64 protein-coding genes, 1 tRNA gene, 6 pseudogenes and 1 other annotated feature (1 of these 72 cut by a window edge) are annotated in these 57414 nt (G+C 42.4%); of the genes and pseudogenes, 26 read left to right on the top strand and 45 right to left on the bottom strand.

The features are described 5' to 3' along the window. From CI597_RS08005 to ilvC, 4 genes are all read left to right on the top strand, one after another. A protein-coding gene (locus tag CI597_RS08005) for an LCP family protein (RefSeq protein ID WP_024727505.1) crosses the window boundary here: on the top strand, positions 1-380 show its 3' portion. The gene continues 685 nt to the left of window position 1, outside the view; only the last 380 of its 1065 coding nucleotides appear in the window; its start codon lies beyond the left edge, outside the window; the stop codon is at positions 378-380. 135 nt (positions 381-515) lie between these two features. Next, positions 516-1790, top strand: coding sequence for an LCP family protein (locus tag CI597_RS08000; protein WP_024727506.1), 1275 nt, complete (start codon positions 516-518; stop codon positions 1788-1790). Positions 1791-1856: 66 nt separating this feature from the next. Then, positions 1857-2357, top strand: coding sequence for an acetolactate synthase small subunit (ilvN, locus tag CI597_RS07995; protein WP_009289590.1), 501 nt, complete (start codon positions 1857-1859; stop codon positions 2355-2357). Positions 2358-2427: 70 nt separating this feature from the next. Then, positions 2428-3444: a ketol-acid reductoisomerase gene (gene ilvC / locus CI597_RS07990; protein WP_024727507.1), complete on the top strand. Its 1017-nt coding sequence runs from the start codon at positions 2428-2430 to the stop codon at positions 3442-3444. A 90-nt stretch (positions 3445-3534) separates the two neighbouring features. Here ilvC and CI597_RS07985 read toward each other — a convergent pair whose 3' ends face one another. After that, on the bottom strand, positions 3535-4656 hold the full coding sequence (locus CI597_RS07985; RefSeq protein ID WP_024727508.1) for a LacI family DNA-binding transcriptional regulator: 1122 nt from the start codon (positions 4654-4656) through the stop codon (positions 3535-3537). A gap of 252 nt (positions 4657-4908) precedes the next feature. Here CI597_RS07985 and CI597_RS07980 point away from each other — a divergent pair, with 252 nt between their 5' ends. From CI597_RS07980 to CI597_RS07965, 5 genes are all read left to right on the top strand, one after another. Further along, positions 4909-5784, top strand: a complete 876-nt coding sequence (locus CI597_RS07980) for a metallophosphoesterase (protein ID WP_024727509.1) — start codon at positions 4909-4911, stop codon at positions 5782-5784. Positions 5785-5808: 24 nt separating this feature from the next. Continuing rightward, positions 5809-7122, top strand: a complete 1314-nt coding sequence (locus CI597_RS07975; protein ID WP_024727510.1) for an MFS transporter — start codon at positions 5809-5811, stop codon at positions 7120-7122. Positions 7123-7401: 279 nt separating this feature from the next. Continuing rightward, positions 7402-7629 (top strand): MerR family transcriptional regulator, encoded by a 228-nt coding sequence (locus CI597_RS19185; protein WP_330607085.1) that lies wholly within the window; start codon positions 7402-7404, stop codon positions 7627-7629. Next, complete coding sequence (locus tag CI597_RS19180; protein WP_330607086.1) at positions 7617-7979, top strand: hypothetical protein; 363 nt, start codon at positions 7617-7619, stop codon at positions 7977-7979. Before CI597_RS19185 ends, CI597_RS19180 begins: the two co-directional genes overlap by 13 nt. Positions 7980-8203: 224 nt before the next feature. Next, on the top strand, positions 8204-9094 hold the full coding sequence (locus CI597_RS07965) for a Fic family protein (RefSeq protein WP_024727511.1): 891 nt from the start codon (positions 8204-8206) through the stop codon (positions 9092-9094). Positions 9095-9406: 312 nt separating this feature from the next. On the opposite strand, the gene CI597_RS07960 is transcribed toward CI597_RS07965, so the two are convergent. Continuing rightward, entirely contained in the window at positions 9407-9784 is a 378-nt protein-coding gene (locus CI597_RS07960; RefSeq protein WP_024727512.1) for a winged helix-turn-helix transcriptional regulator, read from the bottom strand. Positions 9785-9960: 176 nt separating this feature from the next. Between CI597_RS07960 and metK the strand changes: the two genes are divergently transcribed. The 3 genes from metK (at position 9961) to CI597_RS07945 (ending at position 13033) form a co-directional block, all read left to right on the top strand. Continuing rightward, positions 9961-11166 carry a methionine adenosyltransferase gene (gene metK, locus CI597_RS07955; RefSeq protein WP_024727513.1) on the top strand — a complete coding sequence of 402 codons (1206 nt, stop codon included), beginning with the start codon at positions 9961-9963 and terminating at the stop codon, positions 11164-11166. 3 nt (positions 11167-11169) lie between these two features. After that, entirely contained in the window at positions 11170-12054 is an 885-nt protein-coding gene (locus CI597_RS07950) for a radical SAM protein (protein ID WP_024727514.1), read from the top strand. Positions 12055-12151: 97 nt separating this feature from the next. Then, entirely contained in the window at positions 12152-13033 is an 882-nt protein-coding gene (locus CI597_RS07945) for a radical SAM protein (RefSeq protein WP_024727515.1), read from the top strand. Between the two features lie 261 nt (positions 13034-13294). Here CI597_RS07945 and CI597_RS07935 read toward each other — a convergent pair whose 3' ends face one another. Continuing rightward, entirely contained in the window at positions 13295-13645 is a 351-nt protein-coding gene (locus CI597_RS07935; RefSeq protein WP_024727516.1) for a winged helix-turn-helix transcriptional regulator, read from the bottom strand. 149 nt (positions 13646-13794) lie between these two features. Between CI597_RS07935 and CI597_RS07930 the strand changes: the two genes are divergently transcribed. Next, positions 13795-14313: a nitroreductase family protein gene (locus CI597_RS07930; RefSeq protein ID WP_024727517.1), complete on the top strand. Its 519-nt coding sequence runs from the start codon at positions 13795-13797 to the stop codon at positions 14311-14313. A 48-nt stretch (positions 14314-14361) separates the two neighbouring features. Here CI597_RS07930 and CI597_RS07925 read toward each other — a convergent pair whose 3' ends face one another. Beyond that, positions 14362-14679, bottom strand: coding sequence for an ArsR/SmtB family transcription factor (locus CI597_RS07925; protein ID WP_024727518.1), 318 nt, complete (start codon positions 14677-14679; stop codon positions 14362-14364). Positions 14680-14762: 83 nt separating this feature from the next. Between CI597_RS07925 and CI597_RS07920 the strand changes: the two genes are divergently transcribed. Then, a complete protein-coding gene (locus tag CI597_RS07920) occupies positions 14763-15128 on the top strand; it encodes an ArsR/SmtB family transcription factor (RefSeq protein ID WP_024727519.1) in 366 nt (121 codons plus the stop codon). 109 nt (positions 15129-15237) lie between these two features. Here the strand turns inward: CI597_RS07920 and CI597_RS07915 are convergent, their stop codons facing one another. Next, positions 15238-17106, bottom strand: coding sequence for a heavy metal translocating P-type ATPase (locus CI597_RS07915; protein WP_024727520.1), 1869 nt, complete (start codon positions 17104-17106; stop codon positions 15238-15240). Between the two features lie 286 nt (positions 17107-17392). Then, positions 17393-17611, bottom strand: a complete 219-nt coding sequence (locus CI597_RS07910; RefSeq protein ID WP_024727521.1) for a heavy-metal-associated domain-containing protein — start codon at positions 17609-17611, stop codon at positions 17393-17395. A gap of 407 nt (positions 17612-18018) precedes the next feature. Between CI597_RS07910 and CI597_RS07900 the strand changes: the two genes are divergently transcribed. From CI597_RS07900 to CI597_RS07865, 8 genes are all read left to right on the top strand, one after another. Then, positions 18019-20604 carry a heavy metal translocating P-type ATPase gene (locus CI597_RS07900; RefSeq protein WP_235824577.1) on the top strand — a complete coding sequence of 862 codons (2586 nt, stop codon included), beginning with the start codon at positions 18019-18021 and terminating at the stop codon, positions 20602-20604. Positions 20605-20615: 11 nt separating this feature from the next. Continuing rightward, positions 20616-20879, top strand: coding sequence for a metal-sensing transcriptional repressor (locus tag CI597_RS07895; RefSeq protein ID WP_022279545.1), 264 nt, complete (start codon positions 20616-20618; stop codon positions 20877-20879). 56 nt (positions 20880-20935) lie between these two features. Then, a complete protein-coding gene (locus CI597_RS07890) occupies positions 20936-21667 on the top strand; it encodes an ABC transporter ATP-binding protein (RefSeq protein WP_095142908.1) in 732 nt (243 codons plus the stop codon). 6 nt (positions 21668-21673) lie between these two features. Then, positions 21674-22591, top strand: a complete 918-nt coding sequence (locus CI597_RS07885) for a SufB/SufD family protein (protein ID WP_024727524.1) — start codon at positions 21674-21676, stop codon at positions 22589-22591. Positions 22592-22772: 181 nt separating this feature from the next. After that, positions 22773-24146 (top strand): MATE family efflux transporter, encoded by a 1374-nt coding sequence (locus CI597_RS07880; protein ID WP_024727525.1) that lies wholly within the window; start codon positions 22773-22775, stop codon positions 24144-24146. A gap of 7 nt (positions 24147-24153) precedes the next feature. Beyond that, positions 24154-24294, top strand: a complete 141-nt coding sequence (locus tag CI597_RS07875) for a FeoB-associated Cys-rich membrane protein (protein WP_095142907.1) — start codon at positions 24154-24156, stop codon at positions 24292-24294. Positions 24295-24414: 120 nt separating this feature from the next. After that, entirely contained in the window at positions 24415-25461 is a 1047-nt protein-coding gene (locus tag CI597_RS07870) for a helix-turn-helix domain-containing protein (RefSeq protein ID WP_024727526.1), read from the top strand. Between the two features lie 338 nt (positions 25462-25799). Then, positions 25800-26534, top strand: coding sequence for a tRNA lysidine(34) synthetase (locus CI597_RS07865; protein WP_024727527.1), 735 nt, complete (start codon positions 25800-25802; stop codon positions 26532-26534). A gap of 207 nt (positions 26535-26741) precedes the next feature. On the opposite strand, the gene CI597_RS19175 is transcribed toward CI597_RS07865, so the two are convergent. From CI597_RS19175 to CI597_RS07835, 5 genes are all read right to left on the bottom strand, one after another. Next, positions 26742-27443: a GNAT family N-acetyltransferase gene (locus CI597_RS19175; RefSeq protein WP_330607087.1), complete on the bottom strand. Its 702-nt coding sequence runs from the start codon at positions 27441-27443 to the stop codon at positions 26742-26744. Positions 27444-27698: 255 nt separating this feature from the next. Then, the gene (locus CI597_RS07850; RefSeq protein ID WP_024727528.1) at positions 27699-28409 is read right to left on the bottom strand and encodes an ABC transporter permease; all 711 of its coding nucleotides are present in this window, start codon (positions 28407-28409) and stop codon (positions 27699-27701) included. After that, entirely contained in the window at positions 28402-29337 is a 936-nt protein-coding gene (locus tag CI597_RS07845) for an ABC transporter ATP-binding protein (protein ID WP_024727529.1), read from the bottom strand. The genes CI597_RS07850 and CI597_RS07845 overlap by 8 nt, the downstream gene beginning before the upstream one ends. A gap of 92 nt (positions 29338-29429) precedes the next feature. Further along, positions 29430-30365 carry a sensor histidine kinase gene (locus tag CI597_RS07840; protein ID WP_024727530.1) on the bottom strand — a complete coding sequence of 312 codons (936 nt, stop codon included), beginning with the start codon at positions 30363-30365 and terminating at the stop codon, positions 29430-29432. Then, complete coding sequence (locus tag CI597_RS07835; RefSeq protein WP_024727531.1) at positions 30362-31060, bottom strand: response regulator transcription factor; 699 nt, start codon at positions 31058-31060, stop codon at positions 30362-30364. Before CI597_RS07835 ends, CI597_RS07840 begins: the two co-directional genes overlap by 4 nt. Positions 31061-31177: 117 nt before the next feature. Between CI597_RS07835 and CI597_RS07830 the strand changes: the two genes are divergently transcribed. Next, positions 31178-31252, top strand: a tRNA-Pro gene (locus CI597_RS07830). A gap of 68 nt (positions 31253-31320) precedes the next feature. On the opposite strand, the gene thrS is transcribed toward CI597_RS07830, so the two are convergent. From thrS to CI597_RS18435, 27 genes and pseudogenes are all read right to left on the bottom strand, one after another. After that, positions 31321-33255 (bottom strand): threonine--tRNA ligase, encoded by a 1935-nt coding sequence (thrS, locus tag CI597_RS07825; RefSeq protein ID WP_024727532.1) that lies wholly within the window; start codon positions 33253-33255, stop codon positions 31321-31323. 136 nt (positions 33256-33391) lie between these two features. After that, positions 33392-33600: a binding site (T-box leader), on the bottom strand. Positions 33601-33686: 86 nt separating this feature from the next. Further along, complete coding sequence (locus CI597_RS18455; protein ID WP_051405204.1) at positions 33687-34283, bottom strand: putative ABC transporter permease; 597 nt, start codon at positions 34281-34283, stop codon at positions 33687-33689. 18 nt (positions 34284-34301) lie between these two features. Next, positions 34302-34553, bottom strand: a complete 252-nt coding sequence (locus CI597_RS18450) for a hypothetical protein (RefSeq protein WP_235824575.1) — start codon at positions 34551-34553, stop codon at positions 34302-34304. 34 nt (positions 34554-34587) lie between these two features. After that, a complete protein-coding gene (locus tag CI597_RS18445; protein ID WP_235824574.1) occupies positions 34588-35364 on the bottom strand; it encodes a DUF975 family protein in 777 nt (258 codons plus the stop codon). Positions 35365-35368: 4 nt separating this feature from the next. Next, a complete protein-coding gene (locus CI597_RS07815; protein ID WP_024727533.1) occupies positions 35369-37084 on the bottom strand; it encodes a B12-binding domain-containing radical SAM protein in 1716 nt (571 codons plus the stop codon). A gap of 14 nt (positions 37085-37098) precedes the next feature. Further along, positions 37099-37458, bottom strand: coding sequence for a YccF domain-containing protein (locus CI597_RS07810; protein WP_024727534.1), 360 nt, complete (start codon positions 37456-37458; stop codon positions 37099-37101). Between the two features lie 11 nt (positions 37459-37469). Then, a complete protein-coding gene (locus CI597_RS07805; RefSeq protein ID WP_024727535.1) occupies positions 37470-39326 on the bottom strand; it encodes an ATP-dependent nuclease in 1857 nt (618 codons plus the stop codon). A gap of 145 nt (positions 39327-39471) precedes the next feature. Further along, the gene (locus CI597_RS07800; RefSeq protein ID WP_024727536.1) at positions 39472-39909 is read right to left on the bottom strand and encodes a hypothetical protein; all 438 of its coding nucleotides are present in this window, start codon (positions 39907-39909) and stop codon (positions 39472-39474) included. Between the two features lie 66 nt (positions 39910-39975). After that, on the bottom strand, positions 39976-40404 hold the full coding sequence (locus CI597_RS07795) for a hypothetical protein (protein ID WP_024727537.1): 429 nt from the start codon (positions 40402-40404) through the stop codon (positions 39976-39978). A 67-nt stretch (positions 40405-40471) separates the two neighbouring features. Then, positions 40472-40885: a DUF3788 domain-containing protein gene (locus CI597_RS07790; protein ID WP_024727538.1), complete on the bottom strand. Its 414-nt coding sequence runs from the start codon at positions 40883-40885 to the stop codon at positions 40472-40474. Positions 40886-40934: 49 nt separating this feature from the next. Further along, positions 40935-41345, bottom strand: a complete 411-nt coding sequence (locus CI597_RS07785; protein ID WP_024727539.1) for a DUF3795 domain-containing protein — start codon at positions 41343-41345, stop codon at positions 40935-40937. 34 nt (positions 41346-41379) lie between these two features. Then, positions 41380-41505: pseudogene (locus CI597_RS19400) on the bottom strand (GNAT family N-acetyltransferase); the annotation flags it as partial. A 38-nt stretch (positions 41506-41543) separates the two neighbouring features. Beyond that, on the bottom strand, positions 41544-41993 hold the full coding sequence (locus CI597_RS07775; protein WP_009009736.1) for a DUF6194 family protein: 450 nt from the start codon (positions 41991-41993) through the stop codon (positions 41544-41546). A 50-nt stretch (positions 41994-42043) separates the two neighbouring features. Beyond that, positions 42044-42364 carry a TfoX/Sxy family protein gene (locus CI597_RS07770; RefSeq protein ID WP_009009735.1) on the bottom strand — a complete coding sequence of 107 codons (321 nt, stop codon included), beginning with the start codon at positions 42362-42364 and terminating at the stop codon, positions 42044-42046. A gap of 43 nt (positions 42365-42407) precedes the next feature. Beyond that, complete coding sequence (locus tag CI597_RS07765) at positions 42408-42926, bottom strand: DUF4624 family lipoprotein (RefSeq protein WP_235824573.1); 519 nt, start codon at positions 42924-42926, stop codon at positions 42408-42410. A 6-nt stretch (positions 42927-42932) separates the two neighbouring features. Next, positions 42933-43841, bottom strand: coding sequence for a helix-turn-helix transcriptional regulator (locus CI597_RS07760; protein WP_024727541.1), 909 nt, complete (start codon positions 43839-43841; stop codon positions 42933-42935). A gap of 350 nt (positions 43842-44191) precedes the next feature. Next, positions 44192-44326 (bottom strand): helix-turn-helix transcriptional regulator, encoded by a 135-nt coding sequence (locus CI597_RS07755; RefSeq protein WP_081723829.1) that lies wholly within the window; start codon positions 44324-44326, stop codon positions 44192-44194. Between the two features lie 77 nt (positions 44327-44403). After that, positions 44404-44961 (bottom strand): CDP-alcohol phosphatidyltransferase family protein, encoded by a 558-nt coding sequence (locus CI597_RS07750; RefSeq protein ID WP_034549362.1) that lies wholly within the window; start codon positions 44959-44961, stop codon positions 44404-44406. A gap of 18 nt (positions 44962-44979) precedes the next feature. Then, positions 44980-46038 (bottom strand): tyrosine-type recombinase/integrase, encoded by a 1059-nt coding sequence (locus CI597_RS07745; RefSeq protein WP_024727543.1) that lies wholly within the window; start codon positions 46036-46038, stop codon positions 44980-44982. Between the two features lie 186 nt (positions 46039-46224). Then, entirely contained in the window at positions 46225-47244 is a 1020-nt protein-coding gene (locus CI597_RS07740) for an alpha-hydroxy-acid oxidizing protein (RefSeq protein WP_024727544.1), read from the bottom strand. Positions 47245-47287: 43 nt separating this feature from the next. Continuing rightward, positions 47288-47668, bottom strand: a pseudogene (locus CI597_RS07735) (MATE family efflux transporter); the annotation flags it as partial. Between the two features lie 9 nt (positions 47669-47677). After that, positions 47678-48598: a DNA/RNA non-specific endonuclease gene (locus CI597_RS07730; protein WP_024727546.1), complete on the bottom strand. Its 921-nt coding sequence runs from the start codon at positions 48596-48598 to the stop codon at positions 47678-47680. Continuing rightward, positions 48582-49007, bottom strand: a complete 426-nt coding sequence (locus CI597_RS07725; protein WP_024727547.1) for a hypothetical protein — start codon at positions 49005-49007, stop codon at positions 48582-48584. The genes CI597_RS07730 and CI597_RS07725 overlap by 17 nt, the downstream gene beginning before the upstream one ends. Positions 49008-49028: 21 nt before the next feature. Further along, positions 49029-50384, bottom strand: coding sequence for an MATE family efflux transporter (locus CI597_RS07720; RefSeq protein WP_034549364.1), 1356 nt, complete (start codon positions 50382-50384; stop codon positions 49029-49031). Positions 50385-50577: 193 nt separating this feature from the next. After that, positions 50578-51071 (bottom strand): annotated as a pseudogene (locus tag CI597_RS07715) (site-specific integrase). Positions 51072-51089: 18 nt separating this feature from the next. Beyond that, complete coding sequence (locus tag CI597_RS07710; protein WP_081723830.1) at positions 51090-51236, bottom strand: helix-turn-helix domain-containing protein; 147 nt, start codon at positions 51234-51236, stop codon at positions 51090-51092. Continuing rightward, a pseudogene (locus CI597_RS18435) lies at positions 51176-51406 on the bottom strand (hypothetical protein); the annotation flags it as partial. The pseudogene CI597_RS18435 and the gene CI597_RS07710, both read right to left, overlap by 61 nt. A 241-nt stretch (positions 51407-51647) precedes the next feature. On the opposite strand from CI597_RS18435, the pseudogene CI597_RS18935 reads away from it, so the two are divergent. From CI597_RS18935 to CI597_RS07690, 3 genes and pseudogenes are all read left to right on the top strand, one after another. After that, positions 51648-51833, top strand: a pseudogene (locus tag CI597_RS18935) (transcriptional regulator); the annotation flags it as partial. Positions 51834-52065: 232 nt separating this feature from the next. Next, entirely contained in the window at positions 52066-52329 is a 264-nt protein-coding gene (locus tag CI597_RS19715; RefSeq protein ID WP_158221711.1) for a helix-turn-helix transcriptional regulator, read from the top strand. A gap of 285 nt (positions 52330-52614) precedes the next feature. Then, positions 52615-52857 carry an MFS transporter gene (locus tag CI597_RS07690; RefSeq protein WP_143266066.1) on the top strand — a complete coding sequence of 81 codons (243 nt, stop codon included), beginning with the start codon at positions 52615-52617 and terminating at the stop codon, positions 52855-52857. 32 nt (positions 52858-52889) lie between these two features. On the opposite strand, the gene CI597_RS07685 is transcribed toward CI597_RS07690, so the two are convergent. From CI597_RS07685 to CI597_RS07655, 7 genes and pseudogenes are all read right to left on the bottom strand, one after another. Then, complete coding sequence (locus tag CI597_RS07685; protein WP_034549366.1) at positions 52890-53102, bottom strand: hypothetical protein; 213 nt, start codon at positions 53100-53102, stop codon at positions 52890-52892. A 32-nt stretch (positions 53103-53134) separates the two neighbouring features. After that, positions 53135-53326, bottom strand: coding sequence for a DUF4177 domain-containing protein (locus tag CI597_RS07680; protein ID WP_003434344.1), 192 nt, complete (start codon positions 53324-53326; stop codon positions 53135-53137). Between the two features lie 417 nt (positions 53327-53743). After that, a complete protein-coding gene (locus tag CI597_RS07675; RefSeq protein WP_024727552.1) occupies positions 53744-54460 on the bottom strand; it encodes an SAM-dependent methyltransferase in 717 nt (238 codons plus the stop codon). Between the two features lie 33 nt (positions 54461-54493). Then, a pseudogene (locus tag CI597_RS19710) lies at positions 54494-54553 on the bottom strand (hypothetical protein); the annotation flags it as partial. 28 nt (positions 54554-54581) lie between these two features. Continuing rightward, on the bottom strand, positions 54582-55208 hold the full coding sequence (locus tag CI597_RS07665; protein ID WP_024727553.1) for a TetR/AcrR family transcriptional regulator: 627 nt from the start codon (positions 55206-55208) through the stop codon (positions 54582-54584). A gap of 535 nt (positions 55209-55743) precedes the next feature. Then, entirely contained in the window at positions 55744-56364 is a 621-nt protein-coding gene (locus CI597_RS07660) for an AAA family ATPase (protein ID WP_024727554.1), read from the bottom strand. A gap of 107 nt (positions 56365-56471) precedes the next feature. Continuing rightward, positions 56472-57404, bottom strand: coding sequence for a bifunctional riboflavin kinase/FAD synthetase (locus tag CI597_RS07655; protein ID WP_024727555.1), 933 nt, complete (start codon positions 57402-57404; stop codon positions 56472-56474). Positions 57405-57414: the final 10 nt, after the last annotated feature.

Raw genomic sequence — 57414 nt, 5'->3', positions numbered from 1 at the left:
AGATCATCAGGCAGAATCCGATGAAGATCCTGGATATCGGGTTCAATGCACTGGACGATGTGTCCACCGATATGAATGCAAGTTATATCAAAGGCCTGGTGACTTCTGTGGTTCAGTTCGGAATTCCGAAGGTCCAGCAGATGAGGATCCCAATCGAGGGCACTTACATGCAGGGCCGGGCACAGAGCGGCATGTTTGTCTTCTTCATCAATTTTGATGCGAACAAGGCGGCAATGGAGCATTTCATCTTCAGCAAAGGAAAAGAAGAGGATTTCGCATCCAAATTCGGCGGATATCAGAATATAGAAACTTACGGATACCCTGCAAAGCCGGATTCAGAGGATGCGTCAGAGAGTTCTCCCGGAAGCTATAAGAGATAATTTTTCACACTTACATAAAGTCGAAACAGTACAAACATTGTAAAATCTTCAGGTTTAATTAAGAAACTGTCTGTTGTTTTCTGATATAATGTGCTATAATTGTAGACTAATAAATAGCAATTCAGGAGGAGTAGCATGACGCTGAAGACATATAAAATCATTTTGAACATATTTTTAGTAATATCCGTTGCGGCCGGAGGAGTTCTTGGATATTATGATGCCAGGCTTGAAGCTGCCATCAATAAGACCGGTGATTTAGGAAGTGTAGATGTCGGTGATGTAAAGTTTGATGAGGATGTTGTAAATATTCTGCTGGTGGGTTCTGACCGGAGATCCGACGAAGAAGCGGCCGGACGGTCCGACTCTTCGATGATCGCGACGATCAATTTTAAGACAAAAGAACTGAAGCTTACCTCCATTATGAGGGATATCTATGTAGAGATCCCGGGACACGGAAGGGATAAGCTGAATTCTGCATACGCATATGGCGGCGTGGAACTGCTTTATCAGACTATTGCGAAAAACTTTGGAATTAAGATCGATAAATACTGTGTCGTAGATTTTGACACTTTTGAAAAAGTGATCAATGAAGTGGGCGGCATCGAGATCGATCTGGAAGAAAAAGAGGCACAGTACCTGAATACGACCAATTATATTTCCAAGAAAAAATACCGCAATGTAAAAGCCGGAAAACATATCCTGAACGGAAATCAGGCCCTTGGCTATTCCAGGATACGCTATGTGGTATCTAAGAAATACGGAGACGGAGATTTCGGCCGTACCGGCCGCCAGAGGGCAGTTATGCAGGCGACCTTTGATAAAGTCAAAGGCCAGAGCCTCACGAAGATCCTGGATATTGCTCTGAAGGTTTTAAGCGATGTTTCTACCGACATGGATGCCGACTACATCAAAGGTCTGGCGGCATCTGTGATCAAGATGGGAACGACGGATATTGACCAGATGAGAATACCGATTGAAGGTTCCTATAAGATGGGAAGGGCACAGCATAACATGTTCGTCTTTTTCATCAACTTCAATGCAAACAAAGCTGCCATGAACTATTTTATCTTCGGTGACGGCAAGGTTGGGGACGGATCTGACGAGGCCTTTGCCAAGGAGTACGGCGGACTAAGCGGCGTGGAGACCTTCGGATATTCGGGGGTATCCAATACTTCGTCCGGCAGTACCTCGTCAGGAAATGCGGGATATGGTAATTCAGGAGGATCTACGGGGAGCGGCTACCCTACTTCGTCTACGAGCGGCACAAGCAGGCCGGCTTCCACAGCGACCAGAAGGCCGGCTACGACAGCAGCCACCCAGGCCACAACAGAACAGCAGATCCAGGCTACCACCCACGCCACAACGGCTGCTAAACCAGAAAATACGAGTCAGGGAAACGCAGAAGAATAGTTTTTCAGTGATTTCTTGACACTGAATATTAGAATTGATAGAATTGTTAGGAGGATGAAGTCGTCTATGAAACAGATCGTACTATCTATCGTGGCGGAAAATAACCCGGGGGTACTCAGCCGTATATCCGGACTGTTCAGCCGCAGAGGCTATAATATCGACAGTATTACAGCCTGCAAGACACAGGATGAGAAGTATTCGCGAATGACGATCGCGGTCAGCGGGGATGATACCATTCTGGCACAGATCAAGAATCAGCTTATCAAGCTTGAGGATGTCATAACACTTGTGGAACTGGAGAACCCGACCTCTGTCTGCAGAGAGCTTATCTTAGTCAAAATCCGCACAGGAAAGTCGGAAAAACAGGAGATCATCACGATCGCCGATATTTTCAGAGCCAAAGTTGTGGACGTGTCAAAAGATTCACTGATGATCGAGCTTACCGGAAATGTAAATAAAATCGAAGCTTTCATAAATCTTTTGGAAGGCTTTGATATTCTGGAACTTGTGAGAACCGGACTCACCGGGCTTTCTCGCGGGGAATCCGTGCCGAGACTTGTCAAATAGGCACATATTTAATTTGAAAGGTATGGGAATACCCCTTACTTATAAAGCCTAGAAAATGGAGGAATGTAAAATGGCAAAGATTTATTATCAAGAAGACTGTAACTTATCACTTTTAGACGGAAAGACCATCGCAGTGATCGGTTACGGAAGTCAGGGACATGCACATGCCCTTAACGCAAAAGAGTCCGGATGCAATGTTATCATCGGATTATATGAAGGAAGCAAATCCTGGAAGAGAGCAGAGGAACAGGGATTTGAAGTATATACAGCTGCTGAGGCTGCAAAAAAAGCAGACATCATCATGATTCTGATCAACGATGAAAAGCAGGCTACAATGTACAAAAATGATATCGAACCGAACTTAGAAGCAGGAAATATGCTGATGTTCGCTCATGGTTTCAACATTCATTTTGGATGTATCGTGCCTCCTAAAGATGTAGACGTAACAATGATCGCTCCTAAAGGGCCTGGACACACGGTAAGAAGCGAATACGAAGAAGGCAAAGGCGTTCCTTGCCTGGTAGCTGTAGAGCAGGATGCTACCGGAAAAGCACTGGACATGGCTTTGGCATATGCACTGGCAATCGGAGGAGCAAGAGCAGGTGTTCTTGAGACTACCTTCAGAACAGAGACAGAGACAGACCTCTTCGGAGAGCAGGCAGTGCTCTGCGGCGGTGTTTGTGCACTGATGCAGGCAGGTTTTGAGACATTAGTAGAAGCAGGATATGATCCGAGAAACGCATACTTTGAATGTATCCATGAGATGAAACTGATCGTTGACCTGATCTATCAGTCAGGATTCTCAGGAATGAGATACTCTATCTCCAACACTGCAGAATACGGTGACTACATCACAGGACCGAAGATCATCACAGAAGATACAAAGAAAGCGATGAAAAAGATCCTTGCAGATATCCAGGACGGAACTTTCGCAAAAGACTTCTTAGTAGATATGTCTGATGCAGGAAGCCAGGTTCACTTCAAGGCTATGAGAAAGTTAGCTTCCGAACATCCGGCAGAAGTTGTCGGAGAAGAGATCAGAAGCTTATACAGCTGGTCTGACGAAGACAAACTGATCAATAACTAATTCGGGATCACTGATATTACATATAAAGCCAGAGTGCATGTGCACTCTGGCTTTTCTTCTGACTCCATGGGAAAGTTCATCCTAATATGTCTACCCCTTCTGCTGTCTTGCACGGTTGGTGGAATCCCTGACGATGAGATACGGTTTGTACTCTATTCGGATAAAGTATTGGCTTTTCTGTTCCGGAGTCTCATTCCACAGGATTTTTTGATAAATCGTGTCAAAAGCTTTCCGCCCTTTCTCCTCCATATAGTGTTCCACTGTGGTCAGTGAGACCGGAAGCAGTCCGGAAGGGAAATCATTGTCAAAGCTGCACACACTGAAATCTCTTGGAATCTTATATCCTTTCTTTAAAACCGCATCCATGATCCCATAGGCAACCATATCGTTATTTCCGACAAAAGCAGTGATACCGGACAGGCCCCGGTCTTCCAGACAGTCCATACACAGCTGATATCCCACATCATACTCCAGTGACAAATGATTTCTTTCATATTGGGAATCAACCTTTTGCTCTCTTACGATGACGTCATAGGGCTCATTTGCGCATAATTTTGCATAAGTATTCTGAATCGCCTTCAGCCTCTGATATCGCATGGCCAGGGATACGTCAGTCGTGATCGTCGTTGTCAAAAAAGCAATATGCCGGTGCCCTAAACTGTGCAGGTGTTCAGCCACCAGGACACCTGCGGTATAGTTATTTGTTTCAATGATATCAATGTTGATGGAAGAAGTCTTGTCACCGATCACGACAATGGGGAACTGTTTTGCAACTTTTTCCACAAATCCCGGATCGTTGGGAATCATGGTGAATATGATTCCTTCCACGTTCATATGGATGGCATCCATGACCAGTTCGTGTTCTTTCTTTACTTCCCGGAAAGTAGTAAAGATTAGTGTCTTATATCCTTTTTTATAAGCGGACTGTTCGATGGACTGGGCAATCGTTGCATAATAGGAGTTGAAAATATTGGGGCAAAAAACAGCGATTACTTTTTTGATCTGTGCAGAAGAAGGGGATCTGAGAGCAGTGTCTTTTTTCTCATGGCTTAACTCATATCCCAGCCGTTTTGCAGACTCCAGTACTTTTGCCACCGTTTCTCTTGAGAAGGAGACATCAGATCTTCGGTTTAAGATCATGGAAACAGCAGAAACAGAAATGTCCGTATCCTTTGCAATATCTTTCATCGTCACACTTTTTTTATTGGCCATGGCGGTTCTCCTTATTAAAATTTTAATTGGGTTTTATGTATTATATACAAAATATTTTTGTTGAAACTGTATATTATCCCGAAATTTATTGAAAATAATTTAAATAATTTGATAATTTAACGGGTCTGGATTAAAATTTAAGTAAAGAAAAGTTAAATTTAAATAAAATTCCGGAATGATTTATTAAAATTTTAATTAATTATAACACATCAATTAATGTGAATCAACGATTCCTAAGGAGGTTTAAGAATTATGAGAATTATACAAATTTCTGATTTTCATTTGAGAGGGGACGGGAAATTGTCTTTTCAGAAAGCAGACACAATAGCTGCATTAAACCAAACGATCGAGTACTTTTCAAAATTGAAACCTTATGAATTACCTGAATTTTTTATTGTGACCGGAGATCTGGCCGACGGGGGAACACAGGAAGGATATGAGATTATCAAGGACGGATTAGATAAGCTTCCACGGCCTTACTATGTAGTACCAGGCAATCATGACAAACGGGAGTTTTTCCTCCGTATGTTTCCTGAAAATGCACCGGTGGAAGATGATATTAAACCTTATATTTGCTACACCTTAGATGACGGGCTGATACGTGCGATTATAATTGACACCATGATTTCGGACTGCCATTACGGCGGTCTGACGGATGAAGTTGCAAAATGGCTGGAGAAGAAAATTATTGAATATCCTAACAAACCGACTTTGGTATTTACCCATCACCCGCCTTTTACTACCGGATTGGCAGCGATGGATGAGGGGTTTGCACAGGCAGACCGGCTGGCTGGAATTTTAAAGAAGCATAAAAATGTCCGCCTTTGCTGCGGACATATGCACACCGGTATTTTTACTTCATGGCAGGGAGTTTCCTGTGTGACCTGTCCGCCGATCGCCATGCAGATGGAAGTAGATTTCAGGACAAAAGACGGACCGGATGTCACGCCGGAAGAGCTGGCTGATCATTTCAAAGGGGGAGGAGATCGTTTCTTCCTTGGAAATCCCGGATATTTAATTCATGATCTGCAGAATGACATGGTAAATACCCATTATATGATAATCCCCACAGGCGCAGATTATTCCGGCCCCTGGCCATTTAAATATTATGAGGGAGAAGGCCATTAATAGTCTGATAAAGGAGAGAAAACTATGGGAGAGAAAAAATTAAGTCTTAGAAAAATTGCCGCAGTTACCCTGTTTGAAAGTGCTGTTCAATGGTATTGCTTTTTACTGTACGGCACCGCTGCAGGAACTGTGTTTGCAAAAGTATTTTTCTCACAGTCCGGGAACGGCACTACCGCATTGATTTTGTCTTATATGTCTTTTGCCATCGGATACATAGCCGGACCGTTTGGAGCGGTGTTTTTTGGACACATCGGTGACCGAAAGGGACGTAAGGTTACAATGTATGCCTCTTTATTGATGATGGGCATCTCAACATCTATTATCGGGATCTTGCCGTCGGCAGCGACGGCAGGCATTTGGGTCGTTATCGTACTTCAGTTAATGCGTCTGCTACAGTGCTTTGGACGCGGAGGAACATGGGGTGGCGGCATCCTGATGGCTTTTGAAAATGTGCCGGAGAATAAGCGAGCTTTCTACGCGGCTATTCCGCAGATCGGGCTTCCGATTGGGTTCGGATTATCCTCCATTTTAATTGCCGTACCGACTTTGGTACTGCCTGAGGAGATATTTTTTAAATGGGGTTGGAGAATTCCGTTTTTGTCGGCAATTATCCTGACACTTATTGTTGTCTATTTAAAAGGCATCACGATGGAGACGGAAGACTTCAAGAAAGCCCAGGCAAAATTAGAGGCTCAGGAAGCCGAGGGGAAGAAGCAGAAAGTAGGATTTATCCCTATGGTAAAAGGGTATTGGAAGACGCTGCTTCTCGGATGCGGAACCCGCTGGGTAGACGGAACATTTTATAACATCTTTATTGTATGGATTTTATCTTACTGCATCGGATGGCTCGGAATGCCATTGATTCAAACTTATATTATTACCATCGTTGCATGTGTCTTCAAGATTCCATTTACACTGTTCGGCGGATGGTGTGCACAAAAGTTCGGTATGACCAGGACTTTTGTCATCGGAGGCCTGGCATCGGCGGTTCTCAGTATTCCGACATTGAAAGTCATTGAGCTGAGCGGCGGAAATCTGTTTGTCACCATCATGGGAGTCGTACTCGGATGGAGCATTGCCTACAATTTAATTTGGGCAGTCATCAGCGGTCTCTGGTCTTCTTATTTTGAGACGGAAGTGCGCTACTCCGGCATTTCCTTTGTTTATCACGTTCCGAGTTTCCTGGTAGCCGGTCTTGTGCCGACCATCTGTACACTGCTGATCGACTACGGAAAAGGAGATACCATTTATGTAGGAATTTATTCTACTATTGTCGCTTTGATCAGTGTGGCCTGTGCCATTGCTTTAAAATACCGGCATGACCGGGGCATGAAATAAATCAAAATTCTAAGTGAAAATACGATTTACCCAAAGGGGCTGTCGCACTAGCTAGAAATATTTGGCTGGTCGGTAGCCCCCTTTCATCCCTAAAAGGCCAGTTCCTTTCTCTTTCATGCAACATTTCTTTTTTTAGTGCGACAGTCCCTTTTGGCTTTTTGTTTCCCAACATGATTAGGAGTTTATAGTGTTTTTTCCGCTAAGATGATAGATTGCCGCAAATAACCTAAATTTTCTCTTATGAAACGGACAAAACTATATCCTCCTGCCTGCCTTAATTTGCGGAAGACTTTATCGAGAAAAAACGATCCGGCAGGTTTGATATGGTGGTACTATGATGAGATCGGGCTGCTGAAGCCGACAAGCAAGAGTGATGCGGGATACCGGCTTTATGACGATAAAGCGTTGGAAACTTTACAGCAAATCCTGTTTTTCCGTGAATTTGATATTCCACTGAAAGAAATCAAAGCGGTCATGTTGCCAGGAAAGAACGGATGGAGCGTTTGATTGCCAGGATTGATGACATTTTGAAAGGAGATAAAAAGATGGATTTTGCAGTTTTCAGTAAATCAGAAATAGAAGAAATGTTTCAAACAATTATGGGTCATATGCCAGATGAAATGCGGCAAATGGCTATTGAGGAATCTGGCGGTGTAGAACAGTGGAGAAAACATTACATTGAAGCATTGTCCTCAGAAAAAATGCAAAAGGGCTATGCAAAGGTAGTTGAGTGGTATGGCGGCAAAGATGAATATTTGTCTGTTGTGAAGAATCCTGTCAGCAAAGAAGTTGCAGAAAGCTATAATAAAAGAATAGAGGCGATTGAGGCTTTTTATGAAAGAAGTGGTGAGCATTAAATCTAGGAAATCTTGATGATAAAGAAAAGTGATTGTTATATAGATAAAATAAGAACTGGATTTCACTATTAAGAGGTGGAGTCCAGTTTTCCTTTTTGCAATATTTCCGGAAACGGCAAAAATATTATGATTAATAATTAGAACATTGAATTTATTGCCGATAATATGATATACTATTTATAAAATTAGTATAATTTTGATTGTGAATTAACGGAGGAAATCAGATGCAATATCTTTCAGTGATAGAGATAGCGGAAAAATGGAATGTGTCGGAGCGCAGTGTAAGAAATTACTGCGCCCACGGCCGTGTGCCGGGAGCGTTTCTTTCCGGAAAGACCTGGAATATTCCAGAGAATGCAGAAAAGCCGGAGCGTATTAATAAGAAAGAAGAAAAGCCGATAACACTATTAGATATTTTGCAGAATGAGAAGAAAAATAAGTATTCTGGCGGAATTTATCATAAGACTCAGATTGATTTGACATATAACTCAAACCACATCGAGGGCAGCCGCCTGACTCATGATCAGACGAGATATATTTTTGAGACCAATACCATCGGTGTGGAAAATGAAGTCCTCAACGTGGATGATGTGATTGAAACGGCAAATCACTTCCGGTGCATCGACATGATCATCGACAATGCGAAAGCGGCATTGACTGAAAAACTTATCAAAGAGCTTCACCTGATTCTGAAGAACGGAACCAGCGATTCCAGAAAGGATTGGTTTTCTGTAGGCGATTATAAAAAGATGCCAAACGAAGTCGGTGGCATGGATACTGCACTTCCGGAAGAAGTTGCCGATAGAATGAAAGTGCTGCTTACAGAGTACAACGCCAAGGGAAAAAAGACTTTGGAGGATGTTCTGGAATTCCATGTTAAATTTGAAAGAATTCATCCATTTCAAGACGGCAACGGACGTGTCGGCAGATTGATTATGTTTAAGGAATGCCTGAAATATAATATCGTTCCGTTTATCATCGAAGATAATTTGAAGATGTTTTATTATCGTGGACTGAAAGAATGGAACGATGAAAAAGGTTATTTGACAGATACATGTCTGACAGCACAGGATAGATATAAATCTTATCTGGATTATTTTAGGATTGGATATTGAATGTCATTACTTTGAAGCTAATGAAAAGGATTTATAATGGGTGATTATATTAAAAGTAAGAAAGATAAGAAATTTCAAAGTCAGGATGCATTAAGAACAGTTCAGTCTGTAATTAATGATGCAGATGCTGCACTAAAGGATAAAGTTACAATTTACACTTAGATAATTGTTCTACGGGAAAGGGTACGAAGCATGGAAAATGAAGTATACCCGCAGGGCACACTGTATTTCATACCCTTCGGGTGGACGTGCTTCGCACGATAAGGTATACGAAAAAGATTGGGGCAAGAAGTGATAAGACGCAGTACCGGATTACAAATTTTTATTCCCATAAGGATTCACATAATCAGGCGGGCAGAGATGTTGCTCGCTCCATATCATCATTTGATTTAAGATAGGGATAAAACTCTGCCCTAATTCGGTTAAAGAATACTCTACCTTTGGTGGTATCTCTTTATAGATCTTCCGGTGCAGAAAACCATCGCTTTCTAATTCCCGAAGTTGCTTGGTTAAAGAGGACTGCGTAATTCCATCCAGCCGGCGCATTAACTCGCCAAATCTCTGAACCTTATAAAACGCTATATACCATAAGATTATGATTTTCCATTTTCCACCTAGAATAGCCTGTATGCAGCTCATGGGAACACATCTGGTCATCATTTCTTCTGTTTGAAATTTATTTCCTGTCATGTCTGATTCCTTCCTTTCACGTTTGCCTTTATAGAGAGTATATAACAACGGAAGGATATTTTAAAGCACAATCTTTTTTTAGTATTAGTACAAAAAATACTACTACTACTAAAAAAATTGCGTACTTGAATAAATCTGTCTGCTCCTGTACTCTTGTGGCAAAGGAGATGATAAACATGAGAAAAACACTTTTTACTTCTGAATCTGTAACGGAAGGACATCCCGACAAAGTATGCGATCAAATTTCCGATGCAGTCCTTGATGCCATTTTACAGAAAGAACCGAAGGCTCATGTGGCCTGTGAGATATCAGCCACTACTGGGTTAGTTGTTCTAATGGGTGAAGTATCAGCTCATGCGCTGCACAAGATTGATGTAGAACAAATTGTTCGGGATACTGTCCGGAGTATTGGATATACCGGAAATGATTTTGGGTTCAATGCGGACGGAATTGCTGTAGTCTCCGCTCTGCACAGTCAATCCCCGGACATTGCCCAGGGAGTAAACAATGCATTAGAGACTCGTTTTTCTGATACGGCTGATATTGGGGCCGGAGATCAGGGGATGGTTTTTGGATATGCCACGGATGAAACAGACACCTATATGCCAATGCCTGTCTATCTTGCACATCGGATTACCCACAGATTAGCAGAAGTCCGCAAAAATGGAAGTCTTTCTTATTTAGGGCCGGATGGAAAAGCGCAGGTTTCCGTGGAATACAAAGGCGACAGGCCGGTGCGGATTGATACCGTGATTCTTTCTACACAACATCTGCAGGAAATTTCGCATGAGGTAATTGAAGAGGATATGATTAAAAAGGTTATCATGCCGGTCATTCCGAAAGAGTTATTGGATGAGGATACCCGCTATTATATCAATCCAACTGGCCGGTTTGTGATAGGCGGTCCACAGGGTGATACCGGTTTAACTGGCCGTAAGATTATTGTAGACACCTATGGAGGATTTGCTCGTCATGGAGGAGGTGCTTTTTCAGGAAAAGATCCAACGAAGGTAGACCGCAGTGCTGCCTATGCTGCACGCTATGTTGCAAAGAATATAGTGGCGGCGGGGATTGCCCATCGATGTGAAATTCAAATTGCCTACGCAATCGGAGTGGCAACACCTGTTTCCATTTTTATTGATACCTTTGGAACCGGGGTGCTGCCGGATGAGCAGATTCTGGCTTTGGTTGAAAAATATTTTGATCTCCGGCCTTCTGCAATCATAGAAGCACTTGATCTTAGAAAACCAATCTATAAGGCTACTGCTGCTTACGGACATTTCGGAAGAAATGATCTTGACCTTCCGTGGGAACATACAGATAAAGCTAATGTGCTGCACAAAGAATTGATGAACAACACAAGCGCAGGAAAGGAGAAATGATTTATGCATTTTACAGGAACAATTTGGAGACCGCCTTATGAGGCTTACTCACTTTTGATTCAGGTAACGGCAGGATGTACCCATCACTCCTGCAAATTCTGTACTCTTTATGAGGATTTGCCCTTTAAGTTTAGAATGTCGCCGCGGGAAGAAGTAGAGGAGGATTTAAAAGAAACAAGCCGGTATTATAATAAGGTGCCGAGGGTATTCTTTACGGGAGCAAATCCCTTTGCATTGAGTGTAGATAAGCTGAAAACACTGGCAAAGAGCGTACATGAATATTTTCCGGCCTGCCAGAGTATGGGCTGCTTTTCAAGAATTACGGATGTTACCAGAAAATCGGTGGAGGATTTAAAGGAACTGCGTGCCCTTGGATATGATGGGATTACCTTCGGGATTGAGACCGGTGATGATGAAGCGCTGACCTTTATGAAAAAGGGTTATCTGGCAAAGGATATTCTCGAACAGTGCAGGAAGATGGACGAAGCAGGAATCAGCTATAACTTTTTCTATCTGACCGGCATTTCCGGTTCCGGCAGAGGGAATATCGGTGCAAAGGAGACTGCAAAAGTCATAAACCAGCTCCATCCGAAGATTATTGATGCGTCCATGCTTACGATTTATCCGACTTCTGAGCTGTACAAAGAAATTCAGGCGGGAAATTGGAAGGAAGAGACGGAGCTTGAGAAGCTGGAGGAATTAAAGACACTTATTGAAAATCTGACAGTGGATGCAAAGTTTGCTACAGATGGAGCCTCTAATCTGATTCAGGTGCGCGGTAATCTGAAAAAGGACAAGAAGAAGCTGGTTCGGTTTTTGGAGCAGCAGATCAGCAGTCAGGATGAAGCATACCTTCGGAAATATCGTGAGAATCTTCGTCACCTGTAATACAGGATGAAGTGTCAGCAAAGCGATTTGCTGTGCTGGAAAGACAATCATTTTCTGCAGCGCAAATCGCAGAGCTGTATAAAAAGGAGGGACATTTATGCATTTTACAGGGCGCACATGGAGACCGCCTTACGAGGCAAGCTCGTTTATCTTACAGGCAACATCAGGCTGTACCTATCGTAATTGCAGCTTCTGTAGTTTGTATAAAGATGAACCATTTCGGATGTCTCCAATGGAGGAATTTGAGGAGGATCTTGCCGAGCTGAAACATTATCAGCCAAACGCAAGGAGAGTTTTTCTGACTGGCGCGAATCCATTTGCTATGAGTTATGAGAATCTGAAACTCCGGGCGCTGACAGTCCGGGATTATCTGATCAAATGTCAGACGATTGCCATGTTTGCCAGTATTCGGGATATAAAAAATAAAGAGGTCTGGCAGCTTAAGAAACTGCGGGCTATGGGAATCAATGGGCTGACGATTGGGACAGAAAGCGGAGATGATGAAACGCTTACTCTGGCAAGAAAGGGCTACACTTCTCAGGATATACTGGAACAGTGCCGGAAGCTGGATGAAGCCGGGATTGAATATTATTTTGTGTATATGACAGGACTGTCGGGAAGAGGTGGGGAGTACCGCAATGCGGTAAACAGTGCGAAGCTGTTCAGCCAGTTAAATCCTTATTTTATTTCTGTGGATTCCCTGACGCTTTTCCCGGAAACAGAATTATATCAAAGGTATCAGGAAGGAACTTTCCTTCCGTCAACGGAGAAGGACAGACTGCGGGAACTACAGATTTTTATCAGCACTTTGCAGTTAAGAATACATTTGTTTGCGGATTCGAAATCGAATTTTTATCCGACTACGGCATACCTGCCAAAAAAGCGTGAAAAAATCCTTGGGGAACTACAGCATGTGATTGATACGGTGGATGAGAAAGACATGGAAGCGTACCGAGCAGGATTGCGGTCATTGGGTTGATGGGACATTACATATGGAAGGCCTGATTTTATATAGAAATAATAGATAGAAAAAAACTTTTGTATGTGGTGAATGTGGGGTATTGGATCGAACTATTGATGATGCACATCTGATTATCCCAACTAGTGCTGTACGAGATGAAGGTACAAGTTATCATTATTTGCCAGTTTCAGATGAAGTGGAACTTGATACTTATGGAATAAAAGTGATTGAAGAAGTATTTAAAAGCCAATGTTTATCAGCTATACCCGGCTCTTTCTTTTATCCTTTGCAGCACGGAGACTGCACATCCAGTCCATCCAGATAGCCTTTCCCCCACTGGCATAAAGCGTCCAATATCGGAATAACACTGCGACCAAATTCGGTAAGGGAGTAGATCGTTTTTGGTGGTTTCTCCGGGATGACCTCTCGATGAACCATTCCGCAATTCTCTAAATCATGGAGCTGACCGGAGAGCATTTTGGGGGTTGCCTTTGGGATGAGCCGCTGCAGTTCCATGTAGTGGAGAGACTGGTCTATCAGGTGCCAGAGGATTAAAGGTTTGTATTTGCCGCTGATTAAAGACAGTGCGGCTTCAACCGGGCAGTTAAATTGAGTTTGTTTACAGTTCATGTTGCGTCTCCTTTTCTGCAAGGGTGCTACCTTTTTTGAAAGTACCTATCAAAAAAGTGCATTCTTGTGGATATTACATTTCATGCTACAATAAATTCATGGTTGGTTTGACATACCGAATACATGATACACAGAAAGGGGTAATTATTATGGATTTTATCAATATTGCAAAACAGCGTCATTCTGTACGCAGCTACAAAAATCAGAAAGTGGAGCCGGAAAAGTTGGAGCAGATTCTGGAAGCAGCTCATGTGGCTCCGACAGCCGCTAACCTTCAGCCGGTTCATCTGATTGCTGTTCAGAGTGAGGAGGGTCTGGCGAAGGTCAGTAAGGCCGTTGGTATCTATAATGCACCGTTGGCGATCATTGTTTGTGCAGATCATAACAAGGCATGGGTACGTCCATTCGATCAGAAACAAAGTGGTGACATTGACGCATCCATCCTGACTGACCACATGATGCTGCAGGCCACAGAGTTAGGTCTTGGAACCGTATGGGTTTGTTACTTCAAGCCGGATGTACTGCGCGAGGAATTTAACCTTCCGGATAGTCTGGAACCGGTCAACATTCTGGTAATTGGTTATTCTGATGATGATCCGGCAGATACGAATCGTTTTGATACACAGCGTATTCCGATGAGCCAGTTGGTTTCCTATGAAAATCTGTAAATGAATACTTGGCACAGCCCCTGTAAAACAAGCACAGGGGCTGTGCTTTTATCGCTCTGAAATATGTGCGTAGGTTTCTTCCAGTATCCAGCCGATGTGTTCGTCCTGCAAGGAATAAAATACGTTTTTACCAACCTTGCGGGAGTAGACCAGGCGTACAATCCGCAGCGCACGAAGCTGATGGGAGATGGCTGATTTTGTGGCCTGCATTTCCTTTGCCAGATCACTGACACAGTATTCTTTCTCCATCAGACGCCACAGTATCCGCATACGGGTATAATCACCCATTGCTTTATAAAGTTCAGATAGCTGCTGCAATTCCTCTGGTTTTGGAACCATAAAAGTTGTATGTTCCGTTGTATTCATGTAATTTCTCCAATCTATGTGTAAGCTGTTTGACAGATAAAATTTAAATAGCTATGATAGTTCCAGGAAGGAGATCATTTTTGATGTCACATTATAATCTACCTCACAACCACGGACAGAATATTGAACGGGTATTAGACAAGATGCCTTCTGTGAAAGGCTTTACTAATATAGCATTTTTATTTCAGCAGCTTGATGATCCGACACGTCTGCGGATTTTGTGGCTGCTCTGTCACTGTGAAGAATGTGTCTGTAACATTGCGGCGGCTGTGGATATGAGTGCTCCCGCAGTATCGCACCATTTGCGGATACTGAAAAAAAGTGGGATCATATCCAGCCGCAGGGAAGGAAAAGAAGTGTATTACTCCTTGTCAGACACACAACAGGCTAAATTATTGCATCGTTCTATTGATGCGTTATTTGAAATATCCTGCCCGACAAATCAATAGAGGAAATACCCTCCGGGTATACCATGATGTCATGATTACAGGACGAATAAGGGAAATGCGCCGCTTTCATGTTAGGTGAAGTGCGGCGCATTTCGGTTCTCAAATCTTTTTAGATCTGGGAAGGCACATCCAGCCGCTTTACCCGCATGGCACGGATTGCGTTTAGGATGGCAATGACGGAGACACCGACATCGGCAAATACGGCCGCCCACATATTGGCGTATCCCAAAGCACCTAAGATGAGTACCAGGAATTTCACACCCAAGGCAAATACGATGTTCTGATTTGCGATACGGATCGTCTTTCTGGCAATCTTCATCACAGAAGCGATTTTGGATGGTTCATCCGTCATCAATACAACGTCAGCAGCTTCAATGGCTGCATCGGAACCCAGACCGCCCATAGCGATACCTACATCGGCCCGTGCCAGTACGGGAGCATCGTTGATGCCGTCCCCGACAAAGACAAGTTTTCCTTTTTCACTTTTTTGTTTCAGCAGTTCTTCTACACGGTCAACCTTATCGGCAGGGAGCAGTTCAGTGTATGCCTGATCTAATTCAAGACGGTTTGCTACCTTTTTTCCAACGGCATCTGCATCTCCGGTCAGCATGACTGTTTTGTGGATTCCGGCGGATTTCAGACGTTTGATTGCTGCTGGAGCATCTGCTTTGATCTCATCTTCTATGACAATACATCCGGCATATTTTCCGTCACAGGCCAGATAAACAACGGTGCCGACAGCAGTAGAAGGGGTGTATTGGATACGTTCCTTTACCATCAGCTTGGCGTTTCCGGCCAGAACTGCTTTACCGTCAATGACAGCCCGCACGCCATGGCCTGCGCTTTCCTGAACCTCTGTGATGCGGCCGCTGTCAATTTTTCTGCCATAGGCTTTCTTGATCGAGAGCGAGATTGGGTGATTAGAATAATCCTCCGCATATGCGGCCAGTTCCAGAAGCTGTGTGTCTTTCATACCTTTTGGATTGACCTCACTGACGGCAAAGGAACCTTTGGTCAGAGTACCTGTTTTATCAAAGACTACCATTTCCGTATGAGCAAGTGATTCCAAATAGTTGCTGCCCTTTACAAGAACACCGATCCTGGACGCACCGCCGATACCTCCAAAGAAACTAAGCGGGATGGAGATGACGAGCGCACAGGGACAGGAGATAACCAGGAAGGTCAAAGCACGGTAAATCCAGGTTCCAAATGACTGCCCGGTGATCAGTGGTGGCAGGATGGCAAGTGCGAGGGCTGCGAATACCACAGCAGGGGTGTAGTATCGGGCAAAGCGTGTGATAAAGTTTTCTGTCCGGCCTTTTTTGTCGCTTGCGTTTTCCACCAGATCAAGGATTTTTGCAACCGTAGACTCTCCAAATTCCTTTGTGGTCTGGATGGTCAAAATACCAGTCTGGTTGATACATCCGCTGATGACTTCCATTCCCGGCTCTACTTCACGGGGCATGGATTCCCCGGTAAGGGCAGAAGTATCCAGTGCAGAGGAACCTTTGAGGATTGTTCCGTCCAAAGGGATGCGTTCTCCCGGCTTTACTACGATGACATCTCCGATCTGCACTTCATCTGGATCAACCTGCACCAGTTTTCCGTCCCGTTCTACGTTGGCATAGTCCGGGCGGATATCCATCAGGCCTGCGATGGATTTGCGGGATTTGGAAACCGCATAAGACTGGAACCATTCGCCTACCTGATAAAACAGCATAACGGCAACACCTTCGGAATGTTCCCCTAAAATTAATGCGCCAACGGTGGCTATCGTCATCAGAAAGTTTTCATCAAATACCTGCCCGTGGAGGATGTTTGTGATCGCTTTCCATACAATATCCCATCCAACAACAGCGTAGCAGACAAGGAATACACCCATTTCTACGTATTCAGGAAGCTGTAAGAAGCTCCCTGCAAAGAACAGCACTGCCGCCACAATGATGCGTGTAAGCAGATGCTTTTGTTTTCGTGTCATAATTTCTATTCTCCTTTCATGGCAGGGAAAGCGGTAATTGTACTTTCCCTGTGTCTTAATGGAACAAAGTGGGCAAGCCCACTTCAACGCCCCAACCCCTCCCTCACTCTTTGAGGGGCTTGACAACTTTGCGTGCCTGATGCAATTTGCCGCAGGCAAATAATTTCCTTACGCATCTGTGCACAACCCGCGGAGCGTTTTTATTTCATAGGGAAGGTCGTAGAACTTTCCTATGAAATAAAAAACACCGGCTACCAGGAAACGGCAGCCGGTGTCCAGCTTTTCATCACACCTTGACAGTTACATCCGGCTCGATTTTCTTGATCAGTGCCTTTGCTTCGGTCAGGATGGAGGCGAACTTGTCATCCGGTGCCTCCAGTACCATCTTCTGGTTCAAAAAGTTCACGGATACATTCGTAACACCGTCAATCTTTTTCACGGCACTTTCGATCTTTGCTGCGCAGTGTCCGCAGTCAAGGTCGATTAATTTGATTGTTTTCTTCATAGGATGATATCCCCTTTCTATAGTTATTTGGTTGGTTTGACATGGCTGAACAATTAAAAGAATGTTTAATCGTTCATGCCGTCAGTATATTCACGAAAAGGCACAAAGTCAACGGTTTTGGGAGCAGTTCTGCCCTTTGGATTGGAAAACCTGCTGATTGGATTTTCTGCAAAAAAGGAATTGCTTTTTGGATCAAAAATGCTCCTTTATGGAGCGTACAAAACCAGGAAGGCGTGTTTATAATGATTGTGTTCCCTACGGGGGACGGGTAGTATATGTCAGTGGACACTGACATATGCCTCCGGCAGATTGCAGGCGTGCATAGGTGCACATTATCAGCAAAGCTGATATGCACGCTGCAGCAGGGACACAGGAGTGTCCCTGATAAAAATAAAAAGAAAGAAGGGATGAAATTGCAAAAGGAGCAATTTGACATTACGGGTATGACCTGCTCGGCCTGCTCGGCCAGGATTGAAAAGAGTGTGGGAAAACTGCCCGGCATCAAAGAAGTGTCCGTCAATCTGTTAAAGAACAGCATGGTTGCTTCTTATGATGAATCTGTTCTGGATACAGCAGGGATTGTCCAGGCTGTTGAAAAAGCCGGATATGGGGCATTCCCCAAAACGGCTGCAAAGGTCCAGAACAAAAGCAGTGCCGCAGGCCGGACTCAAAATCCGGAAACCAGTACGGCACAGGCAGAATATAAGCAGATGAAACAGCGGCTCCTGCTGTCTGCCATTTTTACTATACCGCTGTTTTACATATCAATGGGACACATGATGGGCTGGCCGCTTCCAGGCTTCCTTTTAGGAATGGAAAATGCCATGAGCTTTGCTTTTACACAGTTTCTGCTTCTGATCCCGGTGGTATTTGTCAATTCGAAATATTACCGGATGGGATTTAAGACGCTGTTTCACGGTTCTCCCAACATGGACTCCCTGATTGCCATAGGCTCCGGTGCGGCGATTGTTTACGGGATTTATGCCATTTATAAAATAGGCATCGGGTTCGGATATGGGGATATGGTTACCGTCCATAGTTTTATGATGGATCTGTACTTTGAATCCGCAGGCATGATCCTGACGCTGATTACTTTAGGGAAAACTCTGGAAGCCCGTGCAAAAGGGAAAACCTCAGATGCGATTACCAAGCTGATGAACCTGGCCCCCAAGACTGCAACCGTAGAACGTGATGGACAGGAGTTTACCGTTCCGGTGGAGAAAGTGCAGGCCGGGGAAACGCTGATCGTGAAAGCGGGAGAGTCTGTACCAGTAGATGGAATTGTCATTGAAGGATTTTCTTCTGTGGATGAGTCTGCCTTGACAGGTGAAAGTATTCCGGTAGAGAAGCATATCGGAGATAAGGTCATTGGGGCAACCATAAATAAGTCCGGCTATTTTAAGATGCAGGCGACCAAAGTGGGTGACGATACCACATTGTCACAGATTGTCCGTCTGGTGGATGAAGCGACCAGCTCTAAAGCGCCGATTGCAAAGATGGCCGATAAAGTCAGCGGTGTGTTTGTACCAGTGGTAATCAGCATTGCATTGATTGCCGTTGTCGTATGGCTGTTGTTGGGTTACGGGTTTGAATTTGCCCTTTCCATTGGTATTTCCATCTTAGTGATTTCCTGCCCCTGTGCGTTGGGGCTTGCCACACCTACCGCAATCATGGTCGGAACCGGAAAGGGTGCAACAAACGGCATCCTGATTAAGTCTGCGGAAGCTCTTGAAACAGCACATGGTATTGATACGGTAGTTCTTGACAAGACCGGAACGATCACACAGGGAACTCCGGTAGTCACAAACTTATTATGTGGAGACGGTGTAGGTCAGAAGGAACTGCTGCAGATAGCGGCTTCCCTGGAAAAACTGTCCGAACATCCATTGGCAGACGCAATTGTGGCAGAAGCAGAAAAAGAAAGGATTTCTTTCCTTCAGGTAAGTGATTTTAAACAGATTCCCGGCCAGGGTATTGTAGGAAAGATCGGAAACGATATCTGCTATGCCGGAAACCGGAGGTTACTCCAGGCAAATGGCATTTCGGGCGGAGCACTCCTGCAGCTTGGGGAATCTATGGCAGTTGACGGTAAAACACCGCTGTTCTTTGCCCGTGGCGGGCAACTCATTGGTGTGATTGCCGTAGCTGATGTGGTAAAGCCTACCAGCCGTCAGGCAGTACAGGAATTGTCTGCGATGGGCATTGAGGTGGTCATGCTGACCGGAGATAATGCGAAAACAGCAGAAGCGATCCGGCGTCAGGTTGGCGTGGACCGTGTAGTAGCCGAGGTATTTCCACAGGATAAGGAAAAGGAAATCCGGCGTTTGCAGGATAGCGGTAAAAAAGTGGCGATGGTAGGCGATGGAATTAACGATGCCCCGGCGCTTGCCAGGGCAGATGTAGGCATTGCCATCGGAGCCGGAACGGATGTGGCGATTGAGTCAGCGGACATTGTTCTGATGAAAAGTGACCTGCTGGATGTGTCAACGGCGATCCAGCTCAGTAAGGCAGTCATCCGTAATATTAAGCAAAACCTGTTCTGGGCGTTTATTTATAATATCATCGGTATTCCAGTGGCGGCAGGGCTGTTCTTTCTGCCGTTTGATTTGAAATTGAATCCAATGATCGGGGCATTTGCCATGAGTTTCAGTTCCGTGTTTGTAGTATCAAATGCGCTGAGGCTTAGATGGTTTAAAGCAAAACACACATCCCATGCGGAACCAAATGAGGACCGCGTGTATGAACGGACAACAATAAAAAGTGAAAGCAAAGGAGCGATCCAAATGGAAAAAGTATTGAATATTGAAGGTATGGTTTGTATGAACTGTGTAAAGCACGTAGATAAGGCATTGCGGGAAATCCATGGCATCAAAGATGTGGCAGTTCATCTGGAGAGCAAGTCCGCCCAGGTACAGATGAGCCAGGATGTACCGGATGATGTACTGAAAGCCGCTGTTGAAGATGCGGGTTATCAGGTTGTAAGCATTCAGTGAGCGGGCTGCCTATGAAAGCAAAAAAGAGCGACATTACCCATAAACTGAAGATTGCCAGAGGGCAGATTGACGGTATCCTGCAGATGATTGAATCTGATCGGTATTGTGTGGATATATCCAATCAGCTCCAGGCAACACAGGCTTTACTGCGAAGTGCCAATCAACAGATTTTACAGGCTCATATCAGAAACTGTGTCAGGGAGGCCCTGCAGACGGATGTTGAAAATCCAAAGCTGGAGGAAGCGCTTCAGCTTTTGGAGAAAATGAATCAATGATTTTCAGGGCGGTGCAATTCACAATTAGGCTGTACCGCCCTTTCTATGGAGGAAATATGCTGGAACTGAAAAATATCTCTTTTGAGGTTTCCGGGGATTCCGGTTCAAAAGAGATTTTACAACAAATCAATTTATTACTGCCAGACGACTGCTTTATAGCGGTAACCGGCCCTAATGGTGGCGGAAAGTCCACCCTGGCAAAGATGATTGCCGGAATCGAACAGCCTACATCCGGACAAATTTTGTTAAATGGTGAGGACATCACACATATGGAAATTACTGAGAGGGCGCAGAAAGGGATCAGCTTTGCTTTTCAGCAGCCGGTCCGCTTCAAAGGTATTACCGTGCTTGATCTGATACGAATATCGGTCGGCCACGATTTGACCGTTTCGCAAGCGTGTGAGTACCTCTCCGAAGTTGGCCTGTGTGCCAGGGATTATATCCACCGGGAGGTAAATGGCAGCTTGTCAGGAGGCGAGCTGAAGCGGATCGAAATTGCAACCAGTCTGGCAAGGTCAGCCCCGTTGTCTATTTTTGATGAACCAGAGGCAGGGATTGACCTGTGGAGTTTTCAAAATCTGGTACAAGTTTTTGAGAATATGAAATGTAAGCTGCACGGCTCTATTCTGATCATCTCCCATCAGGAGCGCATTTTGAACATTGCCGATGTGGTTCTGGTAGTAGTCGATGGCCGGATCGTGCGCCAGGGAGAACGTGACGAGGTGCTGCCGGAACTTTTGAACAGCTCCGATGTGGGTGGCTGCCGATTCTATCAGGAAAGGAAGTGATAAGAAATGGATCTGATACAAAAGAAGTTGTTGGAGGCTGTGGCTGGTCTGCATGAAATTCCGACGGGGGCTTTCAATATCCGTTCTAATGGAAAGAGTGTGGAGCGTAGAACTACGGAACACATTGATATCTTATCTAAAGAAGATGGTTCGGGTATTGATATTAGAGTAAAGCCGGAAGTCAGGGGCGAAAGCGTACATATACCAGTCATCATCAGCCAGTCGGGACTATCCGAAGCCGTATATAATAACTTTTACATTGGAGAGAATGCCGATGTGACGATTATAGCGGGCTGTGGAATCCATAACGGAGGCACAAAAGCCAGTCAGCATGATGGCATTCACAGATTCTTTCTTGCTCCAGGTGCAAGAGTGAGATATATTGAGAAACATTATGGCAGCGGAGACGGTATGGGGAAACGGATCATGAATCCTCAGACTATCGTGCATATTGCAGAAAACGGATACATGGAAATGGAAACGGTGCAGATTAAGGGAGTGGACTCAACGGAGAGGCTTACCACTGCCGATCTTGATGCCGGAGCAACACTTGTGGTCACGGAACGGTTACTGACACACGGCTGCCAGAGCGCAAAAAGTACCTTTGAAGTAGCCCTAAACGGGGAGGGGGCAGGAACCCATATCATTTCCCGTTCCGTAGCAAAGGAACATTCAAAACAGCTTTTCATATCCCGTGTCAATGGCAATGCCCCGTGCAGCGGTCATACGGAGTGCGATGCTATCATTATGGATGAGGCCAGTGTCCGGGCAGTGCCGGAGATTGCTGCAAACTGTACAGATGCGGCATTGATCCATGAAGCTGCGATTGGTAAGATTGCCGGGGAGCAGATTGTAAAACTGATGTCCCTCGGACTGACAGAACAGCAGGCAGAAGAACAGATTATTAGCGGTTTCCTGAAATAAGTAATAATCAGCGGAGGGATGAGCCACCGTTGTTTGTGGTTCCTTATACCGGGTAGGAAAAATTATTACCGTATGGAGCGCAACTTCTGCTTGATGGAGCGTACAAGGAAACCCTGATTTTATATACTTAATATGGTTGGTTAGATATTGCTAATAAACATGGACCAGGAGGAATAGAGTGATGAAACAAGCACTTGATACAAGAACAAAACTTTTATCGAAAAGTCCCTGGCCGCTTATGATAGAACTCAGTATTCCTGCGGTTCTCGGTATGGTGGTCGTTGGACTATATAACATGATGGATTCCATCTTTGTAGGTCAGATGGTAGGAGCAGCCCAGATGGGAGCAGTATCTGTCTCTTATCCATTCACACTGATTAATGCGGGTTCTGCCGCTATGTTAGGTGTAGGTTCCGCATCGGTATTTTCCCGTGCGATAGGAAAGAAGGATGAGGGAACCATGAAAAAGATTATGGGAAACCTGGTTGCAATGGTTCTCTTACTGTCCGTCATTTATACAGTAGTGGGTATGGTGTTTACCCGCCAGCTTTTGACTCTGGCCGGAGCCAGTGACAACATTTTAAATTACGCAGAGAAGTATCTGCGTATCGTATTTGCCGGATCACTGTTCGTAAACTTCTTCCAGAGTGCGAACATGGTCATCCGTGGAGAAGGACAGCTGAAAAAGGCGATGAGTATTATTGCCGGCGGAGCCATTTTGAACATGATCCTTGATCCGATCTTTATCACGATTTTGAAACCTTATGGCATGGGAATAGAAGCGGCAGCTTATGCGACCATTTTGTCACAGTTTATTCAGGCCGCCGTTACCCTCTGGTATTTCAAAAAGAAAAGTCCAAACGTAAAAATCGGGCGCATTCGTATTGATGGAGGGCTGCTTCCACAGGTTCTTTCTGTTGGCGTATCCGCACTTTTGATGCAGATTCTGACTCTGGTACAGCAGACGGTGATTTATCGTGTGGCATCCAATTACGGAGGGGAGACTTCCCAGATTCTTTTGGGTGCGGCACTGCGGTTCTGGAACTTTTCCTTTGTACCACTGTGGGGTATCAGCCAGGGCTTCCAGCCTGCCGCTGGCACGAACTATGGAGCAAAAGAATATGACCGGGTAAAAACATTGACGAAAGTATTCGTGATCGCAGCTACAGTATTGTCTCTGGTATTTTATATCCCGGTGGAGCTGTTCCCGGATAAGGTACTTTCGATGTTCATTACAACGCCGGGTATAACAGCTTCTGGTGCGACTAATTTCCGAATTATGTTCAGTACCTATATCCTGCAGGCAAGTTTCCTGATTGCTGTGACGCTGTTCCAGTCTTTGGGAAAAGCAAACAAAGCGACCTGGCTGGTACTGTTCCGTCAGATCATTCTGTTTATTCCGCTCTGCGTGATCCTGCCGATGGTTGGCGGCATGGGTATCTTAGGCGTATGGCTGGCGATTGCCCTGACGGATGCAATCCTTGTAGTGATTACGATCAGCATGATGCTTTCTGAGTTTCGTAGGATGCCGGCTACAGCGAAAGCAAAGCGGTAAGGGCTGAATTGTTACCGGAATCATTGTTTTAGGCGTGGCAGGTTATGCGATATGGGCTGTTCAGAAAATCTACATAGACCGCAAGAACGGTTCCTGCTGTAGCGGCAGCTGCTCCGGTTATGTAGGGAATGAATATTGCAGTAAATAATTGACCTCGGGCTGATACTCTTTTAGAGAGCTTCAGCCCGTTTTCTCTGTTTGCACTATTGGAAGGGTTATAATATAATGCTAAATGGATTGTAAATCATTCTGATTGGAGCGGTACGAAATAAGAATAATTTATATAATAAGAGATGCCAGAGAGATTCTGGCAGAGCAAACAAAGAATAGTGGAATTGTAGAAAGGGATGTTATGAGCGAAAACCCTATTACAAACGCAAAAGGGTTATCCGCGGTTATTCCAAAAGATAATGATGGATATTGTACGGTTTATAAGATGGACTGTACAGATGGCCTGGGGCTGATGACAGTTTATCAGGTTTATCCTGGCATACAGCTCATTTATAATGACTTTGAAGCTGCAAGCTGTGACTGGAAGGAAAATCTGGATAAGGATATATTAGAGATCAATCACTGTCGTGAGGGGCGGGAAGGAAGTACACTTTTAAGTGGTTCCTGCCTGTATCTTGGTGAAGGGGATCTTTCGATTCATGCAATGGATAACTGTTCCCCGGAGATGAGCTTTCCCTTAAAGCATTATCGTGGAATCTCTGTGGTAATTGACCTGAAATTTGTAGCAGAACATCCACCGGAAATCCTTTCTGAGAGCGGTATTGACATTTTAGATTTTAAGGAAAAATTCTGTGCGGATGGGAATTGTTTTGTTATGCGGGCAAAGGATGAAATTGAACATATCTTTTCGGAACTTTATTCTGTACCGGACTGCCTGCAGAAACCCTATTTTAAGATAAAGGTCCAGGAACTTCTCTTATTCCTGTGTATGGTAGACGTATCGAAAGAAAAGCAGCGGGAGCAGTATACTTCCCCGCAGGTAGAAGTTGTGAGAGTAATTCATAAGAAGTTAATCTCCAATCTGCAGGTGCGTCCTACGATTGAGGAGCTTTCTAAAGAGTATCTCATCAATACAGCAACATTAAAAGATACGTTTAGAGGAATTTACGGACAACCAATTGGTGCGTATATGAAAGAGTATCGGATGAAACAGGCTGCTGTTCTTCTACGACAAACACAGTACACCATAGCAGAGGTTGCAAATCGGGTGGGATACGAAAACCAGAGTAAGTTTGCGACTGCTTTTAGGGATATTTTGAAAATGGCACCAGCCGAATATCGAAAGCAGAACAGCAGTATCTGATTTGTTTGAAAAGTGAACCGTAAATTCAGATCGTGGATGCCTTGTATTGAGAGGCAGGACACAAAAATGGTATGAGGCTATGGAATATGGAGATGTCCTGGAGTAACGTGAGAAATTACTCCGGGGCATTATTTTTATCGAAGGTTGAGTGTAAAGGAAAAATCAGTGCGCTTTTTACATCGTATTCATTAAGCCGAGCAAGGAGTTGCTTCTGTTCATCTGACAGCGTACTCCATTTTGAAAAGTGCTTTTCGTTTACCACGGCGACAGTAGCGCTTCGGAATTTAATATGTTATACTAAAAATCGAAAATTTATGAATAAACTGAGGAAAACGATTATGAAGTTACAGCAAGTATTAAGCTACGTCCGCAGAGCCGTGGACGATTATCAAATGATACAGGAAGGGGACAAAATTGCGGTCGGCATTTCCGGCGGCAAGGACAGTCTGACCATGCTCTATGCCCTTGCACATTTACGCATTTTTTACCCAAACAAGTTTGAAATCCACGGAATCACTGTGGATCTTGGATTCGGAAACTTTGACATATCTCAAGTAGAAAAACTGTGTGAAGAACTGAAAGTTCCATATACGGTTGTAAAAACCGAAATCGCAGATGTAGTTTTTGAGCGTAGGAAGGAAACCAATCCGTGTTCTCTTTGTGCCAAGATGAGAAAGGGTGCACTGAACGAAAAGATAAAAGAACTGGGATGCAATAAAGTAGCTTATGCCCACCACAAGGATGATCTGGTGGAGACCTTTTTGATGTCTATGCTCTTTGAAGGACGGCTTCACTGTTTTTCACCGATGACGTATCTGGACCGTATGGATCTTAAAGTAATTCGGCCTTTGATGTACATGGATGAAGCAGATGTAATCGGATTTAAGAATAAGATGAATCTTCCGGTGGAAAAGAGTCCCTGTCCGATGGACGGCTACACAAAGAGGCAGTATGCAAAAGAGACTTTAAAAAAGCTAGATGAAGACCATCCGGGATCTAAAGATCATATGTTTCGGGCTATGATTCATGGAAATCTTGAAGGATGGCCTGAAAGACAGGAACGAAAAAGATAACATGAGTTTTTACCACTATTGTATATTGTAGGAGCGCATTCTAAAGTGCGACGGAAATAGTGGTAAAAAACTATCGTTAGATGGCTCCTTTGGTTCAATATTTATGAAAGCAGAAGGTGCAAAAACCATCAGAAGAGAAAAATTGCGATCTCTATATCTATACGCAAAATACTAATTTAAATTATAGATGGAGAGGAATCCTGCAGATCATTGTACTGTCAGGATCATTTTCTGGCACGGATAATCAAACACGGTGAGTAATTCATCATCTTTGAATCCGCATTTATGATAACATTTTCTTGCAGGGATTCCCTTGGGATCACCGGATGCAAATGTCACCACCTGGATCTGATCGCCTGTTCTGAAGTTAGATTTCATTTTCTCGATCATGGATCTTGCCGTTCCTTTTTGTCTGGCTTCAGGATGTACCGCAAGGAACTCAAGCTCACAGTCTGCCTTTGAATAAAGCAATAAACCAATGATATTCCCGGCTTCGTTCATGGCCGATATGGCCTCTCTGTGTTTGATACAGGTCTCCAGAGCTTTTTTAAATCCTTCTTTTTCATATCCTGCAAAGTCTTCTTTGACGATTTCTACAAATTCAATGCATGTGTTTATATCGTTGTATTCTACAAGTTTAATTTCCATTGGGTCCTCTCTTTCCTGGTCTTTCCAATTCCACCATTTTAGTTTTTCCGGTTCATGTACATCTGTGGAGGCATAATATACCGCACAGCGATATACATAAAGCTGACATCGGTCGATATGGCAGCCTTTCATCAGGCATTCCCTTTCATACAATTCTTCCGGGTCTGCCCCTTTTAATGACTGTATGGTAGTATATCCGAGCATTTGAAGATCCTCTTCTGTTTTCTTTCCCACGCCGGGGATATTTCTCAATTCACCCATATTTCCTCCTGTAATGATTCTGTCCTATGTTCTTTTTTCATTTTAACACACAGCTGGATCTTCTGCATTCTTCTGATTCTATTTTGACATAATATAGAGTTTGTCAGTGATAAAATTGATGATTATAACAGCAGCTTCTATTATGATGCTCCACAAAATATTTTAAATGCTTTTTTAGATGGAAAAATTGAATAAGTTCTTAATATGATAAAATCCCAGAGAAATTCAATCTCCGGGATTCTATCAATTATATGATCATGTAATGTCCTTCTTCTCTGCCATCCGAACACATATCCCGGCAAACAGCAATGAAATAACAGTGAGAATAGACGGTATAAATATATTCTCCCTCAGAGAGGCTCCGCCGATGTTTCCCTGCATAAGAACAATCAGTAAAAAAGAGGAGACAATGGCTGCCTTTGAGGATTTAGCTGTCATCCCGATAAAAAGTGCGATAAAACTAATACAGATTGTGGAAGCAGATTTTAAAAGCGTTGTCAGATAAAACATTGGATCGGTAAGCGATACATCCATCGGGAAGGAGGAATTTTGATAAAAATTCATACCAAGCTGGACAACAGCGTAACATATCAATTTGGCAGCGGCCAAAGATACAAAACTAAAGATCCAGACAGCTGCGATTTTTGAGAGCATGATTTTTTTCCGGCTTACCGGATAAGTAAACATCAGTTCCATAGTTTTATTTTTATATTCAGATATAATAAATGTAGCATGCATGACAGCGGCAAAGATTAAAAATGAGATATCTGTCAATAGTTCTACATTTGTGGAGATCCCCATGTGCTTCAAAGCCATATCCGGGACTCCTGTTGCGGAATCATCGGCGATCCCCAGAAATGCCATAGCAAAATTAAATATTGCTAATACTGCGATTAAGATTGCAGCACCAGCAATATATTTGCTGATTTTATGCTTCTGCCATTCTAACTTTATTAATTTAAACATAGGACTTTCCCTCCCCTTCTGATTGTGCTGTAAGTTTCAAAAAATAATCTTCCAGTGAATCATTTTTTCTTTTCAAGGCATCTATTTTCACGTTGTTTTGTGAGAGCACTCTGGACAAAGTGCCAGTGGAAATAGAACTGTCATAGATCCGAATTTCACCTTCATCCATTACTTTAAAATCAGAAACCGAGAGTTTCTCCTCCAGGATATATGAGGTGTGCTTCACATCAGAGGTCACAAGTTCGATATATGCAAGGCTTCCCTCGGAAATCTCCTGCATAGACAGTTCATTGAGCATATGGCCGTGATGTATAATTCCGATAGTATCCGCCAGATTTTCCACTTCTGATAAAAGGTGACTGGATATAAGGATTGTAATGCCATATTCGTCGCACAAGGTTTTTAAAAGATCCCTGATCTTCTTCATCCCTGCAGGATCCAGCCCGTTATATGGCTCATCGAGAATCAGTAGTTCCGGTTTGGCAAGAACTGCCCTGGCAATCCCAAGACGCTGTTTCATGCCCAGAGAATAGCTTTTCACATGTTGTCTGGCTGCACCTGTGAGATCCAGCATGTCAAGTGCACTGCCCACACAGTCAGGACTGTAGTATCCCATATATTCGCAGTGCAGCTTCAAATTTTCTTCTCCGCTTAGTTCCTCATAAAACACAGGAAACTCGATCATACTCCCCATCCGTTTTAAAAGATCATGGGATGAGGGGCCAAGTTTATCCCCAAACAGTTCGATCTCTCCTGAGGTTGGCTTCCAAAGATTTGTGACAAGCTTCATGGTTGTTGTCTTTCCTGCACCGTTTGGTCCCAGGAATCCGTAAATCTCACCTTTGTGCACCGACATATTCAGATCTGAAAGAATTTCTTTTCCGTCAACGGTCTTGGTAAGATGAGATGTTTTCAATACATCTTTCATAATATGGTTCTCCCTTCCTTTTTCATTTATCATACAGCTTTGGATTTTCAGAACTGTTGAATAAATCTTACGAATTTCTTTCGGAGGAAGTTTTAATAATTAAATTTGTTTAATTGCAGCGTAAATGTAGTTTTTTCGTATGGAATGCTCTGTAAAGAAAGGTCCCCGCCCATCCTCACTGCAAGTGTTTTTGCGATTGTAAGGCCAAGTCCGTTGCCGCCCATGTTTTTGTTTCTGGAATCGTCCAGCGTGTACAATCTGTCAAACACATGGGACAAATTTTCTTTGGTTATTCCTTTCCCTTTGTCCATCACTTCAATAAAAACTGTAGATTCTTCTTCTCTCAGTCTGACCCCAAGATAGCTTCCATCTGATCCATAGCGGATGACATTTGTGATCAAATTAAATAAGATGCGGCTTATGGCATCTTCATTTCCATATACAAACACATCTTTTTCGGGAATATCAATTTCCACATCAAAATCTTTTGCTGTGAGGATATTATAGAAATCCACAACGTTCTGTCTTAAGATCTCATTGATCGAAAGTTTTGACATGGTAAGATCCGTATCACCGGCCTCTATTTTTGACAATATGAAAAATTCATTGATCAATTCCATCAACTGGGTGGCTTTTCTCTGAATCTTCTTTAATTCTGTTTTATTTTCCCCCGGCTGATCTGACATAATTTCAAGATATCCAAGGATAACGGTCAGCGGAGTTTTAATATCATGAGATACATTCGAGAGCATTTTTTTGGAGGCAATCTCAGCTTTTTTATAATCAGCTTTTACCTTTTGACGGTCCTCCAGCAGGCGGTTCATCTGGCAGATTAAATCTGCAATCTCTGCCGAACCGGTAAAGGACATTACTTTTTCGTCTGTATCCTCCGTTAAAATCCTGTCGAGCTGTCTAGTAAGCTCTGCAATATTTTTCGTCTGGTTTTTATATCGAAAGTACTCTGCTGTAAAGAAAACAGCGAAAAGCAGAGTTAATACTACCAATATGTAAAGGATGGGCATTGTCATAGATTTTCCCCCAGCTTATAACCAATTCCCCAAACCGTTATGATATACTTGGGTTTCCGGGCATTATTTTCTATTTTATTCCTCAGTCTGCTGATGTGGACGTTCACTGCATTTTCATCTCCCATGTAGTAATCTTTCCATACAGCAGAATAAATCTGTTCCTTGGTATATACTTTTTTGGGATTCCCCATAAGAAGCTTAAGAATTTCAAATTCTTTTGCAGTTAAATCCAGTTTCTTTCCATTTTTAGAAACCGTGTAATCATCCAGATTCATGGTGAGTTCTCCGGCTTTCAGAAGCTGCAAAGATTCAGGCTGCTCTGCAAAGGTTAAATACTGGGTTGTCCTGCGTATGTTTGCCTTAATTCTTGCTAATACCTCTGTCACAGAAAAGGGTTTGGTAATATAATCATCTGCACCTAAAAGAAGTCCCAGTGACTTATCAAGTTCCGTATCCTTTGCTGATAGAATGATGATCGGAACAACACTATCCTCCCTGATTTTTTTCATGACTTCCATCCCGCTTAGTTTCGGGATCATCAGATCCAGCAGCACCAGATCATAAGAACCTTCAAAAAACTTCTGACAGGCCATCTCACCGTCAAAAGCTGTTTCCACTTCAAATGCTTCTCTGCTCAAAAAATCTTCCAGCATCTCGCTGATTTCCATATCATCTTCGATCAATAATAGTTTCACAATATCCTGGTTCCTTTCTGCTTTGTATCTATTGTATTTATTTTATCATAAGAAAGAATTTGAGTATATTTAAATAATGCTTGCACTCTTCGATATTATTCGATAAAATATCTCTAGCGGGGTATGGCTCAGTTTGGTTAGAGCGCACGGCTGGGGGCCGTGAGGTCGCAGGTTCGAATCCTGTTACCCCGATTTATCATTTACTCAGTAATTAAAGAACATCCCGAATACGGCAATGAACGTATTCGGGATGTTTTCATTTATTTCTCTTCGTCTTCTTTTTCTACCTGGCGGATTTCTTTTGTCTCAATTTCCTTTTTGACCGCAGAAAGGAATTCATCTAAGGACATCTGCCCCTCATCTCCCTTAAATCGGCTTCTCACGGAAACGGCCTGGTTTTCTTCTTCTTTTCCTCCCACAACTAGCATATATGGGATCTTATGAAGCTGTGCCTCCCGGATCTTATAACCCATCTTTTCAGCCCTGGTGTCAATCTCAGCGCGGATGCCGGCTTCTTTTAACGCATCCAGCACTTTGTTTCCATAGTCTAAATGCTTGTCAGAGATCGGAATGACCTTCACCTGCACTGGTGCCAGCCAGGTCGGAAATGCTCCTGCGAAGTGTTCGATCAGGATACCGATAAACCGTTCGATGGAACCAAAAGCAACCCTGTGGATCATGATCGGACGGTGCTTCTCTCCGTCTGCTCCAGTGTAATGGAGGTCAAACCGCAGAGGAAGCTGGAAGTCTAACTGAATGGTTCCGCACTGCCATGTTCTTCCGATGGAATCTTCCAGATGGAAATCAATCTTCGGTCCGTAGAATGCTCCATCCCCTTCATTGACTACATAGTCAAGTCCAAGATCGTCCAGTGCGCTCCTCAAAGAATCTGTAGCCATCTCCCAGTCTTCATCACTTCCCATGCTGTCTTCCGGCCGGGTGGACAATTCCACATGGTATTTGAATCCAAACAGGCTGTAAACCTGGTCGATCAGCGCTGCGACACCTTTGATCTCATCTTTGATCTGCTCAGGCATCATAAAAATATGGGCATCATCCTGTGTAAAACAGCGGACACGCATTAGTCCGTGAAGCTGTCCGGATTTTTCGTGGCGGTGTACCAATCCCAGTTCTCCCATGCGAAGCGGCAGGTCACGGTAAGAGCGTGGCTCTGACTGGTATACTAAAACGCCGCCTGGGCAGTTCATAGGTTTGATGGCAAAGTCTTCTTCATCGATGACCGTTGTATACATATTTTCCTGGTAGTGATCCCAGTGTCCGGATGTCTCCCACAGGTGCCTGCTCAGCATGATCGGGCTGGAGATCTCTACATATCCTGCTTTGTTATGGATTTCTCTCCAGTAGTCCAGCAAAGTATTCTTAAGCACCATACCATTTGGTAAAAAGAATGGGAATCCCGGCCCTTCATCTCTCATCATAAAGAGTCCGAGTTCTTTTCCAAGCTTTCTGTGGTCACGTTTTTTCGCTTCCTCCATCATGGTCAGGTAATCTTTCAGATCTGCTTTTTTTGCAAATGCAGTTCCATAGATACGGGTGAGCATCTGATTCTTTTCATTACCGCGCCAGTAGGCTCCGGCGATGCTTGTGAGCTTAAACGCTTTCACAGGCTTTGTTGTCATCAGATGAGGTCCTGCACACAGGTCAATGAATTCACCCTGCTGATAGAAACTGATAACGGAATCCTCAGGAAGATCCTCGATGAGTTCTACCTTATACGGCTCGTTGCGTTCCTTCATAAATGCGATTGCTTCTTCTCTTGGTTTCGTAAAACAAGTGATCTCCAAATTTTCTTTTACAATCTTTTTCATTTCTGCTTCAATCTTCTCCAGATCATCCTGTGTAAATGGAGTATCCTTCTCCATGTCATAGTAAAATCCATTGTCGATAGACGGCCCGATGGCAAGCTTTGTCTCCGGGTACAGGCGTTTTACAGCCTGGGCTAAAATATGGGATGCAGTATGGCGGAAAGCGTGTCTTCCCCCTTCCGAGTCAAAGGTAAGGATACTCAGCTCGCAGTCATCCTCTACAATAGTCCTTAAATCCACGACTTCCCCGTTGATCTCCCCTGCACAAGCAACTCTTGCAAGTCCTTCACTGATATCCTTTGCGATATCAATGACAGACATGCTCTGGCCGTACTCTTTAACAGATCCATCTTTTAATGTAATCTTCATAGTATTTTTCCTTTCTTGTATTGTAATTAAGAACAAAGCAGCCTTCCTTGGCACATCGTGTGCATCATGCCCGGAGGGCTTTTTTATTCCATAGGGAGAACATTCCTATGGAATAAAAAAAGCCCCATGGAAAAATCCATGGGACGTTATTCACGCGGTTCCACCCTTGGTTGCCTGCTTCATATCGTAAAGCAGACCACTTCGTTGACGATAACGGTGTCGGCCGGGCTGGTTTGCAGCCGCTCGGAGGTGGTCTTCATCTGTTTTAGTACTTAAGATGCTCTCACCAAATGCATCTCTCTCTGGAAGACTTTCACAGATTACTCTTCTCTTCAACGCTTTTTTATTTCCCACATATTATAACACTGTTAATTTGTGAAATCAATCCTTTTTCATAGCAAAAAATTTAGATGCCAGAAACAAACTTATCTCTAATTCGGCTGAAGTCTCTGTATCATATTGTCAAGAAACGGCGCCAGGACGTATACAATGGCCAGCCCGCCAATACCGAAAACAAGCAGGCCTTCCGCGCAGACCCTGCCGTGGATATTCAGAAAGTATCCGCTGTAATCCCACCATCTTTGCCCGTGATGCATCGTTTCCAGAAAGACAGAAGTAAAATATTCCACACATCCGCAGACAGCCACGATACTGATAAATTCCAGGATCGGTTTTTGTCTCAGTTTATTTAACAGTGTCAGGATCAAGATTCCGCCGGCTCCGTAGATGGGAATCCAGGGACCGTGAAGGATTCCCCTGTTGGTAAAAACACCGCTGGCGATTAAATGCAGGCTCACTTCCCAAATCCAGCCCAGAAAGGACAAGATAAAGAAAAGCAGCGTCAATGACCATAAGGTATAACGGCGCATATAATGCAGAGTCTCAATTCTGCGGCGTTTTTTGCTTTCCGGCATCATACTCAGCCTAGTGGGATAAGAATCTTTGTCCGCCGCATTTTTCATGGCCTGGATGTGAAGCTGCTCTGTCTGGTATCGTTCATATTCTTTTTCGGCCTCTGTGTTGATCAATACGATGCCAAGATAGTCTTAAAAAAACCTGCTGAGCTTTGTGCGGCGGTCCTTAAATTGACTAGCTGCTTCTATAATCTGGAGTACATCTCCATATGCAGATTGAATTGCTTGTTCGTCTGCTTTCTCAAACAAATATTTGTCATTGAGTAGCTCTAAATTAGGGATTCCTTTTTCCTTTGCTTTATTTCTTAAGTATGTATAGTATTCACAAAAAGCCGCCGTCCGGTAGGCATTGGAGTAAAAAACTGCACTCAATCCAAGCGTCACAAGTTCCAGCAGCCACCAGCCCAGGAAGGACATTTCAAAAAAAACACTGCCACTTATGTCCGTTCATCATCTCTCTGGACAGCCGGATTGCATCCCGGGATTTGATCGACGGATTTTCTGCCACGATGTAAGGCACAAGATAATAGGAATACTTTTTTATGATGCCTCCAATGACCGTAAAAGTCCACAGAAACTGAAAAATGGAAACAGTAAGCATCGTCTTGGACGCACGGAGCCATTTTTTTACCCGAAGCAGGAATAACACATGCTGAGCCGGAACTTTGTGGTAAACACGCCCTTCCAGAAACATTCTGCGGGAGATGACGGCGAAGGTATTGACAATGAGAATCCAAAAGGATAAAACAGCAGCCAGGCAGAAAACCAGTAAAATGGCCAGGGTAACATTTTGAGAGCCAAACAGGGAATTCATACCCGATGCCAGTGTGACCAGGAGAGATCCTGAGGTGACGCCATTGAGTATCTGTGCAAAGACTCCTCTGCTCCGTCCGAATGCGGGGTTCTGCTTTTTGGATGCGTCGATATGTTCTTTCTCAATCTTTTTGGAAAGCTTTCTGCCGGATTCGGTGTCCCCTGCCGCGATATCCTCTGCCACATCCACAACACCTTTTGAAGTGGCCACTGTGCCGGATACTGCTGCATGAGTGAACTCCGTAGAATATGTTTTGATGGATTTTATCGAGTCAGAAAACTCGGAACCAAGGAATGCGGAAACAAGACAGATGGCAAGAAATAGAGCGTAATGCCTTTTCACCGTCTGTCTGGCCTGTTTTTTCATTTCTTTTCTTGTCAAGATCTTATCTCCATATCCGGACCACATAAGCCTGGCGGTTTAAAGGGTCTCTTTTTTGATAGTCAAAGAGCAGGAGGGTTTCCTTCCGGCTCCCGTCCCCCGCAACATCAAACTGGAACTTTTCGATGTGGGACATCTTCCGCAGATTTTTATTGGCATAGGCAGAGAGTTCCCGATTCTTTGGAAGTATATTGTCATAGAGATCATACAGCTCGTCTTTGTTTACCGTGTATTCCCCGGAAAAAGACGGCCTGTTTTTGATATTTTCTCTTAAATATAAGTCGTAGGTTAACAGTTCCCGGTAAAGCGGAAGACTCTCATTCCCTGCATACCGGCAGATAAATTCCTCCAGTATCTCATAGGAGGCGATCCGGGAATGATTCATCTTGTGATATCCCTTGTCCTCATAAAAATTCCCCAGACACTGATACATGTGAAAGGGCGAGGAGAACTCATGCTCCAAATATTCCATTGTGTTGGCAAACTGCCGGCTGTTATAATAGATCTCCACCATATTCTCTATGGATTTCAGAGTCATCATATCCTCATAGGGAAGCCATTTGGTATACAGAACCTCATAGGGAGGCGTATCCTTGAATACAAGGCCATATTCATGCTTTTTCTTTTCCATATGGGAGCCTTTGAGCACCTTTAAAAATCCCAGCTGAAGCTGTTCCGGCCTTACCTTGTAAACGTCATTAAATGACGAAGCAAAGCTTTGCAGGTCCTCATATGGAAGCCCTGCGATCAGATCCAGATGCTGGTGGATGTTGTGCCCCTCATTGATCTTTTTGACGATTCCTGCCACCTTCTTAAAATCCATTGTCCGGTGGATCTCACGGATGGTCTCAGGATTTGTGGATTGAACACCGATCTCTAACTGGATCAGGCCGGGACGCATGCCTGAGATCAGCTGCAGTTCTTCTTCATTGAGCAGATCGGCTGCTACTTCAAAATGAAAGTTCGTGACTCCGTTGTCATGTTCCTTGAGATATCTCCATATAGCCATAGCATGTGTACGATTACAGTTAAAAGTCCGGTCAACAAACTTTACCTGGGGAACCTTGTGGTCAATAAAAAATTGGAGCTCTTTTTTTACGAGGGAAAGATCCCTGAACCGAAGGCATTTATCAATGGAAGAAAGACAGTAGCTGCAGGAAAACGGGCAGCCGCGGCTGGATTCATAATATATGATCCTATGCTGAAAGTCCTCCATATGGTTATATACAAAAGGGACCTTGCTAAGGTCCATCACCGGCCTCCATGGATTGTCTGTGATTGTTTCTCCGCTCCTCCAGGTGATGCCGTCAATCTGTGAAAGATCATCTTTTTTGCCGTGATAATAGTCCATCAGTTCCAAAAAGGTCTCTTCCCCTTCTCCTTTGATTACTCCGGTGACCTGGGGAAAACGTTTCAGCACATCTTGGGCATCATAAGATACCTCCGGGCCGCCCAGCCAGACTGGCAGGGCGGGAAAAAGCTTTTTGATCTCCCGGAGGATGCTTTCAACATATTCTATATTCCATATATAGCAGGAAAAGCAGAGTAGATCCGGCTTTTGTTTATATAGATCCATCAAGATATCGTCTGTCTGCTGATTGATCGTATATTCCGCGATGGTAATCTCCTCCCGGTAGGGCTTTGCATAGGCCCGCAGGCAGTAGACAGCCAGATTGGAATGAATATATTTTGCGTTGATTGCAGTAAGTATAACCTTCATCTTGTCTCCTGTATTTATATGATCTCTGCCCCAAACGGCATCAATGCTAATTTTGCTATCTTAAAGTGCTGAAGCCCAAACGGGATGCCGATGACAGTGATGCACAGAAAAGCCCCCATGATGGCAGAACCGGCAGCCATAGGAAGTCCTGTGACGATCAGCCAGATGATATTTAACAGCATGGAGCCGGCACCTCCGCCATAGCGGACCTCTTTGCCGAACGGCCAGAAGCTTAAGGATGCAAACTTAAAGCACTGGATACCCACCGGGATTCCCACAATGGTAATGCACCAGAGACATCCTGCAAGGCACCATCCCAGTCCGCTTACAAAACCTCCGCAGATAAACCATAATATATTTCCGAAACAGCCCATAATATCTCCTCCTAATCTCTTGTTCTTTTGCTCTTAAAGTAAATGAAATCATCAATGGCAGCAAGGATATCCTGAAAATCTTCTCTTGGTGCCAATTCAATATATTGTCTCAAAAGTTCCCGTTCCTCTTTCTTATAGGGACCGTAAAAAATATCAAACAGGTTATGTCCCCGCAGATAAATCTTGATCTCCTCCATATGAGCTTTGACATCATCAGGGGATGTCAGCGTTCTTCCGAGCACCTCCATCAAATGCCTGCCGCTCTTAAGACGGTGTAGGTATTCCTGCCACTTCTGAAACAACGTTTCATAAAATTCTTCCTCTGTATTGATAAGGTTTAATTTTACCATAACTGCAGGATTCAGAAAATAGTTTTCAAAGGAATAGTATTTCAAGATCAGCACATTTCTCCTGGTAACTTTAGGAAGAGGGTCCACATCGGATATGCTCCGCTCGTCGTAATACCTGCAGAGCTGTTTTCCCAGGACATCCGGATCTTTTCCGTCGCTGTCCCGGATCATTAAAAACTGGTCCTTTAGATAAATCTGGTTCATATATTTTAAGTTTGCATAGGTCTTGATGTTGGTGCAGCTGTTTGTGGTTATGATAGCGATTCGCTTTAGCCGTACGTCTTCATCACAGACCTCTGAGTAATAACGCTCCAGCAAAAGAGGAAGGCGGCTTTTGTCCTGTTTTCCTTCCACGATAAAGACAAAATTCACATCCATCAGGTCCGCGGCGGTGTAGCCCAGATCATTGAGGATGACTCCCAGATCTGTTTTTTCCCGTACAACGGAATAGGCATCCTTATCAAGAAGAATCTGTCTGATCTGGCGGCTGTTGAAGTTAAAGATCAAGTTCGGCGCATGGGTGGTGAACATGACCTGATTCTTTTCGGAAAGCTTGTAAAGAAGGTCTCCCGCCGCCTTCTGGAGCTCCGGATGCAGGTAGATCTCAGGGACCTCCATCATGATGATACACGGGATTTTAGCGGATTCCTCCACATAGGCTTCCAGCAGCGACAAAATATAGATGCTCCTTATGCCCTTTCCCTGCTGTTCCACAGTCCTGGCCCCTTGGTGTTCTCTGCTGTAGATCATGGAACGGACCTTAAGCAGAGAATTCATGTCGTAGTTCATATAATAAAATACATCGCCTACTCCTCCATTTTTGTGGAAACTTTTATTGACCTTTTCCACAAAATGGTCCAGATTCAGGTGATACAACTTGTATTCAAATAACTTGGACGTCTCGAATGCGTTTAATTCCTCCGGCATTTTCTGATGGATCAGACCGATACACTGAAAGCAGTGAGTGCACTGCTTCTTCCTGTCAAACATGCAGCAATCGGAGCGCATCTGGGTCAGCAGTTTATCCTCCTGGCTGATGAACAGATCTTCCTGGATCTGGGAGATGTCCCGCTCCGTGTCCATGTAATAGATCTTTGGAAAAACTTTCGGGATATAGGGATTGTTTTTCTGGAATCCATCCTGATACAGGATCCTGCCATTTCTGTTGGCTATGAAAGAGAAGGTCAGGCTGCCATCCTGAAATGATGGGAGGCGTTCCCGGAAATTCTTCTCCCATATCTCATACCTCTTATAGTGGCTTACGATCCCTTCTGAGTGGAGAAGCTTTAAATCCTCCTGGGTGATGGAAATGCTGATGCCGATCTCGATATTCTGTCCTGATGAGTGGAAATCATCTTCCGTGATCTCATACTGCCCTCCGGCTGCCCGCACGGCATCTAAGACAGAGCTTTTTCCCGCGTTATTTTTGCCCACCAGAATCAGAGCATTTTCGATATTGGTCAAATGCATGGTTTTAATGGATTTAAAGTTGTGAATAGAAAGGCTGGTGATCTGCATAAAGAATTCTCCAATCACATAAATATATTCTTATTCTATCATATATCCTGTTCTGGAAGTACTTCATCTTCCCCATGCGCAGAAAGTTCTTTAATATCACAGATGAGAGATATACGAAACAGCTTCTGTACTGTCTTCTTTCTCTTTATCGCTCTGACATATATTTCTGTATTTCGTTAGAAGTCAATTTTCGTATTTGTGTATTTGCATATTCTTTATATTCTTCAACAGCAAAAATAGGCTTTGTATCTTTACAGGTTTTACCTTTATTCTTTTTTAGGTATAACTGTAAGTCCTCATTATTTGCAAAAATTTTGTAGGAACGTCTCCCATTTTCACTTACTATTTCATAAATACCACATGATTTTTTCATACTGTAATCAGCAGTACGCAAATACATTTTTGCAATTTCTAGTGACTTGAAAGGAAAATTCCATCTTTGCAGACCACGCTTAGGGTCATGTTCAATACAGATGCACCGTCCACAAGTCCCACAGATATACTGTGTATGATTTTGTAAACATTCTATCGGATTTAACAACGGTGTAATTCTACTTTCATCAATATAGCATTCAATGCACATTATAGTCTCATCTCCTTACAAATTATATTTTTTATCTTCTATAGTCATATAAACTGGGATTTACATTTAAGTGTTCACATCAATATTTGAATAATTTATCTTTACTTCACTTATGATATTTTCATATGATAGTAATTCACACCTATCCATCTCATCGTAATGCTCACTCAAATAGCTATAGTCATATTCTTTTTCATCAGGAAATTTGCAACTTCCTTCTACCACAGAGAACATATTGAAAATATACTCGTTATTTGAATTATATAAATTCATTGATATATCAAATGAATATTCTATAAATATTTTCCCATCAACTTTTGTAATATTTGTAAGAATACATTCATCACTTGCTATAATTTTTCCTTCTGTAATACCAAATAACAAATTAGAATCGATATAACCAATGTGTAACAGTTCCTCTTCTGCATTAAAAGTTTGCTCTACTTTTCTTGATATTATTTCCCATACAAGTAATATAAACATTTCTTCATTCATAAATCATTTCTCACTTCGCATTCATATCAAAATTCCAATTTGTATTCTAAATTCTAGCATAAGATTATCACTTCCTGTTGGGCTTTCTTTTTATTCCCAACAGCCTAACAAAATCATCAAACAAAGCTGTATCTGTTGGCTCAAACATCAGCCATTTTCCGTCATGATAAGTTTTCGTCTCATCATAAATTTTTTGCACTTCTTTTGAATAACTATTTCTATCTTTATCGAATTTTAATCGTTCATCTTTCCCTAAGATAATCATAAATCCTACACAATTTTCTCTTGCGTACAACGCACAAAGCGTTTTTCCACCTCGACGATATTTATACTCATAAGTCCACGCTTTACCACCTTTGTTCCACAAGCATTCCATTTCATACTTTTCATCAATTAAGATACACAGTTTATTCCATATATCATATAATGATTTACCGACTAAAGCAGTCATTTCTTCTGCATTTGGTATTTTATCCAGCATATTCGTTTCTCCTTTATAATTTTCTCAATTCTATAAACTGAAGATTTTGCTATTTCATTTTTTCTTGACACTCGCTACATTCTCTATCGTGAATAGAAATAATTCCACCGCATTCAGAACAAGTATATTTTATTTTCTGCTGTTCCATGAAATGCTCCAAATCCTGTCCTTGAACAAAACGACTATTTTCTATAAGACTTGCTTGATACCGTTTGTTATAGCTTTTTTCAAGGTTTTTAATCAACTTACATGGATATTTGGCACATTCAAAACAATAGGATAACGCTTTGGCTTTGACACAGTCCTTTATTTTGCATTTACGACAATGTTCAGGTTTCCCTTTATCACTATTCAAACACCCAGCACAAGGTTTTTTGTGGTAACAGTGCTTATAACAAACTTTACAATTCATTCCGCATGGAGCAAACATACTTATATCAATTTTTTCTGGCATTTTCATAGTTTTCTACTCCTTTCGGCAAATTATGCTCAAGCTAAGATTTACCTTTTTTATTAATAATATATGATTGCAAACTTTTTCGACAGCCATTCTTTTCATAAAATTGCTCTACTGTTGGTTGTGAACCAAAATATAACATAGTAGGTGTAGTATCTTTTGCAGAATGATTCTGAGCTTATCTGCCACATAAACTGGAAGTTATACTTTACGTTTCTTGTATTTCTCTTTTGCATAATCATATGCTTCTTGGATAAGTGGTTTCAATTCCACAAAAGTTTTTTCCGATGGATTCAGTGAACATATCCACCCCATCCACGCATATACAGGGTGGGGAAGAATTTTGTTTGTTGCAGAAAAATCATAATTCATATCAACTATACAACCCTTTGCAGGGCGTTTTGGTATAAAATCAAACATTTCTATAAAAGTAGTTTTTCGTACTCCTAAATTCACGCGGTATATATTCTCCCTGTTCAAGCTGGAGCTTTTGTCATTATCCCCGTCTTTCTCTTTTACCGTCAAAATATAGACACCGCGCTTTAGAATATTATCAGGATTATAATATATCCCTCTTTCCCCCCAACTATTAACTAAAACCGTTCCCTCTAAATTTTCAAGACAGTATTTTAATATTTCATCTGGTGTCATATATTATCCTCCACATCACAATGTTTATAGTTTTATAATCTGGGATTTGTTTATTTCTTCTTTTTCAGTTTTGGTACTGGTAATTCCTCATACATTGCATTAAACAAACCTATCAGAAATTCCTTATTATCAACTTCGTCTACCAACAACATTTCTTTTGCTCCCTCATAGGGTAACTCATGCGGAGCTGTTGACATATAACTAATTGCTGATTTTACTGGTTTGACAAGCAATCTATCATCATAGATACCGCCGACAATCTTACCACGATAATAGATAATAAATTCTCCCATCATAGCACGATATGTAATTTCTTCTAATTCGGATAACTGCCCTAAAATAAACTCCAAATATTCTTTGCTTGATGCCATACTTCCACCTCAAATTCTAATTTATCTTTGTATTTATTGACTTCTACAAACTGAATTTTTGTTTTGAAGGTCTTGCTTTTTTCTGAACCAAATCACTATCAAACGATACTTTTACAACTGCATAATTTATTTTAGCTCCAGTAAACCGCACAACGTACTCTTTCTCTTTTTGCAGATTCTCAAGCGTAATTATAATAGTGTCGTCACTGACGTTTTCATCCCATATCTTGCTCCATAAAATCTCATCAGCATTTCTGTCCTTGATTTCTACAATGCCACTTTCACCATCCATTTGAAAAGAAACTTCCGCATCTAAAGTTTCCATATCTTCGGACACACAAAACAGGAGTTCATTCTCAAATGGGTCCGCGTTACTGTAATTTGCATGCATTTCCATTTCAAGAACTGTTATTTCAGTGTTTTCGATTCCTACTCTGCTCAATTGATTATTATCAGCTTTTGAACATGCGGTCAGGCTGACAACACTAATCATACCAACTAAAAAAATAATATTTTTTATTACAAACATGCTCTTACCTACATCATAAATTTTATATTCCAAAATTCTCTATTCTGAATAATCATTATATAGTGCTGGAACAGCTAATCTTGCTCCTGTGCTTGTATCTGCACCAAAATTAAAACTTGGAGCTATATCATATGCAAATTTGTATCCATATAACGTAGGATTATATTTTCCAATAGCTGTATATGTGCTTTCTATTGCTTTACAAAAATCTTCTTCATTTTCATATGGTTCACCTTGAAAATATAGCATAATACATTCTGGAAGCTCTACTATTTTATATGATTCCGGAAGTTCCTTATCATATTCTAACGGAACTTCAATACCTACTGCTATCCTTGAAAAACCTTTTTCTACAAATTTTTCTGGAAGTTCAATTAAAGCGGCAGGTTCAATTTTTTCTGGAATACTATTCAAAAGCCCTTCCCACTCACAGCCAACTTCTTCACAATAAGAAAAATAATCTTGTGCATTTTTCGATGGCAGATAAATAAGTTTTCTTTTGTTACGTTCTTTGGCAGTAATCATACAAAAATTCAAAGCATTATTCATAAATAACTCCTCCTTATGTTTGAGTAACGCATTATAGTGACTGACTGGATATTGTATGAATAATGGAATTGCAATTTTTTTGTCACGGTATACAGAGGGCATAATGTGAAATCTCTTATAAAACGAACGTGCAAATCCCTCATGTGTTTCATAATGACTATTCAAAGCAACTTCTAAAATTGTTTTTCTTGTATTTAACAACTCGTTCGCGCTTTCTGTCAAACAAACTGCATTGATATATTCTCGTAATGTTTTTTTCAGAAACCTCTTGAAAAATCTATCAACTTGTCGTCTCGAATATCCAATCTTAGAACAGACATCATGTATACAAAAATTATCATCTTTATAATGCGTGCGTATATAGTCTTGTATTATCTGTACTGCTTCCATATCATTCATTATATCCACCTTCAATGTACACCAGCATAGTGGCTTTATCTTGATTTATTTAGACAACTTCAAATTTGTCTTTGTGTACATTATATCACGCCACATCAATATCGTCATTTCTTTCCTGCTTTTGAAAATTTACTTATCACCCTATGTTTTGTAAAGAGTGCTATTCAGCATTGCTTATGCAACAAGTCCTTGACAAACCATAACCTAATAAGTTTTAGGATAATCAAGCAGAAATGAAGTAGTCTGCTATTTCACAGCGACAAAGAAGAAATACTAACACGCCTATGTAGTATCGCTTAACTTAGCAACAAAATTCTTGTCTTTGCAAGCAGGTAAACACAGGTTATTCTTTAATATCCTTTTGTTTGGGAAACTCCGCACTCCCAGTTAGAGATGGTCTGCCTGGTAACGGATAAAAAATCGGCTACTTCCTGCTGGCTGTATCCCTGTTTCTTTCTAAGTTTTAATAATTTTTCTTCTATCATACAAACGGTGCTCCTTTCTGTGCCATCATTATATTGAATCCCACAACAAAGTGCCAGCAAATCTGTTTGGAACTTTGTCAAATTTTTTTGGCAAGCCTGAAAAACACAGGAAGATAGTACAGTCCTGTAGCAGTTATCATGCCTCCGCACAGGATCATCAGAAAGATCTGGACGGCCCTTGGCATTCCGGGAAACAGGAGAAAAAATCCCATGCTCCAGTAGGTGATCATGGTAGCTGCCTTGCCGATGAAGGCTGCCCCGTCCAGCTTTTTTCCATTGAGCTTCATGGCGGTCAGGTTGCCCAGGAGCATATACAGTTCTTTGACAATAAAAACGAGAAACAGGTACTGGAAACCATTGATTCTGCGGATCAGGCAGAAGATCACCGCGCCCAGGGTCAGTTTGTCAGCCACAGGGTCCAGAGCCTTGCCAAGCTCCGTGACCTGGTGAAGCTTTCTTGCGGCAATTCCATCAAAGAAGTCTGTGACACCTGAGAGAATGAGAACAGCCAGGGCCTTGTATGTGTCTGTCACAGAATGCGCGTTGATATAGAGATAGATAAACACAGGGACCAGCAGAATGCGAAAGTATCCCATAAGGTTCGGTATTGTAAAAAGATCTTTTTTCTGAAACATTTGGATGGCTCTCTCTTTCTAGTTTTTCTCTCTTAAAGTCACTTTTTTTGCCGCCTGTCTCCGCTTCGTGTCAGACATGGCAGAATAGTGTTTTCTTGTAGTATTCACATCGTTATGCCCCAGGACTTCGGCCACCAGGTAAATATCATCGGTTTCCTCATAGAGAGCTGTACCATATGTACTCCTAAGTTTATGAGGAGTGATCTTTTTCAGCGGCGTCACCTGTTTTGCATATTTTTTTACAAGGTTCTGCACAGCCTGAACCCCGATCCGTTTCCTCTGCATGGAGTAAAACAAAGCATTCTCATGCCCTTCCCGGGGGATTATTTTGCTCCGGGAGCCTTCGATGTACTGAATTAGTGCGTCTGCCACTTCCTCCCCGAAATAAACGGTCATTTCTTTCCGGCCTTTTCTAATCAGGTGAAGTCCGTTGTTCTTAAAATCCACATCGTTCATATCCAGTCCTACCAGCTCTGAAACACGGATTCCGGTTCCGAGAAGCAGGGTTATAATAGCCAGATCCCGTTCTTTTGTTTTTTCATAGTACATCCGTTTCTGTCCGGTTAAATTATCGCCGCCTCTCTCGATAAAGTCCAGCAGGGAGGCAACCTCATCCGCCTCCAGACGGATGATCTCCTTTTCATGGATCCTTGGCATATCCACCAGCAGAGTTGGGTTTGTCTTGATCAGCTGACGTTTATAATAATAGGCATAAAACGTTCTCAAAGAGGACATTTTGCGGAAAATTCCCCGTTCTGTGTTCTGCATCCGTTTGTCATCGGACACATAGGTTTTTAAATACTCCATATATTCTTCCAGGTCCACTGATTCAATCCTATCCAAATCTTCAGGTTTGAAATCCAGTACCGTATAATTTTTGTATACTGGGTTTTCATCCATCAGAAAGTGGAAAAACACCCGCAGGTCGTACGCATATGCGATCCGGGTCCGTACCTGGGTCGTGGTATCGATCGCCCGGAAAAATTCCTTTGAAAAAGGAGGCAGTGTCCGGATCAGTTCTCTTAGCTTTAAGGTCTGCTGCACGCTCAGTTCATCGTAATAAGATTGAGGTTTCATAATGTCTTTAAACTCCTTTCCGTGTCAAGCGTTCTGAAAATTATTATAGCACAAACAGGACAAGCCCGCTTCAACAACATAAAAAGACCCAAGTACAGTCGATCATGCTATACTTGGGTCGGAAAAGACGATATATAACTGGTGACGGCTATACATGAGTCTCGTTATTTAAGACAAGCCAAATGATCAGAGACAGCGGATCATATCTCTTGTGATCTCCTCCAGAGAATTTGCACCGCACATGGCCATGGTATCCTGAAACTCTGCTCCTATTTTCTCAATATATGTATGGACACCCTCTGCTCCGCCTCCATACACGGCGGTCACAAACGGACGGCATATGATGACCCCGTCTGCCCCTAATGCCAGTGCCTTGAAGATATCGGCTCCGGAACGCAGTCCGCTGTCAACCAGGATCTTTATAGAGCCGTCTAACGCTTCTGCGATTTCCTCCAGCACTTCTGCCGTGGCCGGGCACTGATCCAGAACACGCCCTCCGTGATTGGACACAACGATGGCTGAGGCACCCGCCTCCTTCGCTTTTAGCGCACCCTTGACCGTCATGACACCCTTTACGATGAAAGGAAGTCCGGCTTCTTTAATGATCTCTGTCAATTCTTCCGTCGATTTTCTTCCGGCGGGAGGCGTCATATTTTTTAAGAAAGGAAGCCCGGCTGCGTCCACGTCCATAGCCACCGCAAAGGCACCGCAGCTGTGAACCTGAGAAAGCTTCTCCCGTACCGTCTCCAGATTCCATGGTTTTACTGTGGGCACACCCATGCCGCCGGCTGCCTTGATGGCCTGAGTGGCTGCTGTCATCACTTCCGGATTGACTCCGTCACCGGTAAAAGCGGCAATCCCCGCCTGTGCACAGGCCGAGACCAGGACCTCATTGTAGGACACATCTGTGTATTTATCACCATAGTGAAGATTTACAGCGCCTACGGGACCGGCAAAAAACGGATAACGGAATGTCTGTCCAAATAACTCAAGTGCGGTGCTCACCGGCTGGTTTTCAGACAGGGTATCCATATTTACCCGTATCTCCTGCCATTTCTGGTAATTGCGGATAGCTGTGTCCCCTGATCCTTTTGCTCCCGGTCCAGGGATCTGGCTGCCGCAGGCTTTTCCGTTGCACACAGGACAGGCCTTGCAGTAGGCCCCCATACAGGTTCTGGCTGAAGCCAGCAATTCTTCATAAGTCATATGCTCCTCCAATCTGTATTTAAAATGTGATACCATTTTATCATCAGGCACAGGAAAAGGCAATCAACTCTCTGCGAAGGCTGAAAGCCATAAAAACAGTGACCGCAGCTGCCAGGATGATAGGAAGAAAACAGATCCCCTGTCTGCAGGTGCCCAGGATAAAACCCTCTTTTGCCTTTCCAAGGGCGAGGTAAAGGGAGGAATACACTGTATAACACCCAAACACAAAAAATGACAGTCCGTTTGTCCTCAGTGCTTTCCGTCCCACATCGATCATGACAAGGTCATCCTTTGTAAACTGGGATATGGTGGATGCGGAAAACAGGGCAACGGATAAACCAAAGATGACACAGAAAACGGTTGACCATAGGACCATGGTCCGGATAGCCTCATGCAGGAGGTCATACTTTTGTCCTCCCTCTGATTTAAATCGTTATCTTTTCGCTTTTCTGTATCCTGCCTGCTGTGCTTCCTTTTCACTCTGGAACTTCACAAGATACTTAGAGGATTTCATTTTTTCATAATCTCTCTGCCCAGGACAGTGATAAACTTTGGACCTGGAATTACCGCAGATATAACTTGAGGTACTTTCATGACTGCTTTTTTCGGAAGATGTTCTCTTTTGGCCGGATACCGCTTTTGATGCCGTGCTCTCACCTGTTTTGTAGTCAATGGATATACCTGGCTGCACATTATATACAAAGACATTAAACTCTATTGCTTTTCCTTTATCCTCCACAGATTTCGCTTCCATCTGAACACCTTTTGCTACCAGATCCTTCTTTTCATAGACCGGAGTGACCCGGTACAGAACATGGTTTCCGGTTTCCTTTACGTAGTCGGCCACCATGTCTTCAAACGGCAGCATTCCGTCCACGTTCATGGCTCTGGTTCCTGTGATGAGATTCTTTTCATTTGCATTTTCTCCGGTGAGCTGATAACCGATCAGATGGCAGCGGTTATAGAGATACTTGCCGTCTACACTGCTGTATTTAACGGTATGCCACCCCGTGGGTTTCACCATTCCGATGGCTCCGCGCTTTTTTGTGGGCATGATGTCTTTTCCGATGTTTGCTTCGGCTGTGCCGCATCTGCCCAGAGAATCCAGTTTACTGTAGGACTCGTAGGATTTGGATTTTAAATCCTTTGAAGAAAAATCAGGGCTGTTGTTATTTAGCTCCACATACATTTTGCCTGAATAGTCGGGGATATTGTCTATGGACACATTCTGTGTTTCGGTCTTTACCGTCATTTTGACAGCTGAACCGGATTTGTCAGCTGCCTGGCACGCTCCGAGGCTGAGTGCCAGGATCAGGGTCAACAGTGCGGCTGAGATTCTATTTCGCAGTTTCATAGTGATGTTTCTCCTTTGTATATCTTTTTTTGGTGATATGATGGGTGGATCCTTCAAACTCCTCTGTTTCTTCCAGATGCCATGCCGACAGATCCAGGTCAAAATACAAGTCTGCCGGATAGATCTTATTCCAGCGGAATAGGATCAATTCTTCAATACGGTCTTCATATTCCTTTACCGGACAGTCTTCCACCAGACAGTAATCCCCGGTGTCTGCCTTTTCTAAGAAATCATCGCAGACCACAGCATTTGGGATATCTTTATAGAGCTCATAGGTGTAAGAGTTCATATATACTCTGGAGCCTTTTACCATGTCTTTCATAAAAGCCCTGAGCCCACGGTCCTGGCTCTGCCTTCTGCAATGGAATAATAGGCCGTTTTTGTCATCCAGACAGGTGATCAGTTTCATGACAGGTTCTCTCCTTTCTCTCTAGGCAGCTTCTTCCCTTGTGACCTTGGTGATCCACTTCCAGCGGTGCAGCCTTATGAATACAGGGATTGCCTTATAAAGCTGATCCCATTTCAGGAGGAAGAAGACAATGATCGGGGACAGATGCAGGACAAAGGCGGCAAAGATAGAAATCGGCAGCAAGATCAGCCACATGCTGATCAGGTTCATTTTCATGCTGAAGCTGGTGTTGCCTCCTCCGCGGATAATACCGTTGTCGCAGGACATCTGATATGCGGTCCCAACAGTTGTCACCGACAGTATTGCCATAAACTGCATGGAAAGTGCCTTTGCCTGCGGGGAGATCTGATACAGGGACAGGACCGGTTCACGGATCAGGAAAATGGCCAGTCCCGATAAAATGCCGATGGACAGGAATAAAATCTCCAGGGTTTTTACCATAGGTTTTATATTCTTTTCTTTTCCCTCCCCGATGGTCCATCCGATCATGATCCCTGAGGCGCTGGCAGAGCCGTAGACCACCACCGTGATGATCTGAAATACAATGGTGGCAATAGAGTTGGCCGCAATGGCCGGGGCTCCTAAATGGCCGAGCACCCCGGTCTGCGCCATCTGGGCAAGGCCCCATTGTGCCTGGCTTGTGAGTACCGGAAGTGCGGTCCTTTTATAGTCTCTGATGTACGACCGGTCGATGAATACCAGCTTTTTTAAGGTCAGGTTCAGGGAATGTTCCTTGTATTTTAAATACCAGATCACGATCAAAAGTTCCACCGTGCGTGAACAGAGCGTCGCAACGGCTGCGCCCCGGATACCCAGCTCCGGAAATCCAAAATTGCCGTAGATCAGGCATGAGTTCAGGATAATATTCAGGATCAGCGTAGATGCTGAGATGATATATCCTATTTTAACGATCCCGACGGATCTCAGGGATGCCGTCAAAATATTAGTCACTGTAAACATCAGGTAGGTAAAACAAATAATCTGCAGATACTTCACTCCTTCTGCAATGACAGCGGCGTCATTGGTGAGAAGGCCCAGGATCTGTCCTGGGAAGAACAGAATCAGCAGAAACATGACCGCAGCAATACCGCCGCCGAAGCGCACTGCGGTCCCGATGGTATGTACGATGGGCTCAAACCTGCCTTTTCCGAAATACTGAGTTCCCATGACCACTGCCCCTTCCGAGGCACCCACCACCAGCATCTGTAAAAAAAACTGAATCTGGTTGCACAGGGCCGAGCCGGACAGAGCCGTCTCACTGTAGGAACCAAGCATCAGGTTATCCGCCAGATTGACGCCGTAGGTGAGCAGATTTTGCAATGCCAGCGATAACGTCAGCAGAGCAAAGGTTTTATAAAAAGATTTTTCAGATATCATAATAATACTCTCATCTTTCCTTGATAATTATCTTTATTATACCAAAAAGCAATCAAGATATCTTCATTATTTTGTATAAATTTAAATTATTTGATAGTCTCATTATAATGAATGGATAGAAAAATGATCCATGATAACGTCTCATGGATCATTTATTCTGCTTGTCTTACTTTTGAAAAGAGTATTAACATTTTCAAAGAAAGCTTATTTTTAAATTATCCCAGCTTACCAGTCTTTCCAGTTCCGCTTTTGCAGATTGAAATGTACCGTGTGCATAATAGCCAAGTGTCATGGTTATGTTAGCGTGTCCCATGAGATATTGCAGAGTATTAGGGTTCATTCCTTTGTTTTCCATATTCGTACAATAGGTATGTCTGAATGAGGTGTGATGTTCGGTAACTTGTTCTTTAGTATTCTTTGGAGTGCTTGATAAGCTCTTTCTGCCAATGGAAGTTCTCGTTTTCCGTTCTTTGTTTTTGGAGTATCAATATAGTAGCCGATTTCGCTATCTCTTAATAGCTGGTGGTCTATATTGAGTATTCTGTTCTGCATATCAATATGCGTTGTCAATCCACAAAATTCAGAAATATGAAGTCCCGTTTCTAACAGAAGCACAACCGGTGAAAGCGGTATGCTTTCATGTAAAAGCAGGGTGCAGAGCAGGAAAGAGGGGATTGAACAAATCATGCTCTACGTTACTGCTTGTTATTCTTCTTCAATTTCTAAGGCAATATCAAACCCTAAAATCATTTTGATAAGTGCTTCTCGGATAAGTCCTTTTAACTCCATATCTACAACAATATAAACATTACCGTATTCATCATAGAGTGGACGCAAACAGCACTTTGATATGAATTGTGTCGGTTTTGAAAAACTCCACTTCTGAAAATATTCTGTTTTTTTGCAATCTCGGTGTCACTCATGTCCAAGAAATAGTACATCAGTAAATTTTCACAGTTACGTTCGGACAGCTTTTTCAAGGCTTCTGCCAATTCATCATCACAAATACGAATATCATTACCGCCTTTCCGTTATGACGTGAAAAGTGTTTATCCCTCTTTCCGCACCATATAGGGAATGGCAGGTATGATTTGTTAAGTTGAAACCAGAAAAAATCGAAAAAACTTTTTAATAAAATGAAAACAGCCCGTGTGAATGTAAGTACACAAACAGACTGCTTTGTAAATGTTATTGATATGAATTTTAAATTCTTGTAAAGGGTATAATGATTGTAATACTGGACTGAAATATTTCTTCAGTTGATTCCATGATTTAGTTACCATGTTCAATATATCGGTTGATGAATATTTCTATCCGCCAGAGAAAGTTGGCAAAAGCACAGCTCGCCGTCAGATAGAAACATCACTTGATTTATTGAGTGATAACGAATTAAAAATTATTCAAGGTACGATTGACGGTATCTTGAACAGCAGGGAGAATAAGAAGTAATCAGCTTCTTATTTTCCCTATTTTCCTTTTAGCGATGTTTCTTTAAGAATTATTTGTTAATGTGCTTTGCAGGAAACAAATAAGAGCCGACAATCTACAAGTTACATTAACCTATAAATTATCGGCTCTGCGTCTTTGCGTCTGGCTCTTGATTTACACTCGATAAGGATAAAAATAGATATGTATCGGCAGGAGCATAGATTTTCTCCTGCCACGCCTATATTTAGGCGGTTTGACGTGTAGTACGCTTCATATTTCGGACAATTGTACGCAAGAGAATATCGCCAAAGCTTCCAGCGTTTCTCTTTCTTCTCTACAAAAGCTGTTCCGGTATGTCTTCGACCATAGTGTCAACGAGCATATTACCAAGAGAAAAATGACACTTGCTGCGGAAGAATTGCTTTCTGGAACTGCTTCTGTGGCAGAGTTAGCAATGAAATACGGATATAGTTCCACAGAGCCCTTCAGCCGGGCTTTCCGCAAGGTGAACTGCTGATATGATTGGATTATACATAATCAATGATGAGTAAGGAATATGAATTTATAAAAGATTGTGGTTGCTTTTTTATTGTAACAATAAATGGTGATTTTCCAGCTTGCAGACCATTTGGTGCAATAATTCTTCAAACAGTTTTCTACTGCTCCGTGCCGCAGATATCGGATTTGACAGCAGCAATACCATCCCGCTTTACTTCATCTATAACCTGACGGCTTCTCTTTTGGCGATTCCTTGTGCAAACCTGTCTTTCTGATTTTTGTAATTTATGGCGTGTTTACTGCCATGACAGCAGGTGTGGAACGGGCATTCATCGCGGAAATTGCTCCGCCGCAGTTAAAGGGGACGATGCTGGGGCTGCACTCCACCCTTGCCGGGATTGCCTTGCTGCCTGCAAGGGTAATTGCTGGGCTTCTGTGGGATGGAATCGGGGCTTATGAGCCTTTTGTATACGGCAGCTTGATGTCCCTATTCTCCGCTGTCATTTTGGCAACAAAACTACGACAAACACCTAAAGCGATAAGTTGAGTTCTTTTCTATTACAAAACTAATTAAAGAAATTAAACTTTTTTCTTCGTAATCTTATAAATATATTCTTCTGGTATAGGGCGTTTATTCCCGAAGATCTTTTTAAAATTTGCCTGCACCTCCGGATCTGTGCTGTTCATAGCTTCATCAATCGTTGCTTCAATATCAGCTCGTACATCAGCATACGATAAACCGCCAGCTTTTGCACCAGCTTTCAATGCTTTTTTAATATCTCGTTTTTCAATCCTATCATTAGAACCAACTCCCTAAAATAAAGTTAATCTTCTTTTTCAAAAATTAAATCTATCTTTCGCATACAGCCTTTTGCGTCAATTTCTGTGGGTACAAACCCTGCGTAGTGATACCCCGTTTTTGCGTAACTGTCAATAATTTCTTTGTGTTTATCAGTACAAAGGAATACAACTCCTTTCGCATTATAGTTAATTTCTACATACTCATATTTTTTCATTCTTCAAAACTCCTCGTATAATAAGTTTGTAAGCAAGAAAAACAGCTTACAGACTTATTCTTTTTTTGTTAGACAGAAGGATAATTCTAAACATCCTTTCCGAAGATTCTTCTTCCATAATGCTGGCTCATCCATTCTCTGTCTATTGGTTAATAAGTTACTTTATAGTCATGGCCCCAGATGTTACAATAAGGTTCATAAGAACTGTAGCTATGGTCACTGCTTTCAAATACAAATTTATCTTTGGATTTATTGACTTTTACAAACTGGGATTGAACAAAATCGCTGCGCGATGGCCTACCAAGGCTGTGACATAGCGATTTTCTGTTTTCAAATCATTACCCTCAAAGATAAAATTATTGATGTCAATCGATAAACATATTAGAACGCAAATTATAGTGTCTGGTTCTAAAGAATTTATCTTTTTTGTAGAATTATAGCAATAAAATTCAGATAATCTCCACCGCCAGCTTCTATTGCTTTACGGTCATTTATTGCATATTCATTATTTTGCTTTATCCAATCCGACCAAACTTCCGAATTACTTTCCATTTCATATATTGAAATTAAATCTGCCTTTTTACAATGACTAATTATGTTAGACCAATATGTTATATCATGTATATAATCAAGTTCTTCTGGTGTCCATGATAACAATAACTCTTCTGGAAGTTTGTCATGGCAATCTTTCTTCATGCCAGGAACTGTGATATAAACAAACCCACCTTTCTTAACAAATGGAAGCAATTTTTCATCTAAATATATAGGGTCACGTCCAAAATAATTATATGAATCTGTACTTACTACAGCATCAAAAAACTCTTTCTCAAATTTAAGTTCATTGGCGTCAGCTTTTACAGATTTAATTTGTGCAGAAGATAATCCCATTTTTTTGAAAAATTCTTCATTTTCTTTTGGCTCACTCCATAAGTCAACTGCAAAAACAACAAATCCATATTCTTTTGCAAGAAATACAGAAGTTAAACCTTGTCCACTTCCAAGGTCACAGACAAAGCTACCAGACGGGATTTTATGATTTTGTAATAGTTCCTCTTGTAATTTTATAGGATTCGGTCCCATAATTTTTGTCTGTAAGTCGGGTGTAAAATATTTTTTACTGCGAATATATTCCATTTTCTCATCTCCGTTATTGTAATATTTTAATAGTTAATATTTGTGACTTATAACAATATTCATTTTGAGTTTCTCTGCTGAAATTAAAAAGTTATATTTGCATTTAGGACAGAATAAAGGATTATTTTACTTTCTCATTTATAATATATTTCTTGACAAATTGTTTAACGTGTGTAGTTAATTGAGTTTTTAAATCCCAACAATTTTCAACTGCATCTGCTACACTTATCCATAGAAATAATGGCGCATAATATTCAATAGCAAGCTGTTTTGTATCACACTCTTGAAGAACACCTTTTTCAATCATTTCATTAAATATATCTTCTATATAACTGATAGGACCATTTACAAGACATTTTTGATAAAGCATATTCATTTTTAAATTTCTATATTGCTCTAGTATTAACATTTTGCGAAAATTAGACGCAAATTCATCAGTCACCCAAAAATCGTATTGTGCAAGAGTAAATGTTATTAGACTTTCAATAGTTGTATTTCTGTATGCATTAGGGGTTACCTCTATTGTGCTTTCTGGTACTTGATAATCCTTAGCTCGCTTATTATCAATTTGATACATACGTTCTACGATACAGTCAAAAATATCTTGCTTATTTTTATAATGTTTATATAATGCTCCTTTTGTCATTCCCAAGGCTTCCGCAATCATACTAACAGAAACAGCCTCATAACCATTCACTGCAAATAAGTGTAGTGCAATTTTTAATATATTTTCTTTTGTGTCAGACATTTACAACCTCCTTCTTTAGTAAACGAACGTTTACTTCTGTAAACCATTATAGTAAACACTCGTTTACTTGTCAAGTAATATAAAATGTAGTGTGCCTTTGGTTCATAGGTTGATTTCTCAATCGCTGGTGCTTTGTGCCTTGCACCATATTTCCTACATACATTTCTCTATGCAAAATACTGTTGAAGAAAAGGAACGTCATTTTAGGCGTTCCATAGTCTATGAAATATTCAATTTTTTTCTTATTTCAATACTGATGTGCCGTACCATATCTTTACATATCCAGAAAACTTGCGTATCAAGGCTCATTCATTGGTAGTAAATTAATGTTTTTGTTTCCTTGAAAATGCTGATAGATACTGTGTTTTAGCGGATAATCAGATTTGTATTGCGTTTTTATACTAAAATGACATATAATTCAAAATTTTATAATATATGATGCACTAGACAAAAAAAGTCCGTGAGAATATCCCACGGACTTTCTTAGATAATAAATGATTGGAAAATGTACAGAGCAATCATAAAATATTTCTGATCACTTCTCTTTTTCTGCGATGACCTGTTCGAGCAGATCCACGGTCTGGTCAATGCCTAGAAGACTGCTGTTGATACAAAAATCGTAGGCTTTGGCATCGCCCCATTTGTTTGAGCTGTAGTAATTATAATAGCTGGCCCTCTGTTTATCCTTCTTTAGAAGAGCTTCCTTGCTTTTGGCTTTCGGGATCTCGTATACTTCTTCGATCCGTTTGATCCTGTCTTCAAAAGGAGCGTGGATAAAAATACTCAGGCAGTTATCAAAATCCTCCAGTGCATAGTCGGCACATCTTCCGACAAAAACACATGGACCTTTGCTGGCTATGTCCTTGATGGTGTCAAATGCGGCCAGAAATACTTTGTGGTTCAGCGGAAGGTCAAAGGAATTGGCGTTATATCCTAAAGAATATGGGTCCATGACAAGGGAATATAAAAAGCTCGTGGTCGGCTTCTCATCAAAGCTTTCAAAAATCTCCTCACAGATTCCGCTTTCCTTTGCCGCAACTTTTAATAACTCCCCGTCATAAAAAGGAATATTCAGATCCTCTGCAAGCTTTTTCCCTATCAAATGTCCGCCGCTTCCGTACTGTCTTTCAATCGTAATAATCGTTTTTGTAGCCATATGAACCGCTCCCTTCTTTTCAGTAACTTCATTTAAGTTACATCCATTATACCGCATCTTTGGAAAAAAGTACACCCAGGGGCATACCGTATTTTATACCGTTTCTACTACATAAGCCCTTCTTTTTTTACCCATTCTCTGGCAAAATCAGCATCTTCCTTCATCTGTTTTGACAGACGCTCCAATGAATCAAACTTCATTTCCGGACGCTTAAAGCAGAGAAGCTCCACAGAAATAGGTTTGTGATAAATATTTTTATCAAAATCCAGGATATAGGTTTCCACGCCCATATGTTTCTTACCTTCAATGGTCGGTTTTACTCCGATATTGCTGATCCCGTAATAGACCTGATCCTTGATGGTGATCCTGGAAACATAGACTCCGTTGGGCGGAAGCAGCTTTTCAGGATTCGGGATCTGATTGGCAGTGGGAATTCCCAGAACATCCTTGCCCATATGGTTTCCCTTTACAACAGGACCGTAGACGAGGAACGGGGAGGTAAGAAGGCGGTTGGCTTCTTCAATCCTGGCTTCTTTGAGCAGACTGCGGACACGGCTGCTGGAGACAATGCCGCCGTTTAATTCAAGCTTTGGAATCACGATCAGTTTAAAATCATACTCTCTCTGCATTTCCTTTAAGAGCTCCACGTTGCCCTGTCGTTTATAACCAAAGCCGCAGTCATCCCCTACCACAAGAATCTTCATTCCGACCTTTTTGATCAGTATTTCAGTGACAAAATCCCTCGGGGAGAGCTTGGAGAATTCTTTGGTAAAAGGATGTTCGATCAGAACATCCAGTCCTTTTTTTGCAAGTAAACGCTCTTTTTCCTCTTTGGAATAGATCATATGATAGTTTTCTGACTTCAGGGTATTGACCGGGGGACGGTCAAAAGAAAAGACAACCGTTTGATATCCCTGTTTTTTGTATTTCAGCAGCTCGTCAAAAATAAGCTGATGTCCTTTGTGCAGTCCGTCAAATTTTCCAAGCGCTACCACAGAGTTATGAAATTGAAAGTTCTCCGTTTGATGTATGTATTCCATAGTGCTCCTT

Origin of the sequence: Anaerostipes hominis (ex Lee et al. 2021) (genome assembly GCF_002270485.1) — a bacterium.
GTDB classification, from domain to species: domain Bacteria; phylum Bacillota; class Clostridia; order Lachnospirales; family Lachnospiraceae; genus Anaerostipes; species Anaerostipes hominis.
Note: the sequence above shows the minus strand (reverse complement) of the source record. Positions and strands in the feature narration are given on the sequence as shown.

Coding starts and splice junctions, on each gene's coding strand:
- CI597_RS07880 (WP_024727525.1), top strand. CDS start 22,773: ATGAAACAAGCACTTGATACAAGAACAAAACTTTTATCGAAAAGTCCC.
- ilvC (WP_024727507.1), top strand. CDS start 2,428: ATGGCAAAGATTTATTATCAAGAAGACTGTAACTTATCACTTTTAGAC.
- CI597_RS07895 (WP_022279545.1), top strand. CDS start 20,616: ATGAAAGCAAAAAAGAGCGACATTACCCATAAACTGAAGATTGCCAGA.
- CI597_RS07910 (WP_024727521.1), bottom strand. CDS start 17,611: ATGAAGAAAACAATCAAATTAATCGACCTTGACTGCGGACACTGCGCA.
- CI597_RS19180 (WP_330607086.1), top strand. CDS start 7,617: ATGGAGCGTTTGATTGCCAGGATTGATGACATTTTGAAAGGAGATAAA.
- ilvN (WP_009289590.1), top strand. CDS start 1,857: ATGAAACAGATCGTACTATCTATCGTGGCGGAAAATAACCCGGGGGTA.
- CI597_RS07720 (WP_034549364.1), bottom strand. CDS start 50,384: ATGATATCTGAAAAATCTTTTTATAAAACCTTTGCTCTGCTGACGTTA.
- CI597_RS07755 (WP_081723829.1), bottom strand. CDS start 44,326: ATGATAGAAGAAAAATTATTAAAACTTAGAAAGAAACAGGGATACAGC.
- CI597_RS07975 (WP_024727510.1), top strand. CDS start 5,809: ATGGGAGAGAAAAAATTAAGTCTTAGAAAAATTGCCGCAGTTACCCTG.
- CI597_RS07725 (WP_024727547.1), bottom strand. CDS start 49,007: ATGAAACTGATCACCTGTCTGGATGACAAAAACGGCCTATTATTCCAT.
- CI597_RS07865 (WP_024727527.1), top strand. CDS start 25,800: ATGAAGTTACAGCAAGTATTAAGCTACGTCCGCAGAGCCGTGGACGAT.
- CI597_RS07760 (WP_024727541.1), bottom strand. CDS start 43,841: ATGAATGATATGGAAGCAGTACAGATAATACAAGACTATATACGCACG.
- CI597_RS07845 (WP_024727529.1), bottom strand. CDS start 29,337: ATGAAAGATGTATTGAAAACATCTCATCTTACCAAGACCGTTGACGGA.
- CI597_RS07805 (WP_024727535.1), bottom strand. CDS start 39,326: ATGCAGATCACCAGCCTTTCTATTCACAACTTTAAATCCATTAAAACC.
- CI597_RS07965 (WP_024727511.1), top strand. CDS start 8,204: ATGCAATATCTTTCAGTGATAGAGATAGCGGAAAAATGGAATGTGTCG.
- CI597_RS07675 (WP_024727552.1), bottom strand. CDS start 54,460: ATGGAATATATTCGCAGTAAAAAATATTTTACACCCGACTTACAGACA.
- CI597_RS07745 (WP_024727543.1), bottom strand. CDS start 46,038: ATGAAACCTCAATCTTATTACGATGAACTGAGCGTGCAGCAGACCTTA.
- CI597_RS07730 (WP_024727546.1), bottom strand. CDS start 48,598: ATGAAACTGCGAAATAGAATCTCAGCCGCACTGTTGACCCTGATCCTG.
- CI597_RS07900 (WP_235824577.1), top strand. CDS start 18,019: ATGAAATTGCAAAAGGAGCAATTTGACATTACGGGTATGACCTGCTCG.
- CI597_RS07890 (WP_095142908.1), top strand. CDS start 20,936: ATGCTGGAACTGAAAAATATCTCTTTTGAGGTTTCCGGGGATTCCGGT.
- CI597_RS07750 (WP_034549362.1), bottom strand. CDS start 44,961: ATGTTTCAGAAAAAAGATCTTTTTACAATACCGAACCTTATGGGATAC.
- CI597_RS19175 (WP_330607087.1), bottom strand. CDS start 27,443: ATGGGTGAATTGAGAAATATCCCCGGCGTGGGAAAGAAAACAGAAGAG.
- CI597_RS07665 (WP_024727553.1), bottom strand. CDS start 55,208: ATGTCTGACACAAAAGAAAATATATTAAAAATTGCACTACACTTATTT.
- CI597_RS07680 (WP_003434344.1), bottom strand. CDS start 53,326: ATGAAAAAATATGAGTATGTAGAAATTAACTATAATGCGAAAGGAGTT.
- CI597_RS07950 (WP_024727514.1), top strand. CDS start 11,170: ATGCATTTTACAGGAACAATTTGGAGACCGCCTTATGAGGCTTACTCA.
- CI597_RS07885 (WP_024727524.1), top strand. CDS start 21,674: ATGGATCTGATACAAAAGAAGTTGTTGGAGGCTGTGGCTGGTCTGCAT.
- CI597_RS07690 (WP_143266066.1), top strand. CDS start 52,615: ATGACAGCAGGTGTGGAACGGGCATTCATCGCGGAAATTGCTCCGCCG.
- CI597_RS07785 (WP_024727539.1), bottom strand. CDS start 41,345: ATGAAAATGCCAGAAAAAATTGATATAAGTATGTTTGCTCCATGCGGA.
- CI597_RS07935 (WP_024727516.1), bottom strand. CDS start 13,645: ATGAACTGTAAACAAACTCAATTTAACTGCCCGGTTGAAGCCGCACTG.
- CI597_RS07920 (WP_024727519.1), top strand. CDS start 14,763: ATGTCACATTATAATCTACCTCACAACCACGGACAGAATATTGAACGG.
- CI597_RS07850 (WP_024727528.1), bottom strand. CDS start 28,409: ATGTTTAAATTAATAAAGTTAGAATGGCAGAAGCATAAAATCAGCAAA.
- CI597_RS07925 (WP_024727518.1), bottom strand. CDS start 14,679: ATGAATACAACGGAACATACAACTTTTATGGTTCCAAAACCAGAGGAA.
- CI597_RS07800 (WP_024727536.1), bottom strand. CDS start 39,909: ATGTGCATTGAATGCTATATTGATGAAAGTAGAATTACACCGTTGTTA.
- CI597_RS07775 (WP_009009736.1), bottom strand. CDS start 41,993: ATGACACCAGATGAAATATTAAAATACTGTCTTGAAAATTTAGAGGGA.
- CI597_RS07945 (WP_024727515.1), top strand. CDS start 12,152: ATGCATTTTACAGGGCGCACATGGAGACCGCCTTACGAGGCAAGCTCG.
- CI597_RS07795 (WP_024727537.1), bottom strand. CDS start 40,404: ATGAATGAAGAAATGTTTATATTACTTGTATGGGAAATAATATCAAGA.
- CI597_RS08000 (WP_024727506.1), top strand. CDS start 516: ATGACGCTGAAGACATATAAAATCATTTTGAACATATTTTTAGTAATA.
- CI597_RS07840 (WP_024727530.1), bottom strand. CDS start 30,365: ATGACAATGCCCATCCTTTACATATTGGTAGTATTAACTCTGCTTTTC.
- CI597_RS07985 (WP_024727508.1), bottom strand. CDS start 4,656: ATGGCCAATAAAAAAAGTGTGACGATGAAAGATATTGCAAAGGATACG.
- CI597_RS07930 (WP_024727517.1), top strand. CDS start 13,795: ATGGATTTTATCAATATTGCAAAACAGCGTCATTCTGTACGCAGCTAC.
- CI597_RS07740 (WP_024727544.1), bottom strand. CDS start 47,244: ATGACTTATGAAGAATTGCTGGCTTCAGCCAGAACCTGTATGGGGGCC.
- CI597_RS07770 (WP_009009735.1), bottom strand. CDS start 42,364: ATGGCATCAAGCAAAGAATATTTGGAGTTTATTTTAGGGCAGTTATCC.
- CI597_RS07980 (WP_024727509.1), top strand. CDS start 4,909: ATGAGAATTATACAAATTTCTGATTTTCATTTGAGAGGGGACGGGAAA.
- metK (WP_024727513.1), top strand. CDS start 9,961: ATGAGAAAAACACTTTTTACTTCTGAATCTGTAACGGAAGGACATCCC.
- CI597_RS07660 (WP_024727554.1), bottom strand. CDS start 56,364: ATGGCTACAAAAACGATTATTACGATTGAAAGACAGTACGGAAGCGGC.
- CI597_RS07810 (WP_024727534.1), bottom strand. CDS start 37,458: ATGGGCTGTTTCGGAAATATATTATGGTTTATCTGCGGAGGTTTTGTA.
- CI597_RS07790 (WP_024727538.1), bottom strand. CDS start 40,885: ATGCTGGATAAAATACCAAATGCAGAAGAAATGACTGCTTTAGTCGGT.
- CI597_RS07915 (WP_024727520.1), bottom strand. CDS start 17,106: ATGACACGAAAACAAAAGCATCTGCTTACACGCATCATTGTGGCGGCA.
- CI597_RS07815 (WP_024727533.1), bottom strand. CDS start 37,084: ATGAAGGTTATACTTACTGCAATCAACGCAAAATATATTCATTCCAAT.
- CI597_RS07655 (WP_024727555.1), bottom strand. CDS start 57,404: ATGGAATACATACATCAAACGGAGAACTTTCAATTTCATAACTCTGTG.
- CI597_RS07960 (WP_024727512.1), bottom strand. CDS start 9,784: ATGACAGGAAATAAATTTCAAACAGAAGAAATGATGACCAGATGTGTT.
- thrS (WP_024727532.1), bottom strand. CDS start 33,255: ATGAAGATTACATTAAAAGATGGATCTGTTAAAGAGTACGGCCAGAGC.